The sequence below is a fragment of the Janthinobacterium sp. LPB2021202312-11-4 genome, from assembly GCF_037049705.1.
GTDB lineage: Bacteria > Pseudomonadota > Gammaproteobacteria > Pseudomonadales > Pseudomonadaceae > Aquipseudomonas.
Window position 1 is genome coordinate 1 of record NZ_JBAGKV010000042.1, and the last position, 47,482, is coordinate 47,482.

General features: G+C 60.3%; 40 protein-coding genes. 25 read left to right on the forward strand and 15 right to left on the reverse strand.

Annotation, left to right across the window (positions count from 1 at the left end):
- Positions 1–32 precede the first annotated feature (32 nt).
- The 14 genes from V5E99_RS28275 to V5E99_RS28340 all read left to right on the forward strand — a co-directional run bounded on the left by V5E99_RS28275 (position 33) and on the right by V5E99_RS28340 (position 18,433).
- Positions 33–1,349 (forward strand): nucleotide sugar dehydrogenase, encoded by a 1,317-nt coding sequence (locus V5E99_RS28275; RefSeq protein ID WP_499805676.1) that lies wholly within the window; start codon positions 33–35, stop codon positions 1,347–1,349.
- Between the two features lie 308 nt (positions 1,350–1,657).
- Entirely contained in the window at positions 1,658–3,139 is a 1,482-nt protein-coding gene (gene alg8, locus V5E99_RS28280; protein ID WP_499805678.1) for a mannuronan synthase, read from the forward strand.
- Positions 3,140–3,176: 37 nt separating this feature from the next.
- A complete protein-coding gene (locus tag V5E99_RS28285; protein ID WP_499805679.1) occupies positions 3,177–4,346 on the forward strand; it encodes a PilZ domain-containing protein in 1,170 nt (389 codons plus the stop codon).
- 15 nt (positions 4,347–4,361) lie between these two features.
- On the forward strand, positions 4,362–5,867 hold the full coding sequence (gene algK / locus V5E99_RS28290; RefSeq protein ID WP_499805681.1) for an alginate biosynthesis TPR repeat lipoprotein AlgK: 1,506 nt from the start codon (positions 4,362–4,364) through the stop codon (positions 5,865–5,867).
- Positions 5,864–7,348: an alginate export family protein gene (locus V5E99_RS28295; RefSeq protein ID WP_499805682.1), complete on the forward strand. Its 1,485-nt coding sequence runs from the start codon at positions 5,864–5,866 to the stop codon at positions 7,346–7,348. Before algK ends, V5E99_RS28295 begins: the two co-directional genes overlap by 4 nt.
- A 26-nt stretch (positions 7,349–7,374) precedes the next feature.
- A complete protein-coding gene (algG, locus tag V5E99_RS28300) occupies positions 7,375–8,961 on the forward strand; it encodes a mannuronan 5-epimerase AlgG (protein ID WP_499805684.1) in 1,587 nt (528 codons plus the stop codon).
- 10 nt (positions 8,962–8,971) lie between these two features.
- Entirely contained in the window at positions 8,972–10,423 is a 1,452-nt protein-coding gene (locus V5E99_RS28305; protein WP_499805685.1) for an alginate O-acetyltransferase, read from the forward strand.
- A gap of 20 nt (positions 10,424–10,443) precedes the next feature.
- Positions 10,444–11,568, forward strand: coding sequence for a mannuronate-specific alginate lyase (locus V5E99_RS28310; RefSeq protein ID WP_499805686.1), 1,125 nt, complete (start codon positions 10,444–10,446; stop codon positions 11,566–11,568).
- A 203-nt stretch (positions 11,569–11,771) separates the two neighbouring features.
- The gene (locus V5E99_RS28315) at positions 11,772–13,337 is read left to right on the forward strand and encodes an MBOAT family O-acyltransferase (RefSeq protein WP_499805687.1); all 1,566 of its coding nucleotides are present in this window, start codon (positions 11,772–11,774) and stop codon (positions 13,335–13,337) included.
- 11 nt (positions 13,338–13,348) lie between these two features.
- Complete coding sequence (locus V5E99_RS28320) at positions 13,349–14,524, forward strand: alginate O-acetyltransferase (RefSeq protein WP_499805688.1); 1,176 nt, start codon at positions 13,349–13,351, stop codon at positions 14,522–14,524.
- 72 nt (positions 14,525–14,596) lie between these two features.
- A complete protein-coding gene (locus V5E99_RS28325) occupies positions 14,597–15,193 on the forward strand; it encodes an alginate O-acetyltransferase AlgF (protein ID WP_499805689.1) in 597 nt (198 codons plus the stop codon).
- Positions 15,194–15,425: 232 nt separating this feature from the next.
- Entirely contained in the window at positions 15,426–16,877 is a 1,452-nt protein-coding gene (locus V5E99_RS28330) for a mannose-1-phosphate guanylyltransferase/mannose-6-phosphate isomerase (RefSeq protein WP_499805690.1), read from the forward strand.
- Positions 16,878–17,111: 234 nt separating this feature from the next.
- A complete protein-coding gene (locus tag V5E99_RS28335; RefSeq protein WP_499805691.1) occupies positions 17,112–17,576 on the forward strand; it encodes a hypothetical protein in 465 nt (154 codons plus the stop codon).
- A gap of 32 nt (positions 17,577–17,608) precedes the next feature.
- Positions 17,609–18,433 carry an SDR family oxidoreductase gene (locus V5E99_RS28340; RefSeq protein WP_499805693.1) on the forward strand — a complete coding sequence of 275 codons (825 nt, stop codon included), beginning with the start codon at positions 17,609–17,611 and terminating at the stop codon, positions 18,431–18,433.
- A gap of 63 nt (positions 18,434–18,496) precedes the next feature.
- On the opposite strand, the gene V5E99_RS28345 is transcribed toward V5E99_RS28340, so the two are convergent.
- The 4 genes from V5E99_RS28345 to V5E99_RS28360 form a co-directional block, all read right to left on the reverse strand.
- Positions 18,497–19,360, reverse strand: a complete 864-nt coding sequence (locus tag V5E99_RS28345; protein WP_499805694.1) for an efflux RND transporter periplasmic adaptor subunit — start codon at positions 19,358–19,360, stop codon at positions 18,497–18,499.
- Between the two features lie 10 nt (positions 19,361–19,370).
- Entirely contained in the window at positions 19,371–19,571 is a 201-nt protein-coding gene (locus V5E99_RS28350) for a DUF1656 domain-containing protein (protein WP_499805696.1), read from the reverse strand.
- Complete coding sequence (locus V5E99_RS28355) at positions 19,561–21,765, reverse strand: FUSC family protein (protein WP_499805697.1); 2,205 nt, start codon at positions 21,763–21,765, stop codon at positions 19,561–19,563. The genes V5E99_RS28350 and V5E99_RS28355 overlap by 11 nt, the downstream gene beginning before the upstream one ends.
- A 142-nt stretch (positions 21,766–21,907) precedes the next feature.
- The gene (locus V5E99_RS28360) at positions 21,908–23,407 is read right to left on the reverse strand and encodes an efflux transporter outer membrane subunit (RefSeq protein ID WP_499805698.1); all 1,500 of its coding nucleotides are present in this window, start codon (positions 23,405–23,407) and stop codon (positions 21,908–21,910) included.
- 322 nt (positions 23,408–23,729) lie between these two features.
- Here V5E99_RS28360 and V5E99_RS28365 point away from each other — a divergent pair, with 322 nt between their 5' ends.
- From V5E99_RS28365 to V5E99_RS28385, 5 genes are all read left to right on the forward strand, one after another.
- Positions 23,730–24,698: a LysR family transcriptional regulator gene (locus V5E99_RS28365; protein WP_407014429.1), complete on the forward strand. Its 969-nt coding sequence runs from the start codon at positions 23,730–23,732 to the stop codon at positions 24,696–24,698.
- 171 nt (positions 24,699–24,869) lie between these two features.
- The gene (locus V5E99_RS28370) at positions 24,870–25,379 is read left to right on the forward strand and encodes a hypothetical protein (protein WP_499805700.1); all 510 of its coding nucleotides are present in this window, start codon (positions 24,870–24,872) and stop codon (positions 25,377–25,379) included.
- A gap of 448 nt (positions 25,380–25,827) precedes the next feature.
- Positions 25,828–26,076, forward strand: a complete 249-nt coding sequence (locus V5E99_RS28375) for a DUF6124 family protein (RefSeq protein WP_499805701.1) — start codon at positions 25,828–25,830, stop codon at positions 26,074–26,076.
- A 193-nt stretch (positions 26,077–26,269) separates the two neighbouring features.
- Positions 26,270–27,244, forward strand: a complete 975-nt coding sequence (locus tag V5E99_RS28380; RefSeq protein WP_499805703.1) for a 2-hydroxyacid dehydrogenase — start codon at positions 26,270–26,272, stop codon at positions 27,242–27,244.
- A 170-nt stretch (positions 27,245–27,414) separates the two neighbouring features.
- Positions 27,415–27,924 carry a DUF2165 domain-containing protein gene (locus V5E99_RS28385; RefSeq protein ID WP_499805704.1) on the forward strand — a complete coding sequence of 170 codons (510 nt, stop codon included), beginning with the start codon at positions 27,415–27,417 and terminating at the stop codon, positions 27,922–27,924.
- A 23-nt stretch (positions 27,925–27,947) separates the two neighbouring features.
- Here the strand turns inward: V5E99_RS28385 and V5E99_RS28390 are convergent, their stop codons facing one another.
- Entirely contained in the window at positions 27,948–28,850 is a 903-nt protein-coding gene (locus tag V5E99_RS28390) for a DMT family transporter (RefSeq protein ID WP_499805705.1), read from the reverse strand.
- A 139-nt stretch (positions 28,851–28,989) separates the two neighbouring features.
- Here V5E99_RS28390 and V5E99_RS28395 point away from each other — a divergent pair, with 139 nt between their 5' ends.
- A complete protein-coding gene (locus V5E99_RS28395; protein ID WP_499805706.1) occupies positions 28,990–29,865 on the forward strand; it encodes a helix-turn-helix transcriptional regulator in 876 nt (291 codons plus the stop codon).
- Between the two features lie 92 nt (positions 29,866–29,957).
- On the opposite strand, the gene V5E99_RS28400 is transcribed toward V5E99_RS28395, so the two are convergent.
- From V5E99_RS28400 to V5E99_RS28430, 7 genes are all read right to left on the reverse strand, one after another.
- On the reverse strand, positions 29,958–30,989 hold the full coding sequence (locus tag V5E99_RS28400; RefSeq protein WP_499805708.1) for a YncE family protein: 1,032 nt from the start codon (positions 30,987–30,989) through the stop codon (positions 29,958–29,960).
- A complete protein-coding gene (locus tag V5E99_RS28405) occupies positions 30,989–33,418 on the reverse strand; it encodes a TonB-dependent siderophore receptor (RefSeq protein WP_499805709.1) in 2,430 nt (809 codons plus the stop codon). The genes V5E99_RS28400 and V5E99_RS28405 overlap by 1 nt, the downstream gene beginning before the upstream one ends.
- Before the next feature lie 199 nt (positions 33,419–33,617).
- Positions 33,618–34,607 (reverse strand): FecR family protein, encoded by a 990-nt coding sequence (locus tag V5E99_RS28410; protein WP_499805710.1) that lies wholly within the window; start codon positions 34,605–34,607, stop codon positions 33,618–33,620.
- Entirely contained in the window at positions 34,604–35,167 is a 564-nt protein-coding gene (locus V5E99_RS28415; RefSeq protein ID WP_499805711.1) for an RNA polymerase sigma factor, read from the reverse strand. Before V5E99_RS28415 ends, V5E99_RS28410 begins: the two co-directional genes overlap by 4 nt.
- A complete protein-coding gene (locus tag V5E99_RS28420) occupies positions 35,167–35,490 on the reverse strand; it encodes a DUF3325 domain-containing protein (protein ID WP_499805713.1) in 324 nt (107 codons plus the stop codon). The genes V5E99_RS28415 and V5E99_RS28420 overlap by 1 nt, the downstream gene beginning before the upstream one ends.
- The gene (locus tag V5E99_RS28425; protein WP_499805714.1) at positions 35,491–37,071 is read right to left on the reverse strand and encodes a PepSY-associated TM helix domain-containing protein; all 1,581 of its coding nucleotides are present in this window, start codon (positions 37,069–37,071) and stop codon (positions 35,491–35,493) included.
- A complete protein-coding gene (locus V5E99_RS28430; protein ID WP_499805716.1) occupies positions 37,068–37,373 on the reverse strand; it encodes a DUF3649 domain-containing protein in 306 nt (101 codons plus the stop codon). The genes V5E99_RS28425 and V5E99_RS28430 overlap by 4 nt, the downstream gene beginning before the upstream one ends.
- Before the next feature lie 178 nt (positions 37,374–37,551).
- On the opposite strand from V5E99_RS28430, the gene V5E99_RS28435 reads away from it, so the two are divergent.
- The 3 genes from V5E99_RS28435 to fecA all read left to right on the forward strand — a co-directional run bounded on the left by V5E99_RS28435 (position 37,552) and on the right by fecA (position 41,471).
- The gene (locus V5E99_RS28435) at positions 37,552–38,040 is read left to right on the forward strand and encodes a sigma-70 family RNA polymerase sigma factor (RefSeq protein ID WP_499805717.1); all 489 of its coding nucleotides are present in this window, start codon (positions 37,552–37,554) and stop codon (positions 38,038–38,040) included.
- Positions 38,037–38,966, forward strand: coding sequence for a FecR domain-containing protein (locus V5E99_RS28440; protein WP_499805719.1), 930 nt, complete (start codon positions 38,037–38,039; stop codon positions 38,964–38,966). Before V5E99_RS28435 ends, V5E99_RS28440 begins: the two co-directional genes overlap by 4 nt.
- Before the next feature lie 177 nt (positions 38,967–39,143).
- Positions 39,144–41,471 (forward strand): TonB-dependent Fe(3+) dicitrate receptor FecA, encoded by a 2,328-nt coding sequence (fecA, locus tag V5E99_RS28445; RefSeq protein ID WP_499805720.1) that lies wholly within the window; start codon positions 39,144–39,146, stop codon positions 41,469–41,471.
- A gap of 213 nt (positions 41,472–41,684) precedes the next feature.
- Here fecA and V5E99_RS28450 read toward each other — a convergent pair whose 3' ends face one another.
- The 3 genes from V5E99_RS28450 to V5E99_RS28460 form a co-directional block, all read right to left on the reverse strand.
- Positions 41,685–43,154, reverse strand: a complete 1,470-nt coding sequence (locus V5E99_RS28450; protein ID WP_499805721.1) for an amidase — start codon at positions 43,152–43,154, stop codon at positions 41,685–41,687.
- A 249-nt stretch (positions 43,155–43,403) separates the two neighbouring features.
- The gene (locus tag V5E99_RS28455; RefSeq protein ID WP_054049780.1) at positions 43,404–43,811 is read right to left on the reverse strand and encodes an HPF/RaiA family ribosome-associated protein; all 408 of its coding nucleotides are present in this window, start codon (positions 43,809–43,811) and stop codon (positions 43,404–43,406) included.
- 213 nt (positions 43,812–44,024) lie between these two features.
- Positions 44,025–44,972, reverse strand: coding sequence for a LysR substrate-binding domain-containing protein (locus V5E99_RS28460; protein WP_499805722.1), 948 nt, complete (start codon positions 44,970–44,972; stop codon positions 44,025–44,027).
- Positions 44,973–45,108: 136 nt separating this feature from the next.
- On the opposite strand from V5E99_RS28460, the gene V5E99_RS28465 reads away from it, so the two are divergent.
- Both V5E99_RS28465 and V5E99_RS28470 read left to right on the forward strand, forming a co-directional pair.
- Positions 45,109–46,485 carry an L-serine ammonia-lyase gene (locus V5E99_RS28465; RefSeq protein WP_499805723.1) on the forward strand — a complete coding sequence of 459 codons (1,377 nt, stop codon included), beginning with the start codon at positions 45,109–45,111 and terminating at the stop codon, positions 46,483–46,485.
- A gap of 258 nt (positions 46,486–46,743) precedes the next feature.
- On the forward strand, positions 46,744–47,482 hold a 739-nt coding region (locus tag V5E99_RS28470; RefSeq protein ID WP_499805724.1), incomplete at its 3' end, for a formylglycine-generating enzyme family protein.

The following is a 47,482-nucleotide window of genomic DNA, read 5'->3' on the forward strand; positions in this document are numbered from 1 at the left end:
CTAACGGCTTGATAATTACAGAGGTAAATGCGATGCGCATTAGCATATTTGGTTTGGGTTACGTCGGTGCAGTCTGTGCCGGTTGCCTGTCTGCACGTGGCCATGACGTCATTGGCGTCGATGTTGCCAAAGACAAGATCGATATGATCAACGCCGGCAAATCGCCGATCGTTGAACCGGGTCTGGGCGAACTGCTGGCCAAGGGTATCGAGACCGGCCGTCTACGCGGTACCACCAACTTCGCCGAAGCGATTCGCGACACCGACGTGTCGATGATCTGCGTCGGTACGCCGAGCAAGAAGAACGGCGACCTGGAACTGAACTACATCGAAGCGGTGTGCCGCGAGATCGGTTTTGTCCTGCGTGACAAGACGTCCCGCCACACCATCGTGGTTCGCAGCACCGTATTGCCGGGCACGGTCGCCAACGTTGTCATCCCGATTCTCGAAGATTGCTCGGGCAAGAAAGCCGGGGTCGATTTCGGTGTGGCGGTGAACCCTGAGTTCCTGCGTGAAAGCACTGCGATTGCCGACTACGACCTGCCACCGATGACCGTCATCGGCGAGTTCGATACCGCCAGCGGCGACGTGCTGCAAGCGCTGTACGAAGAACTCGACGCACCGATCATCCGCAAGGACATCGCCGTCGCCGAGATGATCAAGTACACCTGCAACGTGTGGCACGCCACCAAGGTGACCTTCGCCAACGAGATCGGCAACATCGCCAAGGCTGTCGGCGTCGATGGTCGGGAAGTGATGGAAGTGGTCTGCCAGGACAAAACCCTGAACCTGTCGCAGTACTACATGCGTCCGGGCTTCGCGTTCGGCGGCTCCTGCCTGCCCAAAGACGTGCGCGCCCTGACCTTCCGTGCCGGTTCCCTGGACGTCGATGCGCCGCTGCTCAACTCGCTGATGCGCAGCAACGTGTCGCAAGTGCAGAACGCCTTCGACATCGTCTCCAGCCACGACAAACGCAAAGTCGCCCTGCTCGGCTTGAGCTTCAAGGCTGGCACCGATGACCTGCGCGAAAGCCCGCTGGTGGATCTGGCCGAAATGCTGATCGGCAAGGGTTACGACCTGAGCATCTACGACAGCAACGTCGAGTACGCCCGTGTCCACGGCGCGAACCGCGACTACATCGAATCGAAGATCCCCCACGTTTCGTCCCTGCTCAACGCCGACTTCGACGATGTGATCAACAACTCCGACGTGATCATCCTCGGCAACCGTGACGAGAAATTCCGCGCCCTGGCGGAAAACGCGCCACACGGCAAGCAAGTGGTCGACCTGGTGGGCTTCATGTCCAAAGCCACCAGCGTCAGCGGTCGCACCGAAGGCATCTGCTGGTAACACACACCGCTGTGCGGCAACGCGCAACGACTGTGCGAACCCGCCGTAGGAGCTGACGAGTGCAACGAGGCTGCGATCTTGACCGGGCCACTTGAGTCCTGAGTGAACCCAAAGACAAAGATCAAAAGATCAAAAGATCAAAAGATCGCAGCCTTCGGCAGCTCCTACGCAGGTTCAGCCCAGCGCCGGGTGAACCCGAAAAGATCAAAAGATCGGTGTCACCCGTGACCTTGCAAGTTTTTGTAAGCCTGCCTTAACCCCATCGGGCCACCCAACAGGCTCGCCCGAGATAGAGACGGATGCAGATTATGCACAGGCTAAAGCACGGCCTACTTCAGGCCGCCGGTTGGCTGTTTTACCTCAGTTTATTGATGGGCATCGCCATGATGTTGCCTGCGTCCACATTCGACTCCCAGTCGAAGGACTTCATCTTCCTGATCGGTTTTATCGGGATCTGGCGTTACTCGATGGGCGCCACGCACTTTCTGCGCGGCATGCTGTTTCTGTACGTGGTCTACCCGCACCTGCGGCGCAAAGTGCGCAAGCTGGGTAAAGCGGCAGACCCGTCCCATGTGTACCTGATGGTCACCAGTTTTCGTATCGATGCCCTGACCACCGCCCAGGTCTACAGCTCGGTGATTCGCGAAGCGATCGACTGCGGCCTGCCCGCGACCATGGTCTGCTCCATCGTGGAAATGTCCGATGAGCTGCTGGTCAAAAGCCTCTGGGCCCGGATGAATCCGCCGGACCGGGTCAAACTCGACTTCGTGCGCATTCCCGGCACCGGCAAGCGCGATGGCCTGGCCTACGGTTTCCGCGCCATCTCGCGTCACCTGCCGGACGACCGTGCCGTGGTAGCCGTGATCGATGGCGACACCGTGCTCGCCCCCGGCGTCGTGCTCAAGACCGTGCCGTGGTTCCAGCTGTTCGGCAACGTCGGCGGCCTGACCACCAACGAATTCTGCGAAGTGCGCGGCGGCTACATCATGAGCGAATGGCACAAACTGCGCTTCGCCCAACGCCACATCAACATGTGCTCGATGGCTCTGTCCAAGCGCGTTCTGACCATGACCGGGCGGATGTCGGTGTTCCGCGCAACCGTGGTGACCGACCCGGACTTCATCGCCGACGTGGAAAGCGACTCGCTGCAACACTGGCGCCTGGGCCGCTTCAAATTCCTCACCGGTGACGACAAATCGAGCTGGTTCAGCCTGATGCGCCTGGGCTACGACACCTTCTACGTACCCGACGCCGCGATCCACACCGTGGAACACCCGCCGGAAAAGAGCTTTATCAAGGCTAGCCGCAAACTGATGTTCCGCTGGTATGGCAACAACCTGCGCCAGAACTCCCGGGCCTTGGGCCTGGGGATGAAACGCCTGGGACTGTTCACCTCGGTGGTGCTGTTCGACCAGCGTGTATCGATGTGGACATCCCTGCTCGGCCTGACCGTGGCGATCATCGCCAGCTTCAAGTACGGCGGCGCGTTCATCCTCGCTTACCTGCTGTGGATCGGCCTCACCCGTTTGATCCTGACCCTGCTGCTGTCCTGCTCCGGCCACCGGATCGGCCCGGCCTACCCGATCATTCTTTATTACAACCAGATCGTCGGCGCGCTGGTGAAGATCTACGTGTTCTTCCGCCTCGACCAACAATCCTGGACTCGCCAGGACACCAAATTGACCCGTGATCTCGCCAGCTTTCAACGTTGGTTCAACACCTGGTCGTCTCGGACCATGACCTTCTCCGCCGGCAGCATTTTCGTCGCCGTGCTGCTGATGATGGTCTGACCGCCCCCTTATTGAATTAGCCAGGAAATAGCCCCCTATGAATACCGCCGTCAACGCCAACGTAGTGCACGAATCCGAAGCCCAGCGCCAACATGCCCGGGTAAAAATCCCGGCCAAGCTGCGGTTCTTCGGCCCCGATCGGACTCCAATGGAGGCCCGGGTCATCGACCTGTCCGCTGGCGGCCTGGCGTTCAACGCCGGTCAGTTGCCGCTGAAAATCGGCGATGTGCACAAGGCTCGCCTGCAATTCGTCATCGATAACCTTGGCCTGGCCATGGATGTCGAACTGCAGATCCGCTCCTTCGATCGCCAGACCGGGCGCGCCGGTTGCCAGTTCCAGAACCTGGAACCGCAAGACATCTCGACCCTGCGGCACCTGATCACCTCTCACCTGGCCGGCGACATCGTCAGCATGGGTGAAGTGCTGGCGACCCTGCAGCGTGACAACTTCACCAAGGCGCGCAAGGTCAAGGACGGCGGCCACGGCATGACCCCGTTCGGTCGTCTGCGTGCGGTGACCTTCAGCTTCGCGATTTTCCTGGTCGGCCTCGCCGCGTTCGGTTTCATCTTCAAGTCGGTGTACGGCATGTACTTCGTCAGCCACGCCCAGGCCGGCATCGTCAGCGTACCGGGCATGAACATCACCATGCCCCGGGACGGCACCGTGCAGAGTCTGATCAAAGACGACGGCATCGCCGCCAAAGGCGCGCCGCTGGCCACCTTCAGCACCAGCATGCTCGACGTGCTCAAGGGCCATCTGGACGAAGACCAGTTGCAACCGGCCAAGGTTGAAGAACTGTTCGGCAAGCAAATGACCGGCACCTTGACCTCGCCGTGCGATTGCACCGTGGCCCAGCAACTGGTCGCCAACGGTCAGTACGCCAGCAAGGGCGACGTGATCTTCACCCTGGTGCCGCGCAACAGCGAAGCCAACATCGACGCGCGCTTCACCTATCGCCAGTTCGCCGACGTGCGTCCGGGTGCGCCAGTGACCTTCGAAATCGCCGGCGAAAACAAGACCCGCACCGGCAAGATCGTCAGCAGCACCAGCCTGAAAAGCGCCGACCTGTCCTCCGACATCCGCGTGCAGATCAAGCCTGACGAACCGCTGGACACCACCTTCGCCGGTCGCCCGGTGGAAGTGAACAGCGACCGTGGCCCGAACCTGAACTGGCTGATCGACAAAGCCATGGCCGCCGGTATTTAAGTCGAGGACATGCCTGTGACGATTATCAGTCTCCTGAAAACACCGCAAACCTTGTGGGAGCGGGCTTGCTCGCGAAAGGATCAGCGCGGTCTGCCTGATGCACCGCAGCGCCTGCTTCGCGAGCAAGCCCGCTCCCACATGGGTTTTGCATTCTGCTCTCTGGCGCTGGCCGTCAGCCTCAGCGGTTGCGCCGGCCTGCCCGACCAGCGCCTGGCCAACGAAGCCCTCAAGCGCGGCGACACCGCGCTGGCGGCGCAGAACTACCAGCAACTGGCAGACCTGGGCTACAGCGAAGCCCAGGTTGGCCTGGCCGATATCCAGGTCGACAGCCGTGACCCGGCGCAGATGAAACAGGCCGAGGCGACCTACCGCGCCGCAGCCGCTGTATCACCCCGCGCCCAGGCGCGCCTGGGTCGCCTGTTGGTCGCCAAGCCCGGGTCCACTGAAGCCGAACAGCACGAAGCCGAAGGCCTGTTGAAAAAAGCCTCGGCCAACGGCGAAGGCAACACGCTGATCCCGCTGGCCATGCTGTACCTGCAATACCCCCACAGTTTCCCGAACATCAACGCCCAGCAGCAGATCAGCCAATGGCGCGCCGAAGGCAAACCGGAAGCGGGCCTGGCCCAAGTGCTGCTCTATCGCACCCAAGGCACTTACGACCAGCACCTGGACGAAGTCGCCTCCATCTGCAAAGCCGCGTTGAACATCACCGACATCTGCTACGTCGAGCTGGCCACGGTTTACCAGAAACAAGCCAAGCCAGAGCAACAGGCCGAGCTGATCAAGCAGATGCAAGCGGGCCATGCTCGCGGCACTGTTTCCGCTCAGCGCGTGGACAGCGTTGCTCGGGTCCTGGGTGATGCAAGCCTGGGCAAGACCGACGAAAAAACCGCGCAGTCGCTACTCGAAGGCATCGCCCCGGGCTACCCCGCTTCCTGGGTCAGCCTGGCGCAGTTGCTCTACGACTTCCCGGAACTGGGCGACGTCGACACGATGATGAAGTACCTCGACAACGGTCGAGCGGCGGATCAACCCCGCGCCGAACTGCTGCTCGGCAAGCTCTACTACGAAGGCAAATGGGTGCCGGCCGACGCCAAGGTCGCCGAAGCACACTTCCAGAAAGCCGTCGGCCGCGAAGTCGCCGCCGATTACTACCTCGGCCAGATTTATCGCCGTGGCTATCTGGGCAAAGTCTATTCGCAGAAGGCTCTGGATCACCTGCTGACCGCTGCGCGTAACGGCCAGAACAGCGCCGACTTCGCCATCGCCCAACTGTTTTCCCAAGGCAAGGGCACCAAGCCCAACCCGGTCAACGCTTACGTCTTCAGCCAGCTCGCCAAGGCTCAGGACACCCCGCAAGCCACTGAGCTTGCGACAACACTCGAAGCCCAACTGCCGCCTGCCCAGCTCGCCGAGGCCCAACGCCTGTTGAAACAAGAACAGGCCATTCGTGGCGCCTCAGGCCAGAACAAGCTGGATATGCACGCTCTGCAAGAAGAAGACGGCGAGGAAACACTATGAAGCTCAATCCTTTTGTTCAGGCCGGTATTGGCCTGACATTCGCCCTGCTGTGGTCGTGCCCGACCCTGGCGGCCATGACCGATGCCAAGAACTACGGCCTGGAAGTCAAAATCACCGGCCAGTCCGAAGACGATGCCGACCTCGGCACCGCCAAGGGCGGCGACGTCAATGGCCTGGGCCTCGACTTGCGCCCGTGGGTCTACGGTGAACGCGGTGCGTGGAGCGCCTACGCCATGGGTCAAGCCGTGACGTCCACTGACATCATCGAAACCGACACCCTGCAACAGGCCGACGACGCCAACCAGACCACCAACAGCGGTGATCGCACGTCGAAGAAAAACTACCTGGCGATGCGCGAATTCTGGGTCGGCTACAGCGGTCTCACGCCGTACCCCGGCGAGATGCTCAAACTCGGTCGCCAACGCCTGCGCAATGACGACGGCCAATGGCGCGACACCAACATCGAAGCACTGAACTGGACCTTCGACACCACCCTGTTGCGGGCCAACGCCGGTGTGGCCGAACGCTTCAGCGAATACCGCACCGACCTGAAAGAACTGGCCCCAAAAGACAAGGATCGGCTGCACACCTACGCCGATGCGGCGTACCAATGGACGCCGGGCAACTGGGTCGGCATTCGCGGTCATCACACCCACGATGACGGCAAACTCGATTACCCGGAACCGGGCGTGGCCGGCGATTCGCTGGACAAGAAACAGAACGGCGACATCACCTGGCTCGGCCTCACCGCCGACAGCGACGCCTATAACTGGCGCAACACCAACACCGTCAATTACTGGGGCAGCATCACCGGCATGCGCGGCGACACCGACACGGTCAACCCGCTGAACGCCGATGGCACCCGCCCCACCGAAGCCAAGAAAGGTGATGACCTCAACGGCTGGGCCACCGATATCGGCGTGCGCCTGCGCCTCGATCCGCAATGGCAAGTCGGCGCCGCCTATGCCCGCGCCAGCGCCGATTACGAACAGAACGGCCTGGAAAGCAACCGCTCGAACTACACCGGTACGCGCTCGCGGGTGCACCGTTTCGGCGAAGCCTTCCGTGGCGAAATGAACAACATGCAAACCGCGACCCTGTTCGGTTCGTGGATGCTCAACGACGAATACGACGCCAGCCTGATCTACCACAAGTTCTGGCGTGTGGACGGCAACAAACCGGTGGGCAGCAACGGCATCAACGCCGTCGAGAACAACACCGACGACGCCACCGGGGCGATCCTCTCCAGCACCTCGTTGCCCTTGGAAGATGGCAACAAAGACCTCGGTCAGGAAATGGACCTGGTGGTCACCAAGTACTTCAAGCAAGGGCTGTTGCCTGCGGCTTTGAGCCAGTCGATCGATGAGCCTTCGGCCCTGGTGCGTTTTCGTGGCGGTGTGTTCAAGCCCGGCGATGCCTACGGCAAACAAGTCGATTCGTACATGCACCGTGCGTTCATCGACGTGATCTGGCGCTTCTGATGCGAACCGCGAAGGGAGTGCCCGACATGACTCATCCGAAAAGAGGTTCGATCACCTTGCTGGCCGGCGCGATGCTGCTGGCCAGTTCGGTCGCCTTCGCCACTGCGGAACCGGTCGCGCCTGTGCAAAAAGGCCAACCGGCGACCCTGGCCAAGGGGCTGCAACAGGCCAAGACCTACACCGTCAGCAGCGCGCCAACCGCGCCGCTGGAGATGGCCAAGCCGAAACTGCCGGACACCTCCGGCTACACCGCCGAGGCCATCGCCGCAAAAATCGTCCGCACCAAACCGGGCAAAATCAGCGTGCGCCGGATGATGCAGGAAGACGCCTTGAAGGACTTCATCGGCGGCGACAACAAGATGGCCGAGTGGGTGGTGCGTCAACACGGCATCCCCCAGGCGATCTTCGTCGACGACGGTTACATGAACCTCAAGGACCTGGCCAAGAAAGAACCGAAGTACCTCAGCGAAACCTCGCCGGGCGTGTACCTGGCGAAGTTGCCGATCGTGGTCGGGCGCAAAGGCATCCTCGAAATCGACAAACAGACCCAGGAATTGCGCCTGTCCCAAGAGGCCGGCTCGTTCCTGGTCAACGACGGCCAGTTGTTTGTGCGTGACACCAAGATCACTGGCTGGAGCGAGAAGAACAACGGCCCGGCACTGTTCAAGACGCCGAAGGAATTCCGTCCGTTCCTGCTGTCCTGGGGCGGCACCGAGACCTACATCGCCGACAGCAAGATCGCGAGTTTTGGCTACGCCAACAGCAAGTCCTACGGCGTGAGTATTTCCCAGTACACGCCAAACATGGCCAAGGTGCTCAAGCGTCCTGAACCGACGGGCTGGATCGTTGGCTCCGAGTTCTCGGACATGTGGTACGGCTTCTACTGCTACGAAACCCGCGACTTTGTGGTCAAGGGCAACACCTACAAAGACAACATCGTCTACGGCATTGACCCGCATGACCGGTCGCATGGGCTGATCATCGCGGACAACACCGTACACGGGACCAAGAAGAAGCACGGGATCATCATTTCCCGTGAGGTCAACGACAGCTTCATCTTCAACAACCGCAGCTACGACAACCACCTCTCGGGGCTGGTGATCGACCGTAACAGCGTGAACAACCTGATCGCCTACAACGAGATCTACAAGAATCACACCGACGGCATCACCCTCTACGAGAGTGCCGACAACCTGATCTACGGCAACAAAGTGATCAGCAACAAACGCCACGGCATCCGCATTCGTAACAGCGTGAACATCCGCCTCTACGAAAACATCGCCATGGCCAACGGCCTGACCGGCGTGTACGGCCACATCAAGGACCTGAGCGACACCGACCGCGACATCAAGCTCGATCCGTTCGACGCCCAGGTATCGCTGATCGTGGTCGGTGGCGAACTGGCCGGCAATGGCAGCGGACCGCTGTCCATCGACTCGCCGCTGAGCGTCGAGTTGTACCGCGTGTCCATGCTCGCGCCGACCAAATCCAGCGGCATCAGCTTCAACGGGATTCTCGGCGAGCGCCAGGATGAAATTCTCGACCTGCTGGTGCGCCAGCAGAAAGCCGTGCTGATCGACCCTGTCGAACGCCAGACCGAAATGCGGGACTGAGGATAATTTTATGCACCCACACTTGATCAAATTACTCAGCCTGTCGGCCCTGACAGCGGGCATGCTCGCGGCCAGCGCCGGGGCCCGTGCCGACGATGCCGTCAAAGCCCCGAGCTTCACCGCCGACCCGTGCTGCAACCTGTGCCCGGAAGCCCACGACGCTAAGAACTACACCACGCGCTATCAGCAGAACTTCACCACGCTGGTGCAGGCCCAGGGCGATTGGCTGTTCCGTACCCAGGAAGACTTGCGCACCGAATTCGACACCTCCCCCGCCGGCTACAAACGCATGAAACAACTGCACGATGCGTTCAAGAGCAAAGGCGTGGAACTGGTGGTCGTCTACCAACCGACCCGAGGCCTGGTGAACCGCAACAAGCTCAACCCGGAAGACAAGGCCAAGTACGACTTCGACAAGGCCCTGCGCAACTACAAAACCATGCTCGGCCGATTCGCCGCCATGGGCTACACCGTGCCGGACCTGTCGCCGCTGACCAACGAGACGCTGCCCGACACCCTGCCGGCCCACGATTTCTACTTCCGCGGTGACCAACACTGGACGCCGTACGGCGCCCAGCGCACGGCGAAAATCGTCGGTGAACAAATCAAGAAAATGCCGGCCTTCGCCGACATCCCGAAACGCGAATTCGAGAGCCATAAGTCGGGCCGCATGGGCAAGACCGGAACATTGCACAACATGGCCGGTCAACTCTGTGGCACCAGCTACGCGATCCAGTACATGGATCAGTTCACCACCGAGCCAAAAGGCGAAGCGGCGGATGGCGATCTATTCGGTGACTCCGGCAATCCAGAGATCACCCTGGTCGGCACCAGTCACAGCGGCAAGAACTACAACTTCGCCGGTTTCCTCGAAGAGGCCATCGGCGCCGACATCCTCAACGTGGCGTTCCCTGGCGGTGGCCTGGAAGGTTCGATGCTGCAGTACCTGGGCAGCGACGAGTTCCAGAAAAAACCGCCAAAGATTCTGATCTGGGAATTCTCGCCGCTCTATCGCCTCGACCAGGAAACCATCTACCGCCAGATGATGGCGCTGCTGGACAACGGTTGCGAAGGCAAGGAAACACAGATGACCGGCAGCACCACATTGAAGCCGGGCAAAAACGAATTGATGGTCAACAGCAAGAACCTGAACCTGCAAAACAGCAGCCACCAGGTCGACATCCAGTTCGCCGATGCGTCGGTGAAAGTCCTGCACGCCACCCTCTGGTACATGAACGGTCGCCACGAGGACATCAAAATCGAAAAACCGGAAACCTCCGACACTGACGGGCGTTTCGCCTTTGAGTTGCGCACCGACGAAGACTGGGCCACGCAGAACTTGCTGGCGGTCGAAGTCGAGGGCCCTGAAGCAGGTGCCGCGCCACAAAAAGTCGAAGCGAAAATCTGCAAACGCAACGTGTTCCCAGGCGCTGAGCAACGTACCGCTCAGGCCGGGCAATGAGGCTGCTTCTTATGACCTGCATGCACACCCGAACTTTGAAGAATCTACTCGCTCCGTCCCTGCTGACACTGGCCATGTTCGCCGGCGCCACTCAGGCTGCCGCGCCACTGCGCCCGCCACAGGGCTACTTCGCGCCGATTGAAAAAATGAAGACCGGCGACAGCAGCGAAGGCTGCGATGCCATGCCGACGCCGTACACCGGTTCGCTGCAATTTCGCAGCAAGTACGAAGGCTCCGACAAGGCCCGTTCAACCCTGAACGTGCAGTCGGAAAAAGCCTTCCGTGACAGCACCGCCGACATCACCAAACTGGAACGCGGCACCAGCAAGCGCGTGATGCAGTTCATGCGTGATGGTCGCCCCGAACAACTCGAGTGCACGCTCAACTGGTTGACCGCGTGGGCCAAGGCCGACGCGCTGATGTCCAAGGACTTCAACCACACCGGCAAGTCGATGCGCAAATGGGCCTTGGGCAGCATGGCGTCGGCGTACATTCGCCTGAAGTTCTCCGACTCGCACCCGCTGGCCAATCACCAGCAAGAGTCGCAGTTGATCGAAGCCTGGTTCAGCAAAATGGCGGATCAGGTGGTCAGCGATTGGGACAACCTGCCGCTCGATAAAACCAACAACCACTCGTACTGGGCTGCCTGGTCGGTGATGGCAACGTCCGTCGCCACCAACCGCCGCGACCTGTTCGACTGGTCCGTGAAGGAATACAAGGTCGGCGCCAATCAGGTCGACGCCAATGGTTTCCTGCCCAACGAACTCAAGCGCCAGCAACGCGCCCTCGCCTATCACAACTATGCCCTGCCGCCGCTGGCGATGATCGCCAGTTTCGCCCAGGTCAACGGGGTGGATTTGCGTCAGGAAAACAACGGTGCGCTCAAACGCCTGGGTGACAACGTGCTGGCCGGGGTGAAAGACCCGGACCTCTTCGAGAAGAAGAACGGCAAGGAACAGGACATGACGGACCTGAAACAGGACATGAAATTCGCCTGGCTCGAACCGTTCTGCACGCTCTACACGTGCGCCCCGGATGTACTGGCGCAGAAGCACAAGATGCAGCCGTTCAAGACCTTCCGCCTCGGCGGCGACTTGACCAAGGTCTACGACCCGGCCAATGAAAAAGGCAACAAAGGAAGCTAGCACCAAACCCGTAGGAGCAAGGCTTGCCCGCGATGGCCGTAACGCGGTGCAACAGATGAACCGCGTCATCGTTCATCGCGGGCAAGCCTTGCTCCTACAGGGTCAATGCACGATTTGAGTTGAGTGTTATTCCCCCGGTTTTCGGTGGGGGGTTTGGGGGGGCCGTTGGCCCTTGACTGTTGGTTAAACATGGAGAGATCGGGATGGTATTTTCGTCCAACGTGTTCCTGTTTTTGTTCTTGCCGATCTTTCTCGGCTTGTACTACTTGAGCGGGATTCGCTACCGCAACTTGCTGCTGCTGGTCGCCAGCTATGTGTTCTATGCCTGGTGGCGCGTGGACTTCCTCGCGTTGTTCGCCGCCGTCACGCTGTGGAATTACTGGATCGGCCTCAAGGTCGGTGCCGCCGGCGTGCGGACCCAACCGGCCCAGCGCTGGTTGCTCCTGGGCGTGGCCGTCGATTTGTGCATTCTCGGCTACTTCAAGTACGCCAACTTCGGCGTCGACAGCATCAACGCGATGATGACGTCGGTCGGTCTGTCGCCGTTCATCCTGACCCACGTGCTGTTGCCGATCGGGATCTCGTTCTACATCTTCGAGTCCATCAGCTACATCATTGACGTCTATCGCGGTGATACCCCGGCGACCCGCAACCTGATCGACTTCGCGGCATTCGTGGCGATCTTCCCGCACTTGATCGCCGGCCCGGTGTTGCGTTTCCGCGACCTCGCCGACCAGTTCAACAACCGCACCCATACCCTCGACAAGTTTTCCGAGGGCTGCACGCGGTTCATGCAGGGTTTCATCAAGAAAGTCTTTATCGCCGACACCCTTGCGGTGGTAGCGGACCATTGCTTCGCCCTGCAAGCCCCGACCACGGGTGACGCCTGGCTCGGCGCCCTGGCGTACACCGCGCAGCTGTATTTCGACTTCTCCGGCTACAGCGACATGGCCATCGGCCTGGGCTTGATGATGGGTTTTCGCTTCATGGAAAACTTCAAGCAGCCGTACATCAGCCAGTCGATCACCGAGTTCTGGCGCCGCTGGCACATCAGCCTGTCCACTTGGTTGCGTGACTACCTGTACATCACCCTCGGCGGTAATCGCAAAGGGACGTTGATGACCTATCGCAACCTGTTCCTGACCATGCTGCTCGGTGGTCTGTGGCACGGCGCGAACATCACCTACATCGTCTGGGGTGCGTGGCACGGCATGTGGCTGGCGATCGAGAAGGCCTTGGGCCTGAACACTTCGCCGCGCAGCATCAACCCGATCCGCTGGGCGCTGACTTTCCTGCTGGTGGTCATGGGCTGGGTGATCTTCCGCTCGGAAAACCTGCACGTGGCCGGTCGCATGTACGGCGCGATGTTCAGCTTCGGCGAATGGTCGCTGTCGGAACTCAACCAGGCCAGCCTCACCGGCCTGCAAGTAGCGACGCTGATCGTGGCTTACGTGACCCTGGCGTTCTTCGGCATTCGCGATTTCTACACCCATCGTCCGCCGGAAAAAACCAAGCCTGTGGTGAACGTCGAGGCCGATGGCCCGGCGAGCGCAACACCAGGAACGATCAAAGCCGTACCGGGTGACAACCCGGGCAGCATCCACCAACCGGGCTACACCGTGGGCGTTGAAGCCACCGTGCAACCGGCTTACTGGACCGCTGACTGGTCGCGCTACGTGATGCGCACGCTGGTACTGCTGCTGTTCATCGCCTCGATTTTCAAACTCTCGGCGCAAAGCTTCTCGCCGTTCCTTTACTTCCAGTTCTGAGGGATCTGACCATGACCCGCTCATTACGCATCCTCTACATCGCGCTGTTCCTGGCGACCCTTTTGGCCCTGGGCCTGTGGTCCACGCGCAGCTTCTTCGGCTTCAACACCAGCGCCGAAACCACCGTGCTCAACGGGCGCTGGACCAAAGCCGTGGAGACGCACTACGACGCCGAGTTCCCGATCAAGCGCCTGGGCACCAACCTCTGGGCCGCGCTGGATTTCAAACTATTCAACGAAGGTCGTCCGGGCGTGGTGCTCGGTCGCGATCAATGGTTGTACAGCGATGAAGAATTCAACCCGATCGTCAACGAAGAGCTGAACCTGCAAGGCAACTACGCGCTGGTCGAAGGCGTGCGTCAGACCCTGAAAGCCAAAGGCGTGAAACTGGTGATGGCGATTGTCCCGGCCAAGGTTCGCCTGTACCCGGAACACCTGGGTGAAGTGAAACCGGCGAGTATTCACGCCAACCTTTACCAGGACTTCCACGCCCGTGTGGCGGCCGACAAGATCCTCGCCCCCGACCTGCTCAGCCCGTTCCAACAGGCCAAGCAAAACGGTCAGCAAGTGTTCCTGCGTACCGACACCCACTGGACCCCGGAAGGCGCGCAAATCGCCGCCGAAACCCTGGCCAAGACCATTGCCGAGAAAACTCCGCTCAGTGGCGAGCCGCAAAACTTCGTCACCGAACCGGCGGAGAAAGTCACCCACAAGGGCGACCTGCGCTTGTTCCTGCCGCTGGACCCGCTGTTCGAAAACCTGATGCCGGCCACCGAGCCGTTGCAAAAGCGCAACACCGTGGCGGCTGACGATCAGCCTGCCGCTGACGATGCCCTGTTCGCCAACAACGAAGTACCGGTGGCGCTGATTGGCACCAGTTACAGCGCCAACCCGAACTGGAATTTCGTCGGTGCGCTGAAGCAAGCGCTCAAGAGCGACGTGGTCAATTACGCCGAGGACGGCCACGGCCCGATCCTGCCGATGCTCAGCTACCTGAAAAGCGATGCCTTCAAGAACAGCCCGCCACAGGTGCTGATCTGGGAGTTTCCTGAACGTTATCTGCCTGTGAACAACGAAATCGGTGACGCCGACCCGCAGTGGGTCGCAGCGCTCAAAGAAGCCGGCGTACGCCAACAAAACGTAGCTGCAAACACTAAATCCGAGACGCCCGACCGGGCGCAAAACTGAAAGAGAGGTACACCCATGACTTTCACTACTACTCCTCGCCGTCTCGCTAAGACTTTGGCTCTTGTTGCTGGCATGAGCGTTGTGTCGATGTCCGCCTTCGCTGGCGACGCCGCACTCTACGGCCCGACCGCACCAAAAGGCTCGACCTTCGTGCGGGTCTACAACGCCGGTAATGCTGAAGTCAGCGCCACCGTCGGCACCACCGCGCTGAACGATGTTGCGCCACTGGCCAGCAGCGATTTCAGCTTCATGCCGGGCGGCGACTACAGCGCCAAAGTTGGCAGCCAGTCCCTGCCGGTGAAGCTGGCTGGTGATCACTATTACACCCTGGTCAACAACGCCAGCGGCGCGCCGCAACTGATCGAAGAGCCGCCGTTCAAGAACAAGCAGAAATCCCTGGTTCGCGTACAGAACCTGAGCGACAAGGCCCTGACCCTGAAAACCGCTGACGGCAAAACCGAAGTGGTTCCCTCCGTGGCGGCCAAGGGTCGTGGCGAACGTGAAATCAACCCGGTGAAAGTCAGCCTGGCCCTGTACGACGGCGCGACCAAAGTCGGCGACGTCAAACCGGTTGCCCTGGAACGCGGTGAAGCGGCCGTGCTGTACGTCACCGGCAGTGGCAGCAGCCTGTCGCCAGTCTGGGTAAAACGCCCGGTTTCGACGCGCTAACAGATTTTTCGCAAGGCTGACATCACACGGGACCGACCTTGAAACACGGTCCCCGTAGGAGCTGCCGCAGGCTGCGATCTTTTGATCTTTGACGTCATTGATGACGCCAAAAGATCGCAGCCTTCGGCAGCTCCTACAGGTGCAGTGTCGACCTTCCGATGCGGCATAAGAACAAGAGTGAAACGACAGAACGTTCGTGGCTCTAACCAATCGATTTTAAAGGAGTAACAACATGATTCCGGTGATCTTGTCAGGTGGTAGCGGCTCACGTCTTTGGCCGCTTTCGCGCAAACAGTTCCCTAAACAGTTCCTGGCCTTGACCGGCGAACACACGCTGTTCCAGCAAACCCTGGAACGCCTGGTCTTCGAAGGCATGGACACCCCGATCGTGGTCTGCAACAAGGACCACCGTTTCATCGTCAACGAGCAGTTGAGCGCCCGCAAGCTGGACGTGCAACGCATCCTGATGGAACCGTTCGGGCGCAACACCGCACCGGCCGTGGCCCTGACCGCGATGATGCTGGTCAATGAAGGTCGCGACGAGCTGATGCTGGTGCTGCCGGCCGACCACGTGCTGGAAGACCAGAAAGCCCTGCAACGTGCGCTGGCCCTGGCCACCGTCGCTGCGGAAAACGGCGAAATGGTGCTGTTCGGCGTCCCGGCCACCAAACCGGAAACCGGTTACGGCTACATCAAATCCACCAATGATTCGCTGCTGCCCGAAGGCGTCAGCCGCGTCTCGCACTTCGTTGAAAAACCCGACGTCAAACGCGCCACCGAGTACGTGGAGTCCGGCGGTTATTTCTGGAACAGCGGCATGTTCCTGTTCCGCGCCAGCCGCTTCCTCGAAGAGCTGAAAAAGCACGACCCGGACATCTACGACACCTGCCTGCTGACCCTGGAACGCAGCGAGCAAGATGCCGACACCATCACCTTTGACGAAGCGACTTTCGCCTGCTGCCCGGACAACTCCATCGACTACGCCGTGATGGAAAAAACCCAGCGCGCCTGCGTCGTGCCACTGACGGCGGGCTGGAGCGATGTCGGTTGCTGGGCCTCGTTGTGGGCAGTGAACGAAAAAGACGCCAATGGCAACGTGGCCAAAGGCGACGTGGTCATCCAGGACAGCAAAAACTGCATGATTCACGGCAACGGCAAACTGGTGTCGGTGATTGGCCTGGAAAACATCGTGGTGGTCGAAACCAAGGACGCCATGATGATCGCCCACAAGGACTCGGTCCAAGGCGTGAAACAAATGGTCAACACCCTCAACGAACAGGGCCGCAGCGAAACCCAGAACCACTGCGAAGTCTATCGTCCGTGGGGTTCCTACGACTCGGTGGACATGGGCGGGCGTTTCCAGGTCAAGCACATCTCGGTCAAACCGGGCGCGTGCCTGTCGCTGCAAATGCACCACCACCGCGCCGAACACTGGATCGTGGTCAGCGGCACGGCGGAAGTGACCTGCGATGAAAACGTGTTCCTGCTCTGCGAGAACCAGTCGACCTACATCCCGATTGCGTCGGTTCATCGCTTGCGCAACCCGGGCAAGATTCCACTCGAGATCATCGAAGTGCAATCGGGCAGCTACCTGGGTGAGGACGATATCGAGCGGTTTGAAGATATCTACGGCCGCTCCACCCCGGTCGAACGCGGCGTGTCGGTGAAAACCATCGCGCAGTAAGCGTTCAGCAAAATAAAAAGCCCTCGTCGAGCCCACTGCGTCCCCTATCCGCAGTGGGTTGGTCGGGGGCTTTTTTTAAGATCAAAAGATCGCAGCCTTCGGCAGCGCCCACAGGCGCGTAGGAGCTGCCGAAGGCTGCGATCTTTTGACTTTCCTTTTGACTTCGCTCTTCCCATCGCCAACCCCACCTGCGCTTAGGTAGGATGACCGTCTCTTTCCCCGAGGTCGTGCGACATGTTCATCGGCATCCTGCTGGTCATCACCTGGCTGATCCTGTTGTTGCGCTACCCCGCCAAAGCCTTGCCGGTCTCCCTGGCCGCCGCCGTTGGCCTGGGCCTGGTCGCCACGTGGGTGATCTGGCTGGACAACCGCGAAATCAAGCAACTGGCACGCCTTGAACTGCGCATCAGCTATGCCCCCGACCAGTGCCCGGCCGATCGCCCGCTTCAATTGAAAATGAACAACGGCAACGACGTGCCGCTCACCGAGTTGCGCTGGCGCATCGCCGCTTACGCACCGGGTGACACGGTCAACCTGGCCGACAATCAATACGCTGCCCCGCGCTATCGCGGCCCCGGCGAATTGCAGGCCGGCGCCAATTGGGAAGACTGCTTGCCGCTGCCGCCGCTGCGCCCCGGCTACCGCCCGCAAACCCTGGAGTTTCGCGCCGAGCGTTTGCAGGGTAGTTTCTCCGACTGATCCCCTTTCTTCTTTTGCACAAGGACCGCGCCATGCCCGTTGCGTTGATTACCGGTTGTTCCAGCGGCATCGGCCGCGCCCTGGCGGACGCGTTCAAAGCGGCCGGCTACAAGGTCTGGGCCAGTGCCCGTAAAGCTGAGGATGTGGCTGCGTTGGAAGCCGCCGGGTTTATCGCCGTGCAACTGGACGTCAACGATGGCCCGGCGCTTGAAGCGCTGAGCGAGCGGATCAACCAGCAACATGGCGGTCTCGATGTGCTGATCAACAATGCCGGTTATGGCGCGATGGGGCCGCTGCTCGATGGCGGCGTGCCGGCGATGCAGCGCCAGTTTGAAACCAATGTGTTTGCGGTGGTCGGCGTGACCCGCGCGCTGTTCCCGGTACTGCGCCGGGCCAAGGGGTTGGTGGTGAATATCGGCAGCGTTTCCGGCGTCCTGGTCACGCCGTTCGCCGGCGCCTATTGCGCCTCGAAAGCCGCCGTGCACGCCTTGAGCGATGCGTTGCGTATGGAGCTGGCGCCGTTTGGCATCCGCGTGATGGAAGTCCAGCCCGGCGCCATCGCCTCAAGCTTCGCCAAAAATGCCGGGCATGAAGCCGAGCAATTGATCACCGAACAATCGCCATGGTGGCCGCTGCGCGAAGGCATTCGTGCGCGGGCCAAAGCCTCCCAGGACAACCCGACCCCGGCCAGTGAATTTGCTGCCGGCTTGCTCAAAGCCGTGCAGCAGAGCAAACCGCCGCGCCTGCTACGCCTGGGCAATGGCAGCCGGGCGTTGCCGTTGCTGGCGGGGCTGTTACCCAAAGGGTTGCTGGAGTCGGGGTTGATGAAGCGGTTCGGGTTGCGGGGGCAACTCTAAAACCGCGTTAACGCACCTCTCACCGTAGGAGCTGCCGAAGGCTGCGATCTTTTGATCTTCCCGTTACTCGGCAACCGCCTGATTAACCACCACGGTGCAAGTAATCCCCGCCGCCAGCAGCACCCCCTCCGGCACTTCATCAATGTGAATCCGCACCGGCACCCGCTGGGCCAGGCGCACCCAGTTGAACGTCGGGTTCACGTCGGCAATCAGCTCGCGACTCTCCGGGTTGTCCCGGTCATAAATCCCCCGGGAAATACTCTCCACATGCCCCTTGAGCACTTGGCCGCTCATCAGTTGCATGTCGGCCTTGTCGCCCACGCGCACGTGGGGCAGTTTGGTTTCTTCGAAGAAGCCGTAGACCCAGAACGAGTTCATATCCACCACGGCCATTTTCGCTTCGCCGATGCGCGCGTAGTCGCCGCGATGCACGTTGAGGTTGGTCACGTAACCGTCCACCGCCGCGCGCACTTCGGTGCGTTTGAGGTTCAGTTCCGCCGCTTCCAGTTGTGCCTGGGCGTGTTGGTAATCGGCCAGGGCCGAGTCGGCGATGTTGCTCGCGTCGTCGCGGTTTTCCTTGGAGATCACCAGCGCATCCATGTCGGCGCGGCGATGGGCGTTGACCTTGCGCATCTCCCACGTGGCCTTGCGCGAAGCCACCATCGACTGCGCCTGTTTGACCGCGATGCGGTAGTGCTCGGGGTCGATCTGCATCAGCAAATCGCCCTTCTTCACCAATTGGTTGTCACGCACCGGCACGTCCACCACTTCGCCGGTGACGTCGGCGGCGACGTTGATGATGTCGGCGCGCACCCGACCGTCGCGGGTCCACGGGGTGTCCATGTAATGCACCCACAGGGTCCGGCCAATCCATATCGCCAGCGCCAGCACCAGCAGAGTGGCGAGCAGGCTGAAAAGCTTTTTCATCAGGACGTTCTCAACGGTAGACAGTCAGCGCCAGGGCGCCGAACAGACAGGTAAACAGACTCAGGCGCAGCAGCGCCGGGTGCCAGAAAAAACGGTACAAATCGAACCCGGACAAAAACCGGTCCAGCGCCCAGGCCAACCCGGCGGCGATGAAAAACATCAGCGTCATGGTCGGCATGTACACGCCGTGGAAGGCGATTTCACGCGGCATGTTCAACTCCTTGGGGCTTGGTGGCGGCCGCCACTTTCATGTAACCGGCCAGCGGTGATTGCGGATCGAGCAGCGAGCTGCGGATGAAGTGCAGGTAACTTTTCACCCGCCGCAACGCCGAGGTGTCGAAGTGCGGGGCGAACGGTTCATCGGTGGCTTGCACGCGGCTGATCGCATGATCGACCGCGATCAAACCGCGCTCCAGATTGCTCTGGCTCGGTTGCAGGAACAGCCGCACCAGCGAACGGCCCATCACCCGGATTGCCTGGCGCCACGGCTGGGATTCGGCGTACGCCGGGTGCACCGGCAGAATCGCCTGTTCCTTGCGCAACTCGATGATCGCGTGGCCGACTTCCAGCACCACAAACATCCAGCGCAGCAAGTCCCGTTGCACTTGCGGCGAACCTACCGCCAAGCCATAAGCCTGGTGCAGCAAATCCCGGGTGCGGCTTTCGAAACTTGAGCCCAGACCCTTGAGCTTGCCGCTGATGGCGTACACCACTTGCTCGCGCAGGTCCTGCTCCAGGCGACTCCACAGCCAACGGCTGTTGGGCGGCAGGATGATTGCCCCGGCGGCGGCGCACACCAGCATGCCAAGCACCATGGCGATGTAGTCGTTGATAAAGCTGTAGGGGTTGTAGACCGTGAGGTTGTCCGGCACCGAACCGGTGCTGAAGAAGATCAGCAACCCGAGGCCGACCCCGGCGTATTGCGGGCGCGACGTCAGGAATGAGCCGAGCACGATCACCGGGGCGAGCATCACGCACAGCAACGGAAAACCATCGATCCACGGGAAGATGAAAAACATCTCGACGAAGCCGATCAACGCGCCCAGCAACGTGCCGCAAGCCATCTGAAACGCCATGCGTTTCGGGTTCGGCGTGGCGGCGGACAACCCCACGGTGGCGGCGGCAATCATGGTCATCGTCGATCCGCTCGGCCACGCAGTGGCGACCCAGTAACTGCCGAGCACCACCAGAATGAACGACGCACGAATCCCCGAAGCCGCCGACGCCAGCCAGTTGGTTTGCGGGGTGTAGGGCTCATCCCATTGCTCACGGGCGTGGGTGTGATCGGCCAGGGAGGCGTGGGTCTGTGCATAACTGTGCAGATCGTCGACGAAGCGGTAGAGCAACTCGTACGCGGTGTGGAAATCCAGTTGCTCGGCATCGCTCGGGTCGGTCTCTTGAAAGATCGCCCGCAAGCTGCGAACCCGCGCCGGCAAGCCTTCCTTGTACGCGGTCAACGCCGTGACCAGCCGCGCGGCATCGGCATTGGTCAGAGCCCGGCCGCTAAAGCCGTCGAGTAATTCCGCGAGGTCCTGCAAACCCGGTTTGATCGCCGCCACCACGTGGTCGGCCTCGCTGCTGCGCAAGCGTTCGAGCAACTGGTGCAAGGCGTTGAACCGGGTGGTGATGCTCATGAACTCGCTGTTCAAGCGACTGAGCCGACCGTTGCGCCGACGCATGTGCGGGTCTTCGAACACCGTCACGCTGCGCAAGCCTTCCAGGCCCACCGCTTCGGCGATGAAGCGCACGTTACTGGCCTCGAACGCCTCGCGTTTGCTGCGACCGCGCAAGCCGTCGGTGACGAACAGCGCAAACACGCCGAAGCGCTGATACAAGGCGTTGCGCATCGCGGCACTGGCGGTTTGCGGCAGGATCGAGGCGCTAACTAGGGTCGAGCAAATAATCCCCAGGGAGATTTCCAGCACTCGCCAGACCGCCGCCATAAAGGCACCGTCCGGGTGGGCCAGGGCCGGCAAACCGACCATCGCCGCGGTGTAGCCAGCGAGCACAAAACCGTAGGCGCGGAAGTTGCGATAACGGGCCGCGCCCGCCGTGCAGATCCCGACCCAGATCGCCATCGAACCGAGGAACAGCTCCGTGTTCTGCGCGAACAACGCGATCATCGCCACCATCGCCGTCGACCCGGCCAAGGTGCCGAGGAAGCGATAGAAACTCTTGGCCAATACGTGGCCGCTTTGCGGCTGCATGACGATGAACACGGTGATCATCGCCGTGCGCGGCTGCGGCAGTTCCAGGCGCATGGCCAGCCACAGCGTCAGGAACGCCGCGAACAGCACTTTGAAAATGTAGACCCAGGTCACGCCGTCGCTGCGCGCCCAGTCATAGAAACCCCGGCGCCATTCGAGGGAGTAGAGCCAGCGCAGAGGTGCGGGCAAGGGAGTCATCAAATCCTGCTCAGTGAAATTCGGTCGAGGCTCGAAACCGGAGGGAGTAAGCCAGCTTGCTTTGGGTAGGAGCATGGCTTGCCCGCGATGGCGATTTCATAGGCGCCATCGCGAGTAAGCTTTGCGCCTGCAGGGTTTGTGTTCACTTGAGAAGCGCCGGGGTTTTGGGTGCGGCGGTCTGGCTGTCTTTCGGCACATCATTGCCGGCACCGAGTCCGCCGCCGAGCGCCGTGACCAGTTCCGCGTGTGCACTCAGCCGCGCCGCTTGCACCTGCTGCTGAACCTGTTGCTGCTTGAACAGCAAGGTCTGAGCATTCAGCACGTTGAGGTAATCCGTCAGCCCGCGCTGGTAGGCGATCATCGCAATGTCGTAAGTCTTCTGCGCCGTGGCTACGGACTCGGCGGCAAACACCTGTTGCTTGTCCATCGACTCGCGGCGGATCAACTGATCGGAGATGTTCTTCAACGCATTGACCAGGGTCTGGTTGTACTTGGCCACGGCGAGGTCATACCCGGCGGACGCTTCGCCCAGTTCCGAACGCAAACGGCCACCGTCGAAGATCGGCAGCGAGATCGCCGGGCCGACGCTGTAGTTGAGTTTCTTGCCGGTCAAAAACTCCAGCGCCCCGCCGCCCGTGGCCATATAGCCGAGGCTGCCGACCAGATCGACGTTGGGGTAGAAACCGGCGTGCGCCACATCAATGCCTCGGGCCTGAGCCGCGACTTGCCAGCGGCTGGCGACCACGTCCGGGCGTTGGCCGAGCAATTGCGCGGGCAACGACGACGGCAATTTCAGCGCCGTGCCCAACGCCAGGGTTGGCCGTTGCAACTGTGCGCCTTCGCCTGGGCCTTTACCCGCGAGTGCCGCGAGTTGGTTGCGGCTCAGAGCGATCTCTTCGTCCAGGGCATCGATCTGGCGATGGGTTTCCGGCAGCGGCGTTTCGGCCTGGCTGACTTCGAAATGGGTGCCGATCCCGCCGTTCAGGCGTTTTTGCGCCAGGTCGAGGATTTGCTGTTGCTGCTTCAACGTCGCTTGCACGATGTCCCGTTGCGCGTAATGCAACGACAGTTCGATGTAGGTGCGCACGATGTTGTTCTGCAATTCGAGCTGGGCCAGCCGCGCTTCGGCAACGGTCATGTGGGCCATGTCCACGGCGCGCTCGGTGGCATTGCTTTCGCGGCCCCAGAGGTCGAGGGCGTAGCTGAAGCCCAGCGAAGCGTTGTTGTCCCACGTGGTGGTATTGGCCAAGGCGCCGGGGCCGTAGAACTGATCGCTCGCCCAGTTGTGGCGCTTGAGGGTTGCTTCGCCGTTGATCTGCACCGACTCGGCCGCCTCGGCGATGCCCGCCATGGACTTGGCCTGACGCACCCGGGCGGTGGCCATGGCCATGGTCGGGCTGCCTTGCACGGCGAGGTCGATCCAGCGGTTCAGTTGCGGGTCGCCATAGGCCTGCCACCATTGCGCGGTGGGCCAGTGAGCATCCTGTGCAGCGTTCTGGATGGCTTCGTCGGTGGCCAGTGAGTCAGCCTCCAGCGCCGTGCCCTGTGGGGCAATGCCTCCGGTACCGATGCAGCCGCTGATTGCCAGGGTTAAAGCCAAAACACTGAGCGTCTTGAGCGCTCTGTTGATGCGACGCGGCACTGCTGCAAATTCCTGAGGTGGGGATATCTCATGTATGGACCGCACTTCAATACGATTGAAATACGGTCCCCTGTAGGAGCTGTCGAGTAAAACGAGGCTGCGATCTTTTGATCTTCGCTGTTAAAAGCAACATCAAAAGATCGCAGCCTCGTTTCACTCGGCAGCTCCTACAGAGGTGGGCGCAATTCTAGGGGTGGGCCTTGTTGGCGATAAGCTGGGATTCCTGTGAATCTTTGTTACCGTAAACGCGATAATCCCTTGGTCGGGGTCTCAGACCCTGAAACTTCGTGTCACAATTTGCCATCGAACCCGAGAGCACCCCATGGACACTTTGCAAAACATGCGCGCCTTCAGCTACGTGGCCGAGGCCGGCAGCTTCACCGCCGCCGCCGTGCAGCTGGACACCACCACCGCCAATGTCTCGCGCGCGGTCTCCAACCTGGAAGCCCACCTGCAAACCCGTCTACTCAACCGCACCACCCGCCGCATCGCCCTGACCGAGGCCGGCAAGCGCTACTTGCTGCGCTGCGAGCAGATCCTGGCCTACGTCGAAGAAGCCGAAGCCGAAGCCAGCGACGCCCACGCCCGCCCGGCCGGGCAGCTCAAAGTTCACACCATGACCGGCATCGGCCAGCACTTCGTGATCGATGCGATCGCCCGTTACCGCAAGACTCACCCGGACGTGACCTTCGACCTGACCCTGGCCAACCGCGTGCCGGACCTGCTGGACGAGGGCTACGACGTGTCCATCGTGCTCGCCAGCGAATTGCCGGACTCGGGCTTCGTTTCTCAGCGCCTGGGCATCACTTACAGCATCGTTTGCGCCTCGCCGGCCTATGTAAAAGCCAACGGCTGCGCGCACAAACCCAGCGATTTGCTCAACCACGCCTGCCTGCGCCTGGTCAGCCCGGTGATCCCGTTGGAGAAATGGACCTTCGACGGCCCGGAAGGCCAGGAAATGGTCACCATTAATAGCTCACCGTTTTTGGTCAACTCCGCCGACGCGATGAAAACCGCGATCACCAGCGGCATGGGCGTTGGCGTATTGCCGGTGTACGCAGCGATTGAAGGCCTGCGCAACGGCACGCTGGTGCGAGTGATGCCGAACTACCGCTCGCAGGAATTGAACCTGTACGCGATCTACCCGTCGCGCCAGTACCTAGATGCGAAGATCAAGACCTGGGTCGAGTATTTGCGCGGGTCGTTGCCGGAAATTCTGGCGGCGCATCAGGCAGAATTGGCAGCGTATGAATTGAGCGGAAGCCTGGGTGGGGCGCGGTTGGCGAATTAACCCGCCCATCTCGTTGCAATAGCCAGGGAAGGCTAAACCATGACTTTTAAATCGCCAATCAATATAAAAAACCTCACACACCTGTAAGTTCTGACGGTAGCGACTCCTTGCCCCCTTGACGGAAACTGGGACGCACATTCAATCCTGAATGCGTTCAAAGGGGGCAACACCGTGACAACTTACTACATCAAATCAGATAAAAAACCCAATGCAGTTAGCGGCACACTCACTGCCGATATACAAACCTTTGGCCTATTCAACGGAGTTGCCACCCGTTTCATCACCAACGGCAAACAGGTCACTTTAAGAGCGACTCATAAACTGAACGAAACAGAAGAAAACAGTATTAACTTCACTTTCCCGGCGACAATCGAAAACAAACGATATGAATTCCTCAAAGGTGGACCTGTCCAACCTCCAACATTTGCTCAGGAGTGGGAGGATGAGTGCGGAGGACATTGGTATCGGCCCCATAGCTCAAAGGAGGATGCGGGATATGTGGAGTTTAATTTCGACATTGAAAATGGCACGCTCAATGCAAAATTTCATTTCACCGTTCTGGAAAATCCGACCGGCGATGAGCTGTTGGTTGCGGGTGAAGTGAAGGACTTTAAAGGGCTGGAACACATCAACTGCAGCCTTGTACAAGATGAGCCTCGTAAACCCTTCATCAAGTCTTAAACAAAAATTCCAGCAGCATCGAGCTTGATCACTGGTGCCCTGAACACCTTGAATCCCCCGTAGGAGCTGCCGAAGGCTGCGATCTTTTGACGTTGACGTTCAAGATCAAAAGATCGCAGCCTTCGGCAGCTCCTACAGACGGGGTGAATTTTGAGGAAGTTTCCGACAAGTTGTGTCGGTTGTCCGTCGGAAGTGCGGTGGGTAGGCTTTGGGGGTCGTTGACGCATCAGCGGCCGGGTCTGGAAAACCCGATGATGGGATCACAGCACATGACATAATGCGGCGCTTTTTTTGCGCCGTGGTTATAAGTCATGGCGGCTGTACGTGGGAGACCTTCGGGTCTGCCGGGTTTGATCCTTTGCCGGTTTTTCCAGTCCGCGTACAGCTGCCACCCCTTTTCGTCTGGAAAACGAAAGATGGCAGCTCCACCAATTTAAGGATCTTTGCCATGCCTAAGCCAACACCGAATCCCCCTCACACCCCCAGCCACCTGTTCCAGGTCACCCCCAACGCCACCACCGAAACCTTACTGGCCTACGCCAGCGAATCCCTCGCTTCGGCCAGCGTCATGGCCAGTGACTTCGCCGGGTTTGTCGAAGGCACCCATCGCAACACCCTGCTCGGCATCCAGCAGGTCATCATGCTGGCCGAACTCTCGGTAAACCGGGCGCTGGACAACCTCGACCCGCAAGACTGACCAAGCCCCCCATTGTGGGAGCGGGCTTGCTCGCGAAGGCGATTTCACATCCAGCATTAATGTTGACTGACACACCGCTTTCGCGAGCAAGCCCGCTCCCACAGTTGAATCGTGTACGCCTGGGACCTCGCATAACGCCCAGGAAGAATGTTAGCGTGCTTGGCATTATCCAGACCCGCCGAGCCCTGCGACCATGAAAAAAACCGTCCTCGCCTTCAGCCGCGTCACCCCCGAAATGGTCGAACGCCTGCAACACGACTTCGACGTGATCGTGCCGAACCCGAAAAACGGCGACATCAACGCCCAGTTCAACGAAGCCCTGCCCCACGCTCACGGTTTGATTGGCGTCGGTCGCAAACTCGGGCGCGCGCAACTGGAGAACGCCACCAAACTGGAAGTGGTGTCCAGCGTCTCGGTGGGCTACGACAACTACGACCTCGCCTACCTCAATGAACGCGGGATCATGCTGACCAACACTCCGGATGTGCTCACCGAAAGCACCGCCGACCTGGCCTTTGCCTTGCTGATGAGCAGCGCCCGGCGCGTGGCCGAACTGGACGCCTGGACCAAGGCTGGCCAGTGGCAAGCGACCGTCGGCGCGCCGTTGTTTGGCTGCGACGTGCACGGCAAAACCCTGGGCATCGTCGGCATGGGCAACATCGGTGCGGCCATCGCCCGTCGGGGTCGGTTGGGTTTCAACATGCCGATTCTGTACAGCGGCAACAGTCGCAAGACGGAGCTGGAACAAGCGCTCGGCGCGCAATTTCGCAGCCTCGACCAGTTGCTGGCCGAAGCGGATTTCGTCTGTCTGGTGGTGCCGCTCAGCGAGAAGACCAAACACCTGATCAGCCACCGCGAACTGGCGCTGATGAAGCCGAGCGCGATCCTGATCAACATCGCGCGCGGCCCGGTGGTGGACGAGCCAGCGCTGATCGAAGCGCTGCAAAACAACCGGATTCGCGGCGCCGGCCTGGACGTCTACGAGAAAGAGCCGCTGGCCGAGTCGCCACTGTTCCAACTGAAAAACGCCGTGACCCTGCCGCACATCGGCTCCGCCACCCATGAAACCCGCGAAGCCATGGCCAACCGCGCCCTGGCCAACTTGCGCAGCGCACTGCTGGGTGAACGACCGCAGGACTTGGTGAACCCGCAAGTCTGGAAAGGCTGAAAAAAACGGGCAGGTATATAAAACTACCTGCCCGTTTTTAATTAACCATGCATTGCTTAAGTTAGATACATACCTTGAAATTCAGTCCGTCGCCAAAAAACCAATCAGCACTATAGACTCTGCGCCATTCACTCGACCATCTCGAGTTCTGGCTACGGAGAGCCCATCCATTGAATAACCTGACCACTGACCAACTCATCCGATACAGCAAAATCATACTCATGGCGTTCTTGAGTTTTTTTGGACTGCTGGTGATGTACAGCAACATCATCGACTACAGCTCAAACTATGAATATGTCAGCCATATCCTGAGCATGGATACCACCCGAGAGAACCTCAACATCAGCTACCGGGCGATTACTTCGCCGATACTGCATCACCGTATCTACTGGATCATCATCACGCTGGAAGTTATTTATACCGCTTGCTGCCTGATAGGTACTTATCAACTTTTCAAACACCGAGACGCCTCCATTGAGGCTTTTCACGAAGCTAAAAAGTTATCCATCATCGGTTTGTTAATTGCAATTTTTGTCTATTACGTGTGCATGCAAGTTATCGGCGTTGAATGGTTCAACATGGACGAATCACAAGTCTGGAACGCCAAGGACTGGGCGCGGCATATTGTCGATTTCATTGTTCCCTTATTGATTTACCTGACCTTGAAGATCGAGCGCTAAGTGCACTCGACCTTCAAAACGCTTCAGGCCAGTTTGCCGTTGCCTTGCACCAGCGGCGCCTTGGGCTTACGGAACACCAGCACGTTGCCCAGCATCACCAGCACCAACCCCACCAGCGCCGGCGCAGTCCATTGGTAGCCTTCGGCAAACGCCGAGACGTTCAGCGCCACCACCGGGAACAGCACCGTGCAGTACGCCGCGCGCTCCGGGCCCATGCGCCCGACCAGCGTCAGGTAAGCGGTGAAGCCAATCACAGAACCGGGGATGACCAGGTACAGCAGCGAGCCGATGTAGCGCGCATTCCATTCGATGTCGAACGGGATACCTTTGACCAGGCACCACACCGAGAGCATCGCCGCGCCGTAGGCCATGCCCCAGGCGTTGGTGGTCAGGGGTTTGAGCCCGGCCTTCTGTTGCAGGCTCGACAGCATGTTGCCGGCCGAGAAACACAAGGTGCCGCACAACGCCAGGCCCAAACCCAGCAAGGTTTCCGGGCTGGCGGTGTGGCCCGCCAGTTCCGGCCAGAACAACAGCCCAAGCCCGAACAGGCCCAGCGCGCCGCCCATCAATACATTGCGGGCGATTTTCTGACCGAAGAATACCCGCGCATTCAGGGCGTTCCACAGGGTGGCCGTGGAAAACACCACGGCGACGAGACCGCTGGGAATCCATTGGCTGGCCGTCAGGAAGCACATGAAGTTGACGCAGAACAGGCACAAGCCTTGAGCCAGGCAGATCAGGTGTCCGCGACGGTTCATCACTTGCAGGCGCCGGCTGAGCAGCAACATCACGAACAGCACCAGCGCGGCGAGGCCAAAGCGATAGACGATCGACACCGGAATGGCCACCACGCCCAACTGCCATTTCAGGGCAATCCAGGTGGTACCCCAGATCAGCACGGTCAGCAAATACAAAGACAGGTTCATGGCAAAGGCTCCTCAATAGAGGCTCAGTGTCCTGCGCCGAGCCTGCGCGCACTTGCATAAACTTGCGCTTTTGTCGGCCAACGGGCTGGCAGGCCAGGGTCTACGGAGTAGGATGCGAAGCGTTGGAGAGAAAACGATCATGCCCGCACTGGAAACCCTGCAAGTCTTTCAAGCCCTCAACCGCTCGCCCAATGCTCGTCTGGAGCACAGCGCCGAGCTCGGTGACGGCATGGCTGCAGCTTTGTGGAGCAACCATCACGACGCCCAGGACTACGAAGCGCCGACGCATCACACGCTGTCCTGCTACATCGCCGGCGGCACCGGCACGTTTCGCCGCGACCAGCCCGGCAACAAGGGCGGCCCGGACAAACTGTGCATCCTGCCCGCCGAGCACCAATCGGGCTGGGTGATCAACGGCGATATTCGCCTGGCCCACCTGTATTTCAGCCCCGAACAATTCGCCCTCGGCTGCGTCACGTTGCTGGACCGCGAACCCCGGGAGCTGCAACTGCGCGAAGCCACGTTCCTCGACGACCCGCAACAGGCCCAACGCTTTCGGCAGATGCTCACGCTCAATTGGGCAGAACCGGGCGAGCGCGTGCTCACCAGTAGCCTGGCCCACGAAATGCTCAGCCACGCGTTGCTCAATCAGGTGGGCATGCGTCAGGGTTTGCGACTCAAGGGCGGACTGGCCGCCCATCAGCGGCGGCAGTTGGTGGAGTTTGTCGACAGTCAGTTGGCCGAAGCAATCAGCCTCGGGCAGTTGGCGGGGTTGTGTGCGTTATCCGAATACCACTTTGCGCGAATGTTTCGCGAAAGCTTCGGCCTGCCGCCGCATCAATACGTGCTGGCGCGGCGCATGAGCCGGGCGCGGGAGTTGTTGCGCTCGACATCGCAGCCATTGGGGGAGATTGCGTTGGCATGCGGGTTTGCCAGCGCGAGCCATTTCACCAATCGGTTTCGGCAGGTGTTGGGGGGGACGCCAGGGGATTATCGGTCGGCGTTTTTGCGTTAAAGATCAAAAGATCGCAGGCTTCGCCAGCTCCTACGTGGGGATTTGCGTTTCCCTGTAGGAGCTGCCGCAGGCTGCGATCTTTTGATCTTGCGTCAAGGCACTAGCGTGGTAACCCCAAATGTATCGGCGTGAAACAGCGGATCTGATTTTGGCTCGCCCACTGGCTGGGTAAAGTCCATCGCCGGCAAGTAAACCTTTTTGCTCTTCGAATCAAACGCCATGTTGTAAGCCATCGGCCGCGTGCTGATGCTCGCTTGAACCTGGTAGTGATCGGCATCCAGTTGTTTGATCACCGTCAGGTTGGCATCCACCCCGCTGGGTATCAGCAACCGTCGGTTATCCGCGTCATACGCAACCGCATTCACATCGCGAGTGATCGGCAGGCTCGCCTTCACTTCACCGTTTTCCCGGTCCGCCACGATCAACTTAGGCTTGTCACCGCGACAGGCGATAAACAAACGACCCCGTTCAACGTCCTGGGCCAGGGCGCTGGGTTTCGGGCAACCGTCGAACTGCCAGGTGTCGAGGACCTCAAAAGTGCTCGACGAAAAACGCGCGACCTTGCCCTCATCGCGCATCGGCAGGAAGAAACTGCCATCGCCCTTGAGCAGCAACGGGTCGATCTTCTTCACGTCCAGTTCATGGGCGCCGCTGATGCGCTCGACTTTGGGATCGAACGCAAACAACGTCGAACGATCGGCACGCCGACCGCTGACGATGATCACCTCCCCGGTGCGCGGCTCATACACCGCGCTGTTCAGATTGCTCTGGGCCACCGGGATGCGCTTGAGCAGTTTGAGTGTGGATAACTCCAGCACGCCGAGGCTGCCATCGGTGTTGAGCACGAACGCCCGGTCCAGCGTCGGCACGAACACCACGCCGTTGGCGCCCGCCGAACCGTCGACCGTTTTAACCAGCCGTTGCTGGTCAACATCGAACACGCTCAGGCCATTTTCGCGACGGGCCAGCAACAGATACGGCCGGGTCGGGTCCAGCGCCGCGAAGCCCCAACTGTCGCCGGTGCCGGGTAGCGTGACCTGATGTGCGCGGTGATACACCCGCGCATCCGGCGCGGCGTTGACCGTCGCACTGAACACCAACAGCAATAGACTGAAGATTCTCATCAGAACTCCAACGTGCTCGACAACGACACCTGCCGCGAATCGCCCATGGACACAAAGAACCGGCTCGCCGCCGAGGTGTAGTAGGTACGGTCGAACAGGTTCTTCACGTTCAACTGAAACTTGACCTTCTGCCCCTCGACTTTGGTGTCGTAGGTGGCGAAGGCGTCGGCCACGGTGTAGCCCGGCAAGTCGAAATCGTTGACCGCGTTACCCGCGCGCTCGCCGACATACCGCGCACCCGCGCCGACCCGCAACTGATCGCCGCCGACGATGGTGCCGAAGTCGTAGACCGCCGCCAGCGAGCCGGTGTTCTTGGCGACGTTTTGCAGTTTCTTGCCTTTGTAGTCCGGGTCTTCGGTGACTTCGGCGTCGGTGTAGGCATAGCTGCCGATCACGCTCCAGCGGTCGCTGAGCTGACCACTCAGATCCACTTCCAGACCCCGTGAGCGCACTTCGCCGGCGGCGCTGTAGATCGTGGTCGGGCCTTCGGAGTTGGCGATCAGCACGTTGCGTTTCTTGATGTCGAACAACGCGACGTTACCGGTGATGCGTCCCGGCATATCGAGCTTGGCGCCGATTTCCCAGGACTTGGCTTCCTCCGGCGCAACGCTGCCGTCGAGCACCACGCTGCTACCGCTCAACGGCGCGATGGTCGAGTTGGGTTTGAACGACTCGGTGTAGCTGCCGTAGAACGACAGTTCGTCGGTGTAGCGATACACCAGGCCGGCACGCGGGACGAATTTCTGGCCGTTGCTGTCGGTGTTGGCGTGGAACGGCACGCCTTTGCCGGCGTACTGGTCGTATTCCTGGAAGCGCCCGCCGGCCACCAGAATCCATTGGTCAGTAAGGTGAATCGAGTCCTGGGCGAAGATCGAATCGCTGCGCAGTAAATCGGTCTGGGCGCTGTCGGCCGGGCTGACCGTGGTGCCGGCCACTTCGCGGCCATACACCGGGTTGACGTAGCTGAAGGTGCCCAGGCTTTTCTGGCGGATCAGGTCTTCGCGGAAGATCTTGCGGTACTCGTCATCGACGCCGAATACCAGGTCGTGTTGCATGCCCAGCACATTCACCTTGCCTTCGAGGCTGGCGGTGGTGAAGCGGTCGGTGCTGATCGCATTCTGGGTGCCGTCCATGCTGCGGGTCAGGGTGCCCTTTTTGGTATCGATGGCGGTGACGCGCACCTGGCTGGCGTCGTAGGTTTCACGGTTCCAGCTATAGCCGAAGTGGGCTTTCCAGTTGTCGTTGAGCTCGTGATCGGCCTCGAAGTGATACAGGTCCGAGCGCCCTTCCATGTTGTTGAACGGCTCGTCGAGGCGCTCGTTGCGCGAGATGTCCAACGGGTGGTTGGTGCGCGGATCGATCACGGTGCCACGGTCGAACGGCGTGAGGAATTCCCGGTGCTCGTAGGAGAACAACAGCTTGGTGCTTTCGCCGAACCAGGCCAGGGACGGCGCCACCAGCGTCTCGCGGTGGGTGCCGAAGTTGCGCCAGTAATCTTCGTCTTCGTGGTCCAGGACCATGCGATAAGCGAGGCCGGAATCGCCCAAAGCGCCGGTGCTGTCGAGGCCGCCGCCGCTGCCGTTCTTGCCGTCGCCGTAGGTCGAGCCGCGCAGGGTCAGGGCGTTGTATGGAGTCAGTTCCGGTTTTTTGCTGACCATGTTGACCACGCCGCCCGGGTCCTGGATGCCATAGAGCAACGAGGCCGGGCCCTTGAGCACTTCGACCCGATCCACGGTGGCGTTCATGCCGCGACCCTGCACGATCGGCATGCCGTCGCGCATGATCGAGCCGTTGCGGTTATCGCCGAAACCGCGAGTCATCACCGAATCCTGGGTGCTGGCCAGGGTGTTGCCCTGGGTGATGCCGCTGACGTTGGCCAGTGCATCATCGAGATTGCGCGGCGCCTGATCGCGAATCACCTGGGCCGGGATCACGTTGATGGTCTGCGGGGTTTCCTGGAGCAACGCCGAGCTGCGCATCACATTACTGGTCGGTGGTGGCTGGTAGCTCTGGGTTTCGTCCATCGCCGAAGTGATGGTGGTCGCACCGAGGTTCAGGGTGCCGGCGGTGGGCACGGGCTCCAGTGCCAGGGTGTGCGCATCGGTGCGGCGGAAGGTGAAGCCCGAGCCGCTGAGCAAACGCTGCAGCGCTTGTTCGGCCGTCATCTGCCCGCTGAGGGCCGGGGCGTTGAGGCCATAAGGCGCTTCGTCGGTGTAGACCACGCTGAGGCCGGTGATGCGGCTGAAGTCGCTCAGGGCCTGGGGCAGCGGTTTGGCGGCCATGGCAAAGTTGAATGGCGCGCGCTGTTGCGTGCTGGCGGTTTCAGCGGCGATGGCCACGCTGAGCGGCAGCAACGCCAATGCCGAAAAACTCAGCGCCGAAGCACCGAACCATTGTTTGACCGAACCCGATTTTGCCCTGGACTTCATTGCTCATGACCTGTGTAGAACCGCAACGGATGCGAATGACTCGCAGTTTCAGTCACTACACGGATGGGGGTTGGGTTTACCTCACTAAAATTTTGAAATTATTTTTAGAAGATCAAAAGATCGCAGCCTTCGGCAGCTCCTACATGAGTACGCATTCCCCCGTAGGAGCTGCCGAAGGCTGCGATCTTTTGACTTTGCTTCACCGCAAAATAATCAAATGCCCCATCACGGCGTGCTGCTCAAACCCCAACACCCCCTGCAACGAATTCAACACCGCTTGCGGGTCCTTGCTTGGAAAACTCCCACTGACCCGCCGCGCCGCCAGTTCATCGTTGAGCACCAGAATCGGCCCCGGGTAATAGCGGCGCAAATCCTCCACCACATCCGCCAGGCTCGCCTTGTAGTAATTCAGCCAGCCCTGACGCCAGGCCAGTTGCGCTTCGCTGTCCACGGCATGCAGTTTTTCCGCTGAGCCCTCGCCATACGCCACTTGCTGGCCGGCGGTGAGGATTTGCTGCTCGGCATTGTGCTGCGCCGTCACGCCGACCCGCCCGGACAGCACCGTCACCTGGGCACCATGGGGTTGCAGGCGCACTTCGAATTGCGTGCCCAACACCCGCGCCTGACCCTTTTCCGCTTCCACCACAAACGGCTCGCCGGTATGGGTCACGCTGAAAAACCCGGCGCCGCGCCGCAACTGCACATGCCGCTCGCCACGGCTGAAATCCACGGCAATCGCGCTGTCGGCATCGAGGGTGACCTGGGATTGATCGGCCAGAGTGACGGTGCGAATTTGCCCCGGCGCCGAGACATAGTCCGCGCCCAGATCATCGGCCCAGCGCAACGGTTGCCACCCCGCGCCGACACCCTCCATCAGCAGTAAACACGCCGCCATCGCCAACGCCCCGGACCAATGCTGCACGCGGGTGCGCCGCGAACGGTTCATCGCATTGAGATACCCCTGCAAGGCAAACGCCTCTTCATCGGCCAGGGTTCGCGCCGGCCCTTCACTCAATTCCCACACCACTTGCGCCTGGGCATAGGCCTCGGCGTGGGCGGGATCGGCCTGCAGCCAGTGACTGAAGGTGAGTTGATCGCCACTGCTGGGTTGATCGTGCAACAGACTCAGCCAGGCGAAAGCGGCCTGTTCCTGGGCGGGCGTCGGGGTGACGCGTTCGGCGTGGTTCACGGTGCTTTCCTTGGCGTGCGCGGTTCGGGGTCCCGCAGGCTGGCCTTGCAGGCGTCGAGGGCGCGCATCATATGTTTTTCCACGGCACTTTGGGACAACCCCATGGCCTTGGCGATTTCGGCGTACTTGCGACCGTGAATGCGATTGAGCAGGAAAATCTGCCGCGTGCGCTCAGGCAACGCGCGCAACGCGGCTTCGACGTGACGTAAATCGTTGCCCGCCTCCAGCGCCGCTTGCGGTTCGCTGCCCTGACTGTCCGGCGCATCGGGCATCCAGCCTTCACTGACCCGCACCCGTGTGCCTTCGCTGCGCAAATGGTCGATGGCGATGTTGCCGGCGCAACGCAGCAGATAAGTGCTGAGTTCCTCGACCTGCACCAGCGGCCGACGCCAGAAGCGCAGGAACAAATCCTGCACCAAGTCCGCCGCCGTCGCCCGGCAACCGACACGCCGATTCACCAGCGCCTCCATCTGCGAACGCTGGGACAGGAACACCTGGAGAAAATGCGCACGGGCACCACCGTGTTCGTCGTCGTGGGATTCCGGAGGGCTGCCGATCATCACATCAGCACCGCACAAACCGGGCTGGCGAGCAGGCTCAGCGCCGCCAATGACAACGCCAGACGCGGGCGATACGGCAGCAGCAACACCAGCAGCAAGGCGCTGAGCATCAGCACCGCGAACCACTCGACCAGGCCCAACCCCCAACCGGTTGCCCAGACCGCCGCCCACAACGACACGCCGAGCAACAACCAACCGCCGAACTTCATGACGTGCCGACGCCGCGCCGACGGCTTGCGCCCAAGCACGTCGGCGTGATGCCGATCCATCGACAAACACAGCGCGGTGAAACCGCCGTAACAGAGCAACAGGGCCAGCAGCATTCAGGTCGCCTCGCGCTCAAGGGGAGCAGGTCGGACGCGCGCCCTGGTGGCCGTTGTGACGCGACCGGCGCGCTGCATTTTCCACGCAGCCCACCCCAGGAACAGGCCACTGCCCAGGCACGTCAGATCGAAACCGGCCATGGCCCAATCGCCTTGCACCAGCGAAACACCCAGGTGATACGGCGTGGTCAGCGCGTTGAGCACTGGCACCGCGCAGAACAACCCGGCCGCCAGCGCCAACTGCTCGATCCACGCCGCGCGACCGCGACGGAGCGTGGCGTGCAGCACGCTCAGGCCCCAGACGATAAAGAAGCTGTTCACTTCCCAGTTCGCCCGTTCGGCCATTCCCACCGGCAACAACCGATTGGCCCAGAAGAACGCCACCACCGCGACCATCAGTCCGGACATGCTGGCGATGTTCAGCACTTCCACCAGGCGCAATTCGAACGGCATCACGCCACTTTTGGCGTGTTTGAGCTGACGCTTGCCGAGCCAGATCACCAGCCCGGTGCCGATCATCGCCGTGCCTGCCAAACCGCAAATGAAATACAACCAACGCAACACCGGGCCGGCGAAATTGCCCATGTGCAAACCGTAGAAAGCGCCGGCAATCGCCATTGGGCCAGGCAGCGCCGGGGTCGTACTCAGCAGTTCGCCGGTCACCCCGTTGAACGTCACCGCGCGGCCGAAGTCGTGGACCACACCCTCCGCGCCGTCCCGCTCCAGAACGACAGAGGCATTGGCGTCACCGGGGTTGTTGACGCTGAGGCTCCCGGCCTGCCCTTGCGGCCATTGCGCGCGGGCCCGTTCCAGCAGTGGCGCCAACGGTATCAACTGGCCCGGTTGGCCGGCGGCGGTCGGTCGGTTGGACTCTGGAAACAACTCATCGAAAAACGCTTCGGTATTGCCCTTGTACGCGGCGAGGATGCTCGCCGGCATCACCATCGACATGAAAATCACCAGGCTGCTGTAGGTGATCATCAGGTGAAACGGCAGCACCAGCACACCCACCGCGTTATGCCCGTCGAGCCAGGAACGCTGGCCCTTGCGCGGGCGGAAGGTGAAGAAGTCCTTGAAGATTTTCTTGTGGGTGATGATCCCGCTGATCAGCGCGACGAACATCACCATGGCGGCAATCGTCGACAGCCAGCGCCCCCACGGATAAGGCATCTGCAACTGAAAGTGGAAGCGGTAGAAGAAATCGCCGCCCATGGTTTCCCGGCCCTGCACGTCGGTGCCGGTTTGCGGGTCGAGGGTCTTTTTAGTGAATTGGCCGCGCTTGCCGGGCTCGGCCGGGGCTTGCTGCCAGCGCAGTGTCAGGCCGGGCTCGCGGGCATTGGGCAAGTCGATGAGCCAGCGTGATGCGCCGGCGGCGTGCTGCTGGAGATAGTCCTGGGCCAGCGTCAGGCTGGCTTCGGAGGACAGCGTGCGCGCCGGAATTTCCGGCTGCATCCAGTGGGTGATCTCAGCCTTGAAATACGCGAGGGTGCCGGTCAGAAAAATCGCAAACAGCAGCCAGCCGAAGATCAACCCGGTCCAGGTGTGCAGCCAGGCCATGGCTTGGCGAAAACCCTCTTTCATGGGTGGCCCGCCCAGTACGCCAACCCGGAAATCGCGGCCAGCACCACGCTTGGCACGATCAAGCCGAACCAGGCCTGCCAGGCACTGCGACAGGCGAAGCACCACAGCACCGCCACCAGATACGCCAGGAACGACGTCATCATCCCGGTGACCACCGCTTCGGCGCGGGCCATCGGCAGCCACAGCGTCAGGCTGACACTGGCCAGCGCGGCGACGACATAACCGCCCAGCACGGCAGCCAAGACCCGGGAAGTCACCGCCAGTCTGTAGGAAACGGGGAGCGTGCTGCTTTTGCCTTTCATGTTTCAACCTTGAAACCGGGGTGAGGTCCGTGAACGTCGCGAGACCAACAAGGGCGCAATATTAATGATAAATATTCTCATACGCAAAAGAGATCCGATTGCCGGATGCAGGTTGACGCCTCTACAATGCGAACAATTCTTGTTCTCTAACGTATCCGTCTGTGTCGGAGTGGTTTTGTTGCAGCCCGCCAATCCCGTCGAAATCCTCTATCACGACCACCACCACTGGCTCACCGGTTGGCTGCGGCGCAAGCTCGGCTGCCCGGACAGCGCCGCCGATCTGGCCCAGGACACGTTCATGCGGGTGCTGACGGCCCGGGAAACGCCGCAGATCATCGAGCCGCGTGCGTTCCTGACCACCATCGCCAAGCGTGTGTTGTTCAACCATTACCGTCGCCAGGACTTGGAGCGCGCCTACCTCGACGCCCTCGCACAGATGCCGGAATGCGTGGCGCCGTCGGAGGAAGAGCGAGCGATCATCCTGCAAACCCTCATGGAGCTGGATCAGTTGCTGGACGGCTTGCCGCGTTTGGTCAAACGCGCGTTTTTGCTGGCGCAGGTCGATGGCCTGACCTATCCACAGATCGCGGCCGAACTGGGCATCTCCATCGCCACGGTCAAACGGCACCTGAATAAAGCGGCGATGCGCTGCTACTTCGCCCTATGAACGCGCCATCGGAATTCTCTTCCCGGGTCGCCGAGCAAGCGGTGCATTGGTTGGTGGAAATGCAGCAAGGGCCGTTAAACCCGCGCCAGCAACAGGCGTGGCAGCAATGGCACGACGGGCATAGCGAACATCAGCGGGCGTGGGAGCATATCCAGCGGGTCAATCAACGCTTGCGCGGGTTGTCTTCGCCCCTGGCCCACGCCGCGCTGAACGCGCCGAAATCCGGCAGCCGTCGCCAGGCGTTGAAGCTGTTGCTGATTCTGGGCGCTGGTTCTGCGGTGACGTGGGGCATGCGCGAGCACAATCCGCTGACGCCGTTGCTGGCCGATTACCGCAGCCCGATTGGGCAGCGGCGCAAAGTGGCATTGGGCGATGGCAGTCAAATTCAGCTCAACACTGCGACGGCGGTGGATGTGCGGGCTGACGGGCTGATCCGTTTGCTTGAAGGCGAGATCTTGCTGACCGCCGCCTGGGCTTTTGAAGTGCGCACGGCTCAAGGGGTGTTGAAGACCCAAGGCGCGCGACTCAACGTGCGGCAGTTTGCGGATCGCACTCAGGTGGCGGTGTTCGAAGGTCGCGTCGAATTGACGCCCGATGGCGGCTCGCCGCTGCTGCTGCAAAGTGCCCGACAGTTGAGTTTTGGAGAACGCGGCCTCAGCCATCCGCAACCGCTGGACGCCAACAGCGGCGCCTGGGCCGAAGGTATGTTGGTGGCGGCGCATATGCGGCTGGGGGATTTTCTGGATGAGCTGGGTCGTTATCGTCGCGGGCAGATTAATTGCGATGCGAAGGTGGCTGATTTGTTGATCTCCGGGACGTATCCGCTGGACGACAGTGAGCGGATTCTTGAGCTGCTGGAAATCAGTTTGCCGGTGCGGGTGAAGCGGTTTACCCGGTATTGGGTGACCGTGGAGGCCCGGGTTTAATAGCAAGAGCAAAAGATCGCAGCCTTCGGCAGCTCCTACAGGATGAACACCAACCTCAACGTAGGAGCTGCCGAAGGCTGCGATCTGTTGATCTTAAAAAAAGATGAGCCGTTTTTCAGATCTGGCGTGACAGAGAAGGAAAGCCCCCTTGATTCCACCTTCTCAGGATCGTCGCCCATGCAACCCACCCGCCTCACCCCGCTGGCCCGCACCGTGCGCCAACTCTTGCTGGGCGCCAGCCTGAGCTTCGGCGCCCTGGCACACGCCGCCGACGCCAAGCCGTACCACATCGCCCCTTCAACATTGGAAAATGCCCTCAACCAATTCGGCCGTGAAGCCGGGGTGCTGATTTCCTTTGGTTCGCAAGTCACCAGCGGCGTGAAAAGCCGTGGCCTGGAAGGCAATTACACGACCGAGCAAGGTCTGAACGCCTTGCTCGAAGGCACCGGTCTGCAAGCCCGAGCCGAAGGCAACAATGCGTTCAGCCTGCAACCGGCGGGCGAAACCGCGCTGGAACTGGGCACCTCGACGGTGGTCGGCGATTGGCTGGGGGATGCGGCGCAGATCAACGTGTTCGAACACCCCGGCGCCCGGGACGTAATCCGCCGTGAAGAATTCGAACGCCAGGGCGCGACCCAGGCCAAGGATGTACTCAACCGCATCCCCGGCGTCAACGCCCCGGACAACAACGGCACCGGCAGCCATGACATGGCGCTGAACTTCGGCATTCGCGGACTCAACCCGCGCCTGGCCTCGCGCTCCACGGTGCTGATGGACGGCATTCCGGTGCCGTTCGCGCCCTACGGTCAGCCGCAGTTGTCGTTCGCGCCAATCAGCATGGGCAACATGGACGCGGTGGACGTGGTGCGCGGCGGCGGTGCGGTGCGTTACGGGCCGCAGAACGTCGGCGGCGTGGTCAACTTCGTGACCCGGGCCATTCCCGATGAACCGACGGTCAAGGGTGGGTTCCAGACCGAAACCAGTCCGTCCTCCAGCCACGACGGCTTCAAAACCACTGGTAATTTGCTGGCCGGCGGCACCGCCGATAATGGCCTGGGCGGCGCGCTGCTGTATTCCGGCACGCGCGGTGGCGACTGGCGCGAACACAGCGATACCGAAATCGACGACCTGATCCTCAAGGGCAAATACCAGCTCGACGAGGCCAACAGCTTCAACGCGATGGCCCAGTATTACGAAGGCAAGGCCGACATGCCCGGCGGCCTGAACGTCGCCGATTACGAGGCCGACCCGTACCAGTCCACGCGCCCGAAAGACCAGTTCTGGGGCCGTCGCACGATGTTCAATTTCGGCTATCGCTATCAGGAAGATCGCCGCGAGTTCACCGCCAACACCTTCTTCACCAAAACCTTGCGCAGCGGCTATCTGGACCAGGGCACGTTCCTTTCGCTGTCGCCGCGTGAATATTGGGTACGTGGCCTCGAAACCCGCTTCGCCCAAGGCTTCGACCTCGGCCCGACCAGCCATGAAGTCGGGGTCGGCTATCGCTACATCAACGAGGCCGGCCACGAACTGCGCTACCGCACGCCGATCGCCAGCAATGAACTGCCGACCACCAACAGCCGCAATGACCGCGACACCCGTGGCGGCACCGAAGCCAATGCGTTCTTCGTCGATGACCGGATCGACATCGGCAAGTGGACCCTCACGCCAGGCGTGCGCTACGAGATGATCGAATCGCAACAGACCAACAACCTGACCAACGTGAAATACAAGGGTGACTACAACACCGCGCTGCCGGCGTTGAACGTGCTCTATCACCTGACCGACAGCTGGAATCTCTACGCCAACACCGAAGGTTCGTTCGGCAGCGTGCAATACAGCCAGATGCCGAATCGGGTGACCAGCGGCGAAGTCAAACCGGAAAAGGCCCGCACCTGGGAGCTCGGCACCCGGTATGACAACGGTGCACTGCGGGCGGAGATCGGCGCGTTCCTGATCAACTTCGATAACCAGTACGAAAGCAACCAGACCAACGACTCGGTGATCGCCCGGGGTGAAACGCGCCATCAAGGTATCGAGTCGAGCATCAACTATGCCCTCGATGACTTGAGCCCGGCATTGGCTGGTTTTGATGTCTACGCCACCTACGCCTACGTGGACGCGACCATCCGCGAAGACGGGCCGAACAAGGGCAATCGTGTGCCGTTCTCCTCGAAACACAAAGGCACGCTGGGCGTCGGTTACACCGAAGGTGCGTGGAAGCTGAACCTGGACAGCAGCTACCAGAGCGACCAGTTCGCCGATAACGCCAACACCTCGAAAGAAAGCGCTGACGGCAGCACCGGTCGGATTCCGGGCTACATGCTGTTCAGCAGCCGCGCGGCGTATGACTTCGGGCCCAAGTTGTCGGACCTGAACGTGGCGGTGGGGGTGAAGAACATCCTCAACCACCAGTACTTCACCCGCTCGTTTGATGACAACAACAAGGGCAAGTACGTCGGTGAACCGCGCACGGTTTATCTGCAGACTTCGGTAGCGTTCTGACGGGCCGCGCCTGGATCGATCCTCAAAGACCAGCCCCGAGGGGCTGGGCCGGCGGCGTCGGTCCATGCGTTGTTTCCAGCGGTGCAGGGACGAGTCGGCCCTTTACCCTTTGTTCATAGTCGTAGGCATAGGCGAGCAACTGCCCCTCACTCCACATGCGCCCGACAAAGATCAACGAAAAGGGCTGGCCTTGCGGATAGGCGCCACTGGGCACTACGACGCCGGGAATGCCGGCAATATTGATGGCCGATGAAGTGGTCGCGTCGATGAAACTTTCATACAGGTCGCCCACGGGGTCGACCATCTGCGGGAAGACCAGTGCATCCAGGTTGTTTTCATCCATGACATGATTGAACACCCGCAAGTAGTCTTCTCGTAGCTGGCCAAATCCGGAAAGGTCCGGGGCGGTGGCGGGTGTTTTGTAGGTCTTGCGCAGTACCGCCAGTTGGTCGGTGTAGTAATCGAGCGGTCCGCCCTTTTCGAAGAGATTGAGCCCCAACTTGTCCTGCAACTCTTCAAGCGAATGAACGGCTGCACTTTTCCCGAGTTTTTAAGGTAGCGATCAAAGTCATAGGCGTGCGCCTCGGACCCTCGCGGATCATAGCTGCCGTCAGCCGGCGCCAAATCAACAAAACCTGAACCAACGAAAGGATCTGCAACTGCGATAGCGCCCAGGGACTCAAGCTGCGCTATGGCTTTGTGATACTCCGCGTTTGTCGCGGGTGACAAATGCCCGAAGGTCGTACTCCAGCCGGGCCCCAGCAGCCCGATGCGCTTACCTTTCAGCGCCCCGACTTTAAGACCCGACGTGTACCCGCGTTGCGGGATATTGCCAAAAGCGGCCGTGGTTTTAGGGTCCTCCAGGGTGTAACCCGCCAACACGTCGAGGGTCATTGCCGCGTCGCGCACGTTGCGGGCAATCGGCCCGATGACATCTCGTGTGGAGCCCGCCTGCGGGATGACTCCGGAGTTCGGAACCAGGCCAAACGTGGGTTTGATGCCCACCACGCTCTGCGCACCCGCCGGGTTTTGAATAGAGCCGCCGGTTTCTTCAGCCAGCCCCACCACGGCAAAATTCGCCGCGACAGCGGTGCCCGTACCGGCGGACGATCCCCCGGGCGACCATGAGCGATTAAGTGCGTTGTAAGTCGCGCCAGCCCAACTGTCATTGGCATTGGCGGGGTTTCCGGAGAACACCGGGACATTGGTTTTCGCCAGAATGATTGCACCGGCCGCCCGCAAGCGTTGCACGACCGCCGAATCCTTTTCAGGAATCAGATCGAAGCCGCCCGCTCTCGATGAGAGGGGTGCATAACCCGCCGTGGAGGGAAGGCCAGCCATGTCCATGGTGTCTTTCACGACAACCGGAACGCCGGCCAGCGGCCCGAGTTTTTCTCCGGCGTTACGCCGACGATCTATCTCCCGCGCATCATCCAGCGCCTTTGAATTCATCGCCGTAAAAGCGTTGTAGTACGGATTGAATTGCTCGATGCGAGCGAGAAAGACTGTCGTCAGTTGTTCTGACGTGTAGACCCCGGTCTCAAGTGCTTTTTCGATTTCGGGAATCGTGATTTCCTGAATATTGATCTCGGCACTTTTAACGCTGGGGCTGTTAACCCCGACAACGACGGCAGCCAACACCGACAACATCAACCGTTGCGGGTTATTGATGGTCTTTTTCAATCGGACTGTCCCTGTCTTACACAGCTTCTCTCTTGAAACGATGCACATTTGTTTCCTGCCTGACATCAACAAGATCAAACACGCGCTGCATCAATTAACGTAATACGCTCAGCGAAATTTATAGAGGCCGACTATGGCCGTTTCAGGGCAGGGGAAAACAGCCTGCAACAATCACCTGCACCACAAACAAAAACGGGCCTGCATAAGCAGGCCCGTTTGTCGGTGGAAAGGTAAAAAGTGAATCAGGCTTCAGCCGTTTTGCGCAGCCTGTTCGTTCTCGAGAAACTCGTCTTCCAGCAGCGCATCGGCTGCGACTCTCTCGAACGGCACGACAGCGGCACGTGGTTTGCCCCGCAGTTTGCCGAACAGATGTTCCAGGGCATGTTCGAGTTTTTCGGCCGCCCCGTCGATCGCTTGCTCCAGGGTGTCGGCTTTATGGGTGACGGAAATCGGTTGATGGCCTTTTGGCCGCGCTTCCAGCTGGCAGCGCATGTCATGCGGTCCGGGCTTGTCGCCGTTCTCGTCCCGCAGATGAACCTCGACGCGGGTCAGGTCCTCTTCATAACGTTCGAGCGTGCTCTCAATGGTAGTACGTACCCACTCCTCCAGTCGGATGCTGCTTTGAATATGGTTATCACTGTTGACTTGGATTTGCATAGTTCATCCCTTATTTCAGCTAGCTCGCGAGAGGCCGGTCGGCTTGCCCTTGGGCGTCATCACCGTGGCCTCTTACTTACACAATCGGTCTGTGCGCCGAACATTTCAACCCCTAAAAAAAGATAAATTTTCATTCGCAAAAAAAGCCGGACAAGGAGCAAAAGCGCTGTTAAGGTCGGGAGTTGGGTCGCTTCACTTCTTTGTCATAATTGCTCACATCTGCTGCTCCGCCAGCGGATGCAGACTGCGAAAAACCCCCGCCTCTTCCACCAGCCAGTCATGCACCGCCCGCACGCCCGGATGGCTCAAAGCCCCCGGCGCATAGAGCAGCATGTAGCGTTTGTGATTGGGCACCGCCAAGCCAAACGGTACGATCAACGTCCCCCGCTCCAGCTCATCGTTCAGCAATGTCCGCCGCGCAATCGCCACCCCCATCCCGGCAATCGCCGCTTCGATGGTCAGGTGATTGCGATTGAAGGTGTGCCCGCGCCGCACGTCGGCGCCTTCGAAGCCGATGGCGTTGAGGTAGAACTCCCACTCCGCGTATTCGTAACTGCCGCGCCAGGCCGTGATGTCGTGCAGCAACGGGAAATGCATCAGGTCTGCCGGCCCGTGCAGCGGCGGCCGGCCACGCAACAGGCCCGGAGCGCAGACCGGAAAGATCTGCTCGTCGAGCAAGGCTGTGGATAACAATCCGGGGTAACTGCCGTCGTTCAGGTCGATGGCCAGGTCGAAGTCGCCCTCATGCAACGGCACGCTGCTGTCCTCGGCCACCAGCCGCAGTTGAATGTCCGGGAAACGCTGCTGCAAGCGCGGCAGGCGCGGGGTCAGCCACTTGCTCAGGAACGATGGAATCGAGCGCACCCGCAACGTTCCGCTGATCATCCCGGCGTCCAGTCGGCGCAGCTCAGCGTCGATGCTGCCGTAAGCCTCGTTGACGGTGATGGCCAGTCGCTGGCCTTCGGCGCTCAGCTCCACACCGCGAGCACGCCGATGAAAAAGCCGAAAACCCAAACGCTCTTCCAGTTGACGGATTTGCTGGCTGACCGCCCCCGGTGTGATGTGCAGTTCTTCGGCGCAACGGGTGAACGACAAGTGCCGCGCGGCACAGGAAAACACGTGCAGCCAGACGTAGGTCTGGCCGTGCAATTGACGACTCATCGTTTAGTCCTGCTAAAGGCTGTCTTAGGAAGTTTCGTTGGTCAGGGTGGACCGGGGCAGGCAGTATCGCCGACATTGCGCTTGTCCTACAAAACATGGCAGCGATTTCTCTTCCATTGCTTGTATAGGCTTTAGCATGGCTATCAGTGTTTTCGATCTCTTCAAAGTCGGCATCGGTCCGTCCAGTTCTCACACCGTCGGCCCCATGCGCGCCGCCGCGACCTTCGCCCAAGCCCTGATCGACCAACATTTACTGAACGATGTTCGGCGAGTCGAAATTCGCCTTTATGGCTCCCTGTCGGCGACCGGCATCGGTCACGCCACCGACCGCGCCTGCGTCATGGGCCTGATGGGCGAATGGCCGGACAGCATTGATCCCTCCTCCATCGACAGGCGAATCCAGACGCTGCGCGAAACCGGCGAATTATCGCTGGCAGGCAAAACGACCATTGCCTTCAACTGGCAACGCGATCTCCTGCTGCTCGACGAGCGTTTGCCCTACCACCCCAATGCGATGTCTCTGACAGCCTTCGGCGAAACCGGTGAACTGTTCGAGCAAACGTACTACTCGGTCGGCGGTGGTTTCATCATCGAGTCGGCCGAAGCCGAGTCCGGGATCGCACCGACCAGCGACGTGGTGCTGCCGTACGACTTTTCCAGCGCCGCTGAATTGCTCAGGCTTTGCCATCAGCATGGCTTGCGGGTTTGCGAGTTGATGATGGCCAACGAGCGAGCCTGGCGCAGCGACGCCGAGATCCGTCAGGGCCTGCTGCACATCTGGTCGGTGATGCGTGAATGCGTCGAGCAAGGTCTGCGTCACGAAGGCATCCTGCCCGGCGGTCTGAATGTTCCGCGCCGCGCGGCGAAATTGCACCGCAGCCTGTTGGAAATCGGCAAGCCGAATGTCATCACCTCGACCCTGTCGGCCATGGAGTGGGTCAACCTGTTCGCCCTCGCCGTGAACGAAGAAAACGCCGCCGGCGGACGCATGGTCACCGCACCGACCAACGGCGCGGCCGGGATCATTCCGGCAGTGTTGCACTACTACATGAAGTTCAACCCCGACGCGTCGGACGATGACGTGGTCGCATTCTTTCTGGCCGCAGCCGCCGTGGGCATTCTCTGCAAGAAAAACGCTTCGATCTCCGGCGCCGAAGTGGGTTGCCAGGGCGAAGTCGGCTCGGCCTGCGCCATGGCGGCGGCGGGGCTGGCGGAGGTGCTCGGCGCCACCCCGGAGCAACTGGAAAACGCCGCTGAAATCGGCCTGGAACACAACCTCGGCCTGACCTGCGACCCGGTCGGCGGCCTGGTGCAAGTGCCGTGCATCGAGCGCAACGCCATCGCGGCGGTGAAAGCGATCAACGCCACGCAAATGGCCCTGCGCGGTGATGGCAAACATTTCATCTCGCTGGACCGGGTGATCCGCACCATGCGCGACACCGGCGCCGACATGCAGGACAAATACAAGGAAACTTCACGCGGTGGCCTGGCGGTGAGTTGGGTGGAGTGCTGAGGCGCACTCACTGACGTTTTAAAACGTGAGCTGCGCAAGAATAACAACAACGCCAAAACGACGACTGATGTACATAGACCTTTTCCGACAATGCCTTTAACGTCGGCCCAAAAGCTGTTGCGCCAGTCGCGTCTTTGATGCGTTACATCAAGTTACTTCATCGACACTTCCAATTCGCACAACCAAACTTTTAGCCAATGTTTTTCAGAAAAAAATGATAGCCTTGCAACTTTGCTTTATTGGTATAAGGACATTCCAGTGATAAGAAACATCTTATTACCTTTTTGCACTTTACTTCTTTTGGCCGGTTGCCAGGCACAGTCAATCCCGCTTCCGAAAAGCGAGAAGCTCTCCCCCGACAAAGTCGCCCGGATTGCAGTAACTATCGAGAACAAATACTCGAAACTATCCGCTGACGTTCGCGAAAAGCTGCTGAATACCGTGGTGCGCTCTTTGGACAATATGGTGTTTGTCGAAGGTGGCGAATTTCAGATGGGGGATTTTGGCTGGGTGTATGACGATGACCCCGCGAATATGTGTGACTGGCCTTGCGGGGTGGAGCCGGAACGGATGGGGCGGATCAGTATGGACGGGGACGATGATTTTGTTCATCCGGTTAAGCTGAGCGGTTATTACCTGTCAAAATTTCAAACAACGATGGGGGATTTTGATCTGTTTTTCATTGCTCATGGGCAGCCGTTGTTTGATGCAGAGTTACGCAAGCGCGAAGATTTAGAATTCCGTTATCAACCAAATTTGCCTGCGGCAACACAAAGCTGGCAAGAGTCCAAGGACTATTGCGGATGGTTGAGAGAGCTAAGTGGTTACCCAGTGGATCTGCCCACCGAGGCCCAGTGGGAATATGCAGCGCGCAATCGCGGCCAATACGTGGCATTCCCTACCGATAATGGCAGCTTGAACTATGGACGCAACTTTACAAAACCCAATGGAAAAGGCCGTACCTTTGCAGTTGATAGTTTTGTCCCTAACCCCCTAG

Excerpts from the sequence above, each read along its gene's own strand:
- V5E99_RS28395 (WP_499805706.1), top strand. The coding sequence starts at position 28,990 with ATGCCCGCACTGGAAACCCTGCAAGTCTTTCAAGCCCTCAACCGCTCG.
- V5E99_RS28405 (WP_499805709.1), bottom strand. The coding sequence starts at position 33,418 with ATGAAGTCCAGGGCAAAATCGGGTTCGGTCAAACAATGGTTCGGTGCT.
- V5E99_RS28295 (WP_499805682.1), top strand. The coding sequence starts at position 5,864 with ATGAAGCTCAATCCTTTTGTTCAGGCCGGTATTGGCCTGACATTCGCC.
- V5E99_RS28455 (WP_054049780.1), bottom strand. The coding sequence starts at position 43,811 with ATGCAAATCCAAGTCAACAGTGATAACCATATTCAAAGCAGCATCCGA.
- V5E99_RS28305 (WP_499805685.1), top strand. The coding sequence starts at position 8,972 with ATGCACCCACACTTGATCAAATTACTCAGCCTGTCGGCCCTGACAGCG.
- alg8 (WP_499805678.1), top strand. The coding sequence starts at position 1,658 with ATGCACAGGCTAAAGCACGGCCTACTTCAGGCCGCCGGTTGGCTGTTT.
- V5E99_RS28420 (WP_499805713.1), bottom strand. The coding sequence starts at position 35,490 with ATGCTGCTGGCCCTGTTGCTCTGTTACGGCGGTTTCACCGCGCTGTGT.
- V5E99_RS28350 (WP_499805696.1), bottom strand. The coding sequence starts at position 19,571 with ATGCCGCGTGAAATCGCCTTCCACGGCGTGTACATGCCGACCATGACG.
- V5E99_RS28330 (WP_499805690.1), top strand. The coding sequence starts at position 15,426 with ATGATTCCGGTGATCTTGTCAGGTGGTAGCGGCTCACGTCTTTGGCCG.
- V5E99_RS28275 (WP_499805676.1), top strand. The coding sequence starts at position 33 with ATGCGCATTAGCATATTTGGTTTGGGTTACGTCGGTGCAGTCTGTGCC.
- V5E99_RS28430 (WP_499805716.1), bottom strand. The coding sequence starts at position 37,373 with ATGAAAGGCAAAAGCAGCACGCTCCCCGTTTCCTACAGACTGGCGGTG.
- V5E99_RS28465 (WP_499805723.1), top strand. The coding sequence starts at position 45,109 with ATGGCTATCAGTGTTTTCGATCTCTTCAAAGTCGGCATCGGTCCGTCC.
- V5E99_RS28340 (WP_499805693.1), top strand. The coding sequence starts at position 17,609 with ATGCCCGTTGCGTTGATTACCGGTTGTTCCAGCGGCATCGGCCGCGCC.
- algG (WP_499805684.1), top strand. The coding sequence starts at position 7,375 with ATGACTCATCCGAAAAGAGGTTCGATCACCTTGCTGGCCGGCGCGATG.
- V5E99_RS28380 (WP_499805703.1), top strand. The coding sequence starts at position 26,270 with ATGAAAAAAACCGTCCTCGCCTTCAGCCGCGTCACCCCCGAAATGGTC.
- V5E99_RS28315 (WP_499805687.1), top strand. The coding sequence starts at position 11,772 with ATGGTATTTTCGTCCAACGTGTTCCTGTTTTTGTTCTTGCCGATCTTT.
- V5E99_RS28400 (WP_499805708.1), bottom strand. The coding sequence starts at position 30,989 with ATGAGAATCTTCAGTCTATTGCTGTTGGTGTTCAGTGCGACGGTCAAC.
- V5E99_RS28390 (WP_499805705.1), bottom strand. The coding sequence starts at position 28,850 with ATGAACCTGTCTTTGTATTTGCTGACCGTGCTGATCTGGGGTACCACC.
- V5E99_RS28320 (WP_499805688.1), top strand. The coding sequence starts at position 13,349 with ATGACCCGCTCATTACGCATCCTCTACATCGCGCTGTTCCTGGCGACC.
- V5E99_RS28335 (WP_499805691.1), top strand. The coding sequence starts at position 17,112 with ATGTTCATCGGCATCCTGCTGGTCATCACCTGGCTGATCCTGTTGTTG.
- fecA (WP_499805720.1), top strand. The coding sequence starts at position 39,144 with ATGCAACCCACCCGCCTCACCCCGCTGGCCCGCACCGTGCGCCAACTC.
- V5E99_RS28375 (WP_499805701.1), top strand. The coding sequence starts at position 25,828 with ATGCCTAAGCCAACACCGAATCCCCCTCACACCCCCAGCCACCTGTTC.
- V5E99_RS28460 (WP_499805722.1), bottom strand. The coding sequence starts at position 44,972 with ATGAGTCGTCAATTGCACGGCCAGACCTACGTCTGGCTGCACGTGTTT.
- V5E99_RS28345 (WP_499805694.1), bottom strand. The coding sequence starts at position 19,360 with ATGAAAAAGCTTTTCAGCCTGCTCGCCACTCTGCTGGTGCTGGCGCTG.
- V5E99_RS28415 (WP_499805711.1), bottom strand. The coding sequence starts at position 35,167 with ATGATCGGCAGCCCTCCGGAATCCCACGACGACGAACACGGTGGTGCC.
- V5E99_RS28425 (WP_499805714.1), bottom strand. The coding sequence starts at position 37,071 with ATGAAAGAGGGTTTTCGCCAAGCCATGGCCTGGCTGCACACCTGGACC.
- V5E99_RS28365 (WP_407014429.1), top strand. The coding sequence starts at position 23,730 with ATGGACACTTTGCAAAACATGCGCGCCTTCAGCTACGTGGCCGAGGCC.
- V5E99_RS28285 (WP_499805679.1), top strand. The coding sequence starts at position 3,177 with ATGAATACCGCCGTCAACGCCAACGTAGTGCACGAATCCGAAGCCCAG.
- V5E99_RS28440 (WP_499805719.1), top strand. The coding sequence starts at position 38,037 with ATGAACGCGCCATCGGAATTCTCTTCCCGGGTCGCCGAGCAAGCGGTG.
- V5E99_RS28325 (WP_499805689.1), top strand. The coding sequence starts at position 14,597 with ATGAGCGTTGTGTCGATGTCCGCCTTCGCTGGCGACGCCGCACTCTAC.
- V5E99_RS28355 (WP_499805697.1), bottom strand. The coding sequence starts at position 21,765 with ATGACTCCCTTGCCCGCACCTCTGCGCTGGCTCTACTCCCTCGAATGG.
- V5E99_RS28310 (WP_499805686.1), top strand. The coding sequence starts at position 10,444 with ATGCACACCCGAACTTTGAAGAATCTACTCGCTCCGTCCCTGCTGACA.